Source organism: Dactylosporangium sp. NBC_01737, from assembly GCF_035963215.1.
In the GTDB taxonomy this organism is placed as follows: Bacteria; Actinomycetota; Actinomycetes; order Mycobacteriales; family Micromonosporaceae; genus Dactylosporangium.
Window position 1 is genome coordinate 9,672,442 of the sequence record NZ_CP109153.1, and the last position, 56,001, is coordinate 9,728,442.

General features: G+C 71.7%; 56 protein-coding genes and 1 pseudogene (2 of these 57 cut by a window edge). 26 read left to right on the plus strand and 31 right to left on the minus strand.

The genetic code is table 11. The features are described from left to right. Window positions 1–99, plus strand: the end of a protein-coding gene (locus OHA72_RS44290; protein WP_327002098.1) for an MFS transporter. Its footprint begins 1,170 nt before the window's first position; the window shows 99 of its 1,269 coding nt (coding positions 1,171–1,269); its start codon lies beyond the left edge, outside the window; it ends in the stop codon at window positions 97–99. On the opposite strand, the gene OHA72_RS44295 is transcribed toward OHA72_RS44290, so the two are convergent. From OHA72_RS44295 to OHA72_RS44305, 3 genes and pseudogenes are all read right to left on the minus strand, one after another. Next, window positions 91–999: a hypothetical protein gene (locus tag OHA72_RS44295; RefSeq protein ID WP_327002099.1), complete on the minus strand. Its 909-nt coding sequence runs from the start codon at window positions 997–999 to the stop codon at window positions 91–93. The two genes, OHA72_RS44290 and OHA72_RS44295, sit on opposite strands and share 9 nt — an antisense overlap. A 131-nt stretch (window positions 1,000–1,130) precedes the next feature. Further along, the gene (locus OHA72_RS44300) at window positions 1,131–2,633 is read right to left on the minus strand and encodes a DUF4259 domain-containing protein (protein ID WP_327002100.1); all 1,503 of its coding nucleotides are present in this window, start codon (window positions 2,631–2,633) and stop codon (window positions 1,131–1,133) included. A gap of 38 nt (window positions 2,634–2,671) precedes the next feature. Beyond that, window positions 2,672–2,965 (minus strand): annotated as a pseudogene (locus OHA72_RS44305) (winged helix-turn-helix transcriptional regulator); the annotation flags it as partial. Window positions 2,966–3,096: 131 nt separating this feature from the next. On the opposite strand from OHA72_RS44305, the gene OHA72_RS44310 reads away from it, so the two are divergent. Continuing rightward, complete coding sequence (locus OHA72_RS44310) at window positions 3,097–3,951, plus strand: NADP-dependent oxidoreductase (RefSeq protein ID WP_327002101.1); 855 nt, start codon at window positions 3,097–3,099, stop codon at window positions 3,949–3,951. Between the two features lie 37 nt (window positions 3,952–3,988). On the opposite strand, the gene OHA72_RS44315 is transcribed toward OHA72_RS44310, so the two are convergent. Beyond that, on the minus strand, window positions 3,989–4,828 hold the full coding sequence (locus OHA72_RS44315; RefSeq protein WP_327002102.1) for a GNAT family N-acetyltransferase: 840 nt from the start codon (window positions 4,826–4,828) through the stop codon (window positions 3,989–3,991). A 141-nt stretch (window positions 4,829–4,969) separates the two neighbouring features. Here OHA72_RS44315 and OHA72_RS44320 point away from each other — a divergent pair, with 141 nt between their 5' ends. Both OHA72_RS44320 and gap read left to right on the plus strand, forming a co-directional pair. Then, window positions 4,970–5,890 (plus strand): GlxA family transcriptional regulator, encoded by a 921-nt coding sequence (locus tag OHA72_RS44320; RefSeq protein WP_327002103.1) that lies wholly within the window; start codon window positions 4,970–4,972, stop codon window positions 5,888–5,890. Window positions 5,891–5,967: 77 nt separating this feature from the next. Then, window positions 5,968–6,963 (plus strand): type I glyceraldehyde-3-phosphate dehydrogenase, encoded by a 996-nt coding sequence (gap, locus tag OHA72_RS44325; protein ID WP_327002104.1) that lies wholly within the window; start codon window positions 5,968–5,970, stop codon window positions 6,961–6,963. A gap of 5 nt (window positions 6,964–6,968) precedes the next feature. Here gap and OHA72_RS44330 read toward each other — a convergent pair whose 3' ends face one another. After that, window positions 6,969–8,147, minus strand: coding sequence for a hypothetical protein (locus tag OHA72_RS44330; RefSeq protein WP_327002105.1), 1,179 nt, complete (start codon window positions 8,145–8,147; stop codon window positions 6,969–6,971). Window positions 8,148–8,309: 162 nt separating this feature from the next. On the opposite strand from OHA72_RS44330, the gene OHA72_RS44335 reads away from it, so the two are divergent. Continuing rightward, window positions 8,310–9,140 carry a class I SAM-dependent methyltransferase gene (locus tag OHA72_RS44335; protein ID WP_327002106.1) on the plus strand — a complete coding sequence of 277 codons (831 nt, stop codon included), beginning with the start codon at window positions 8,310–8,312 and terminating at the stop codon, window positions 9,138–9,140. A gap of 15 nt (window positions 9,141–9,155) precedes the next feature. On the opposite strand, the gene OHA72_RS44340 is transcribed toward OHA72_RS44335, so the two are convergent. From OHA72_RS44340 to OHA72_RS44355, 4 genes are all read right to left on the minus strand, one after another. After that, window positions 9,156–9,392: an N-acetyltransferase gene (locus OHA72_RS44340; RefSeq protein ID WP_327002107.1), complete on the minus strand. Its 237-nt coding sequence runs from the start codon at window positions 9,390–9,392 to the stop codon at window positions 9,156–9,158. Between the two features lie 47 nt (window positions 9,393–9,439). Then, window positions 9,440–11,896 (minus strand): non-reducing end alpha-L-arabinofuranosidase family hydrolase, encoded by a 2,457-nt coding sequence (locus tag OHA72_RS44345; protein WP_327002108.1) that lies wholly within the window; start codon window positions 11,894–11,896, stop codon window positions 9,440–9,442. A 304-nt stretch (window positions 11,897–12,200) separates the two neighbouring features. After that, the gene (locus OHA72_RS44350) at window positions 12,201–12,401 is read right to left on the minus strand and encodes a hypothetical protein (RefSeq protein WP_327002109.1); all 201 of its coding nucleotides are present in this window, start codon (window positions 12,399–12,401) and stop codon (window positions 12,201–12,203) included. 65 nt (window positions 12,402–12,466) lie between these two features. After that, window positions 12,467–12,841 carry a LysR substrate-binding domain-containing protein gene (locus OHA72_RS44355; protein ID WP_327002110.1) on the minus strand — a complete coding sequence of 125 codons (375 nt, stop codon included), beginning with the start codon at window positions 12,839–12,841 and terminating at the stop codon, window positions 12,467–12,469. 105 nt (window positions 12,842–12,946) lie between these two features. On the opposite strand from OHA72_RS44355, the gene OHA72_RS44360 reads away from it, so the two are divergent. After that, entirely contained in the window at window positions 12,947–13,519 is a 573-nt protein-coding gene (locus OHA72_RS44360; protein ID WP_327002111.1) for a LysE family translocator, read from the plus strand. A gap of 13 nt (window positions 13,520–13,532) precedes the next feature. On the opposite strand, the gene OHA72_RS44365 is transcribed toward OHA72_RS44360, so the two are convergent. Then, on the minus strand, window positions 13,533–14,414 hold the full coding sequence (locus OHA72_RS44365; protein ID WP_327002112.1) for an SDR family NAD(P)-dependent oxidoreductase: 882 nt from the start codon (window positions 14,412–14,414) through the stop codon (window positions 13,533–13,535). A gap of 82 nt (window positions 14,415–14,496) precedes the next feature. On the opposite strand from OHA72_RS44365, the gene OHA72_RS44370 reads away from it, so the two are divergent. Further along, a complete protein-coding gene (locus tag OHA72_RS44370; RefSeq protein ID WP_327002113.1) occupies window positions 14,497–15,393 on the plus strand; it encodes a LysR family transcriptional regulator in 897 nt (298 codons plus the stop codon). A 9-nt stretch (window positions 15,394–15,402) separates the two neighbouring features. On the opposite strand, the gene OHA72_RS44375 is transcribed toward OHA72_RS44370, so the two are convergent. Continuing rightward, on the minus strand, window positions 15,403–16,212 hold the full coding sequence (locus OHA72_RS44375; protein ID WP_327002114.1) for a phosphotransferase: 810 nt from the start codon (window positions 16,210–16,212) through the stop codon (window positions 15,403–15,405). Between the two features lie 324 nt (window positions 16,213–16,536). On the opposite strand from OHA72_RS44375, the gene OHA72_RS44380 reads away from it, so the two are divergent. After that, entirely contained in the window at window positions 16,537–17,760 is a 1,224-nt protein-coding gene (locus tag OHA72_RS44380) for a glycoside hydrolase family 43 protein (RefSeq protein ID WP_327002115.1), read from the plus strand. A gap of 30 nt (window positions 17,761–17,790) precedes the next feature. Further along, on the plus strand, window positions 17,791–19,341 hold the full coding sequence (locus OHA72_RS44385; RefSeq protein WP_327002116.1) for an alpha-L-arabinofuranosidase B: 1,551 nt from the start codon (window positions 17,791–17,793) through the stop codon (window positions 19,339–19,341). A 21-nt stretch (window positions 19,342–19,362) separates the two neighbouring features. Here the strand turns inward: OHA72_RS44385 and OHA72_RS44390 are convergent, their stop codons facing one another. Beyond that, window positions 19,363–20,475, minus strand: coding sequence for an alpha/beta fold hydrolase (locus OHA72_RS44390; protein ID WP_327002117.1), 1,113 nt, complete (start codon window positions 20,473–20,475; stop codon window positions 19,363–19,365). Between the two features lie 12 nt (window positions 20,476–20,487). Here OHA72_RS44390 and OHA72_RS44395 point away from each other — a divergent pair, with 12 nt between their 5' ends. Next, complete coding sequence (locus tag OHA72_RS44395) at window positions 20,488–21,381, plus strand: helix-turn-helix transcriptional regulator (protein ID WP_327002118.1); 894 nt, start codon at window positions 20,488–20,490, stop codon at window positions 21,379–21,381. A 39-nt stretch (window positions 21,382–21,420) separates the two neighbouring features. Here the strand turns inward: OHA72_RS44395 and OHA72_RS44400 are convergent, their stop codons facing one another. Genes OHA72_RS44400 through OHA72_RS44425 form a run of 6 tightly spaced genes read right to left on the minus strand, consistent with a single transcriptional unit; the run spans window position 21,421 to window position 28,915 of the window. After that, complete coding sequence (locus tag OHA72_RS44400) at window positions 21,421–23,598, minus strand: glycoside hydrolase family 31 protein (RefSeq protein ID WP_327002119.1); 2,178 nt, start codon at window positions 23,596–23,598, stop codon at window positions 21,421–21,423. Beyond that, window positions 23,595–24,665 (minus strand): glycoside hydrolase family 15 protein, encoded by a 1,071-nt coding sequence (locus OHA72_RS44405; protein ID WP_327002120.1) that lies wholly within the window; start codon window positions 24,663–24,665, stop codon window positions 23,595–23,597. The genes OHA72_RS44400 and OHA72_RS44405 overlap by 4 nt, the downstream gene beginning before the upstream one ends. Window positions 24,666–24,705: 40 nt before the next feature. Next, window positions 24,706–25,986 (minus strand): ABC transporter substrate-binding protein, encoded by a 1,281-nt coding sequence (locus tag OHA72_RS44410; RefSeq protein ID WP_327002121.1) that lies wholly within the window; start codon window positions 25,984–25,986, stop codon window positions 24,706–24,708. Window positions 25,987–26,014: 28 nt separating this feature from the next. Next, window positions 26,015–26,818 (minus strand): carbohydrate ABC transporter permease, encoded by an 804-nt coding sequence (locus OHA72_RS44415; protein ID WP_327002122.1) that lies wholly within the window; start codon window positions 26,816–26,818, stop codon window positions 26,015–26,017. Further along, window positions 26,811–27,692: a carbohydrate ABC transporter permease gene (locus OHA72_RS44420; protein WP_327002123.1), complete on the minus strand. Its 882-nt coding sequence runs from the start codon at window positions 27,690–27,692 to the stop codon at window positions 26,811–26,813. The genes OHA72_RS44415 and OHA72_RS44420 overlap by 8 nt, the downstream gene beginning before the upstream one ends. Further along, entirely contained in the window at window positions 27,692–28,915 is a 1,224-nt protein-coding gene (locus tag OHA72_RS44425) for an ROK family protein (protein ID WP_327002124.1), read from the minus strand. Before OHA72_RS44425 ends, OHA72_RS44420 begins: the two co-directional genes overlap by 1 nt. A 184-nt stretch (window positions 28,916–29,099) precedes the next feature. Between OHA72_RS44425 and OHA72_RS44430 the strand changes: the two genes are divergently transcribed. Beyond that, window positions 29,100–29,396: a hypothetical protein gene (locus tag OHA72_RS44430; RefSeq protein ID WP_327002125.1), complete on the plus strand. Its 297-nt coding sequence runs from the start codon at window positions 29,100–29,102 to the stop codon at window positions 29,394–29,396. Between the two features lie 33 nt (window positions 29,397–29,429). Here OHA72_RS44430 and OHA72_RS44435 read toward each other — a convergent pair whose 3' ends face one another. The 5 genes from OHA72_RS44435 to OHA72_RS44455 all read right to left on the minus strand — a co-directional run bounded on the left by OHA72_RS44435 (window position 29,430) and on the right by OHA72_RS44455 (window position 33,692). Continuing rightward, the gene (locus tag OHA72_RS44435; protein ID WP_327002126.1) at window positions 29,430–30,101 is read right to left on the minus strand and encodes a response regulator; all 672 of its coding nucleotides are present in this window, start codon (window positions 30,099–30,101) and stop codon (window positions 29,430–29,432) included. Then, the gene (locus OHA72_RS44440) at window positions 30,098–31,258 is read right to left on the minus strand and encodes a sensor histidine kinase (protein ID WP_327002127.1); all 1,161 of its coding nucleotides are present in this window, start codon (window positions 31,256–31,258) and stop codon (window positions 30,098–30,100) included. The genes OHA72_RS44435 and OHA72_RS44440 overlap by 4 nt, the downstream gene beginning before the upstream one ends. 5 nt (window positions 31,259–31,263) lie before the next feature. Further along, complete coding sequence (locus tag OHA72_RS44445) at window positions 31,264–31,983, minus strand: hypothetical protein (protein ID WP_327002128.1); 720 nt, start codon at window positions 31,981–31,983, stop codon at window positions 31,264–31,266. After that, window positions 31,980–32,897 (minus strand): ABC transporter ATP-binding protein, encoded by a 918-nt coding sequence (locus OHA72_RS44450; protein ID WP_327002129.1) that lies wholly within the window; start codon window positions 32,895–32,897, stop codon window positions 31,980–31,982. The genes OHA72_RS44445 and OHA72_RS44450 overlap by 4 nt, the downstream gene beginning before the upstream one ends. A 126-nt stretch (window positions 32,898–33,023) precedes the next feature. Further along, on the minus strand, window positions 33,024–33,692 hold the full coding sequence (locus tag OHA72_RS44455; protein ID WP_327002130.1) for a DUF4097 family beta strand repeat-containing protein: 669 nt from the start codon (window positions 33,690–33,692) through the stop codon (window positions 33,024–33,026). A gap of 116 nt (window positions 33,693–33,808) precedes the next feature. On the opposite strand from OHA72_RS44455, the gene OHA72_RS44460 reads away from it, so the two are divergent. Beyond that, window positions 33,809–34,603, plus strand: a complete 795-nt coding sequence (locus OHA72_RS44460) for an FAD-dependent monooxygenase (RefSeq protein WP_327002131.1) — start codon at window positions 33,809–33,811, stop codon at window positions 34,601–34,603. Window positions 34,604–34,673: 70 nt separating this feature from the next. Here the strand turns inward: OHA72_RS44460 and OHA72_RS44465 are convergent, their stop codons facing one another. Next, on the minus strand, window positions 34,674–35,084 hold the full coding sequence (locus OHA72_RS44465; RefSeq protein WP_327002132.1) for a winged helix-turn-helix transcriptional regulator: 411 nt from the start codon (window positions 35,082–35,084) through the stop codon (window positions 34,674–34,676). A 66-nt stretch (window positions 35,085–35,150) separates the two neighbouring features. Between OHA72_RS44465 and OHA72_RS44470 the strand changes: the two genes are divergently transcribed. Further along, the gene (locus OHA72_RS44470; protein ID WP_327002133.1) at window positions 35,151–36,023 is read left to right on the plus strand and encodes an SDR family NAD(P)-dependent oxidoreductase; all 873 of its coding nucleotides are present in this window, start codon (window positions 35,151–35,153) and stop codon (window positions 36,021–36,023) included. Between the two features lie 219 nt (window positions 36,024–36,242). Here OHA72_RS44470 and OHA72_RS44475 read toward each other — a convergent pair whose 3' ends face one another. After that, entirely contained in the window at window positions 36,243–37,577 is a 1,335-nt protein-coding gene (locus OHA72_RS44475; protein WP_327002134.1) for an FAD-binding oxidoreductase, read from the minus strand. Window positions 37,578–37,746: 169 nt separating this feature from the next. Between OHA72_RS44475 and OHA72_RS44480 the strand changes: the two genes are divergently transcribed. Together OHA72_RS44480 and OHA72_RS44485 are read left to right on the plus strand one after the other, a co-directional pair. Beyond that, entirely contained in the window at window positions 37,747–38,634 is an 888-nt protein-coding gene (locus tag OHA72_RS44480; protein WP_327002135.1) for an RNA polymerase sigma-70 factor, read from the plus strand. Window positions 38,635–38,843: 209 nt separating this feature from the next. Next, window positions 38,844–39,428, plus strand: a complete 585-nt coding sequence (locus OHA72_RS44485) for a dihydrofolate reductase family protein (protein ID WP_327002136.1) — start codon at window positions 38,844–38,846, stop codon at window positions 39,426–39,428. A 157-nt stretch (window positions 39,429–39,585) separates the two neighbouring features. Here OHA72_RS44485 and OHA72_RS44490 read toward each other — a convergent pair whose 3' ends face one another. Next, the gene (locus OHA72_RS44490; protein ID WP_327002137.1) at window positions 39,586–40,035 is read right to left on the minus strand and encodes a group II truncated hemoglobin; all 450 of its coding nucleotides are present in this window, start codon (window positions 40,033–40,035) and stop codon (window positions 39,586–39,588) included. A gap of 194 nt (window positions 40,036–40,229) precedes the next feature. Here OHA72_RS44490 and OHA72_RS44495 point away from each other — a divergent pair, with 194 nt between their 5' ends. After that, entirely contained in the window at window positions 40,230–41,054 is an 825-nt protein-coding gene (locus OHA72_RS44495) for an SCO6745 family protein (protein ID WP_327002138.1), read from the plus strand. A 24-nt stretch (window positions 41,055–41,078) separates the two neighbouring features. Here the strand turns inward: OHA72_RS44495 and OHA72_RS44500 are convergent, their stop codons facing one another. Both OHA72_RS44500 and OHA72_RS44505 read right to left on the minus strand, forming a co-directional pair. After that, complete coding sequence (locus OHA72_RS44500) at window positions 41,079–41,891, minus strand: hypothetical protein (protein ID WP_327002139.1); 813 nt, start codon at window positions 41,889–41,891, stop codon at window positions 41,079–41,081. Window positions 41,892–41,996: 105 nt separating this feature from the next. Next, window positions 41,997–42,944: an SDR family NAD(P)-dependent oxidoreductase gene (locus OHA72_RS44505; RefSeq protein WP_327002140.1), complete on the minus strand. Its 948-nt coding sequence runs from the start codon at window positions 42,942–42,944 to the stop codon at window positions 41,997–41,999. A gap of 109 nt (window positions 42,945–43,053) precedes the next feature. On the opposite strand from OHA72_RS44505, the gene OHA72_RS44510 reads away from it, so the two are divergent. The 6 genes from OHA72_RS44510 (at window position 43,054) to OHA72_RS44535 (ending at window position 48,826) form a co-directional block, all read left to right on the plus strand. After that, window positions 43,054–43,734 (plus strand): TetR/AcrR family transcriptional regulator, encoded by a 681-nt coding sequence (locus tag OHA72_RS44510; RefSeq protein WP_327002141.1) that lies wholly within the window; start codon window positions 43,054–43,056, stop codon window positions 43,732–43,734. A gap of 102 nt (window positions 43,735–43,836) precedes the next feature. Continuing rightward, on the plus strand, window positions 43,837–44,544 hold the full coding sequence (locus OHA72_RS44515; protein ID WP_327002142.1) for a lytic polysaccharide monooxygenase: 708 nt from the start codon (window positions 43,837–43,839) through the stop codon (window positions 44,542–44,544). Between the two features lie 107 nt (window positions 44,545–44,651). Beyond that, window positions 44,652–45,488: a molybdate ABC transporter substrate-binding protein gene (modA, locus tag OHA72_RS44520; protein WP_327002143.1), complete on the plus strand. Its 837-nt coding sequence runs from the start codon at window positions 44,652–44,654 to the stop codon at window positions 45,486–45,488. 151 nt (window positions 45,489–45,639) lie between these two features. Beyond that, window positions 45,640–47,079, plus strand: coding sequence for a carbohydrate-binding protein (locus tag OHA72_RS44525; RefSeq protein WP_327002144.1), 1,440 nt, complete (start codon window positions 45,640–45,642; stop codon window positions 47,077–47,079). 242 nt (window positions 47,080–47,321) lie between these two features. Then, window positions 47,322–48,101 carry a sulfite exporter TauE/SafE family protein gene (locus OHA72_RS44530; RefSeq protein ID WP_327002145.1) on the plus strand — a complete coding sequence of 260 codons (780 nt, stop codon included), beginning with the start codon at window positions 47,322–47,324 and terminating at the stop codon, window positions 48,099–48,101. 143 nt (window positions 48,102–48,244) lie between these two features. Beyond that, on the plus strand, window positions 48,245–48,826 hold the full coding sequence (locus tag OHA72_RS44535; protein ID WP_327002146.1) for a suppressor of fused domain protein: 582 nt from the start codon (window positions 48,245–48,247) through the stop codon (window positions 48,824–48,826). Here the strand turns inward: OHA72_RS44535 and OHA72_RS44540 are convergent. Together OHA72_RS44540 and OHA72_RS44545 are read right to left on the minus strand one after the other, a co-directional pair. Then, the gene (locus OHA72_RS44540) at window positions 48,782–49,699 is read right to left on the minus strand and encodes an SDR family NAD(P)-dependent oxidoreductase (protein ID WP_327002147.1); all 918 of its coding nucleotides are present in this window, start codon (window positions 49,697–49,699) and stop codon (window positions 48,782–48,784) included. The two genes, OHA72_RS44535 and OHA72_RS44540, sit on opposite strands and share 45 nt — an antisense overlap. After that, a complete protein-coding gene (locus tag OHA72_RS44545; protein WP_327002148.1) occupies window positions 49,696–50,022 on the minus strand; it encodes a nuclear transport factor 2 family protein in 327 nt (108 codons plus the stop codon). The genes OHA72_RS44540 and OHA72_RS44545 overlap by 4 nt, the downstream gene beginning before the upstream one ends. Window positions 50,023–50,070: 48 nt before the next feature. Here OHA72_RS44545 and OHA72_RS44550 point away from each other — a divergent pair, with 48 nt between their 5' ends. Continuing rightward, window positions 50,071–50,886 (plus strand): MerR family transcriptional regulator, encoded by an 816-nt coding sequence (locus OHA72_RS44550; protein ID WP_327002149.1) that lies wholly within the window; start codon window positions 50,071–50,073, stop codon window positions 50,884–50,886. Window positions 50,887–50,904: 18 nt separating this feature from the next. On the opposite strand, the gene OHA72_RS44555 is transcribed toward OHA72_RS44550, so the two are convergent. Continuing rightward, complete coding sequence (locus OHA72_RS44555) at window positions 50,905–51,462, minus strand: GbsR/MarR family transcriptional regulator (RefSeq protein WP_327002150.1); 558 nt, start codon at window positions 51,460–51,462, stop codon at window positions 50,905–50,907. Between the two features lie 59 nt (window positions 51,463–51,521). Between OHA72_RS44555 and OHA72_RS44560 the strand changes: the two genes are divergently transcribed. From OHA72_RS44560 to OHA72_RS44570, 3 genes are all read left to right on the plus strand, one after another. Beyond that, a complete protein-coding gene (locus OHA72_RS44560; RefSeq protein WP_327002151.1) occupies window positions 51,522–52,415 on the plus strand; it encodes an ABC transporter ATP-binding protein in 894 nt (297 codons plus the stop codon). Next, window positions 52,412–54,016, plus strand: a complete 1,605-nt coding sequence (locus tag OHA72_RS44565) for an ABC transporter permease (RefSeq protein ID WP_327002152.1) — start codon at window positions 52,412–52,414, stop codon at window positions 54,014–54,016. The genes OHA72_RS44560 and OHA72_RS44565 overlap by 4 nt, the downstream gene beginning before the upstream one ends. A gap of 181 nt (window positions 54,017–54,197) precedes the next feature. Next, window positions 54,198–56,001, plus strand: the 5' portion of a protein-coding gene (locus OHA72_RS44570; protein ID WP_327002153.1) for a molybdopterin oxidoreductase family protein. Its footprint extends 428 nt past the window's final position; 1,804 of the gene's 2,232 nt are visible here — the first part of the coding sequence; the start codon lies at window positions 54,198–54,200; the stop codon falls past the right edge of the window.

Below are 56,001 nucleotides of genomic sequence, written 5' to 3' on the forward strand. Positions count from 1 at the left end.
GGGCCGGCGGGCGGTGCCGACCGCAGCCGACCGGCCTGCCACGCCCCGCGCCGTGTTCGCGGCCGTGTTCGCGCTGGAGTCCAAGCTCGCTCAGAATGACGTGCCGAAGCTGCCCGACGGGCTCCAGTAGTTGCTCGACGGGCCGTAGCCGCCGCTCGACCGCGACGAGCGCAGCTTCTCCAGTTCGCCCGGACGCCACACGATCGGCTCGACGGTCACCCCCGTGATCGTCGCCCACGCCGCGGCCTCCCGGCCGGCCTTCGCGCCGGTGAGGTCCACGTGCCACTCCCGCATCGCCTCGCCGGTCGGGTCCTTCCACTCGATCCACACGTACGGGTCCCGGGCCCGCTCGTCGTCGATCACGTCCTGGACCTGCCGCGCGGTCAGACCGCCACGCGTGCCGGCAGGCTCGCCGTCGTCGCTCCGCTCCAGGGCCGGCAACCAGATCATGATCTGCTGGCGATCGGCGTAGTCCCGGATCCGATACGCCCACACCGCCCCCTCGACGCCTTCCTGCACCGCCGCCAGCCGCTCGGCCCGCCACCGCGCTTCCCGCTCGCGCTGCTCCCGCGCCCAGCGCTCACGCCAGGCCGCGACATGGTCGGTGAGGTCCCCGGCCGCGGCGCGGTACGCCCGGTACGCGGCCCGCAGCTCCCCCACCAGCGCCGCGCGCTGCACCTGGTACTCCTGCTGGAGTCGTTCGCGCCGGACCCGCCACGCCTGCCGTTTCCAGAAGCGCTGCGGCGGGAACAGCACGTTGCGCGCCGCCCAGTCCCGATCGTGCACCGATTGGACCGCCGCGACCACCGCCTGCGTCGCCGCCCGCCACCGCGCCGCATCCTCCTGCGACGCCGTGACCCGTCCACCGAACCCCGTGCCCCGGTTGTCGAAGTCGACACAGAACAGGTCCCGCGCCTGCTCGATCTCCTCGTCGCGCAGGCCCACCAGTGTGCTCCGGTTCGCCTCCCACAACTTCTGGTACCAGACATCGACCTCCATCCACCCAGCTTCCCACGTCGGACACTGTGACGGCGCACCGCCGACCGGAGACGGGGCTGCGCGTCGCGTACCACGGGGAGCGGCACGAGCGGATGGTCGGCCACCGCTGGGCGCGCACCTGCGGGCCGGCGTCAGCCGTTTCTGAGGTCGCGCACCAGCCGGCGGTACACCGGCCGCACCTCGACATCGGTCGCCGCGGACTCCTGCGGATCGGCAGACAGCGTCGGCGGCGTCCCGGCCGCCGGCGGCTCCGCCGCCTCGGTGAGGACCTCGAGGCGGCGGCCGAGAGGTGGGGTGACCGCGAACGGTGACGCGGTGCGGGCCACGTCGGCGTCGCAGCGTTCGGGAAGCGACGGCGTGTTCTTCGTCAGGACGTCGGCGGCGAGGGCCGGCCAGCCCGCGACGACCGTTTCGGGTTCGTCGCGCCGGACCGCACCGGAGCGGTCACCGGCGCGGGCATCGCGGCGCAGGACCGTCACCACCGACTCCGCCAGCAGCCGGGTGGCCAGGACCGACCGGACCTGCGACGCGCCGGCCACCGCGACCGCCCGGGCGTCCGCCGCGAGAACCGCCCGGAACGAACCCGGCTGCAGCAGCGTCAGGTAGCCCAGACGCACCAGCCCGAAGACACCCTGCAGCAGCGCCACGAACGGACGGATCAGACTCTCGGCGAGATTGGTGGACGCCTGCTCCTCCCCCACCCGCTGACCAGGGTTCGCCGAGATCATCTTGACCACGTCATTGTCCCGCCCGACCTGCATCCGTTTGTCGGCGGCGGGTTCGAACACGGCGACCATCGTGGCGAGGGTCCGCTCAACGGTGCCGGTCAGCGCGCCGCGACTCGGGTCGCCGCCACCGAACCGGGCCAACTCCAGGGCCACCAGCGCGGTGCGCTGCGCGGGGTCCAGCACCGCCCACAGCGGGGCGCCGATACGCAGATACCGGCGCCGCAGGAAACCAGCAAACCCCGAGTCGGCGGCGAACCGGTCATCCAGCACCACCACATGCGGCCGGGACACACCCAACGCGTCAGCGACCCGGTCCGCCAGCGCGTACAACGCGGGTGCATCAACACGGCGGACCGTGACCGCGTCCCGCGGCAGGGTCGCCGGACGCGGCAGCGTCAGCACACCGAACAGCACCAACACGGCACCGGGCAGCAACGCGACACTCGGGAACCGCACCGTGCACAGCCAGGCACCACCCAGCAGCACCACGAACGCCCCGACCTGCACCACGGCAGCGACGGCCGCGGTGACGACCCGGCGCAGGCGGCCCGGTGCGGGCTCGGCGCGGACCTGGCGGCGCGCCCGCCGCTGCAAGCGGACATCAAGCCATCGCCATCCAACGATGTTGGCCATCTCGCCCGTCATGGGTGCATTATGATTCTTTGCCCTTGCGGAGCGCCAATGACCGACCGCCGGTGGCGGGGAGTCGAGGCGTGGGCCTCCGGGGACCTGCGTGGCGATGACCGCCGCCGCGGCAACCGCCTCCACCGCGAAGTCGTCGTCCAGGTACGTGTCGGCATCGTGGTCGAGCACGACGCTCAACGCGCTGCGGATCAACCCCACGCGTGTGCCGGCAGGGGCATCGTGCAACTCGCGGCACCAGTCGGCCGCAGTGTCGTTGTCCAACGGGCCGGAATCCCAGGTTCCCATCGGGCGGGCGGCGGTCAGGGGCGGGCGTCGAACTGGCTGCGGGCCTCGAAGACGCGGTCCATGTGCGTCTCCGCCCAGTTCTTGATCGCGATCATGACCGGGAACAGTTCGTGGCCCAGCGGGGTGAGCTCGTAGTCGACGCGGACCGGTACCGAGGCGGTCACGGTACGGGTGACCAGGCCGTCGCGCTCCAGCGTGCGCAGGGTCTGGGTGAGCATCTTCTGGCTGACGCCGGCGATGCGGTGGGCGAGCTCGCCGTGCCGCTGCGGGCCGCCGGCGAGCGCCGGGATCACCAGCGCGACCCACTTTGCCGGTCACCATGGTAGCAACTCACGGTGCCGGTGCGCCGGAATGGGTGGAGCGCGTATCACGAGTCCCCGCGCAGGAGACAGCGAGGCGGCGGCGGCATGCACAGTTCGGTGGGCCGGAGGTCCTGTACGTGGCCGAGGTGCCGGTGCCCGAGCCTGGGCCGGGGCAGGTGCGGGTGCGGGTCGCCGCGTCCGTTGTGCACCCGGTGGACCTGATGATCCGCTCCGGCCGGTTCCCGGCACCGCTGCCGACCGGGCTGCCGTACACGCCCGGTTGGGATGCGGCCGGCACGGTCGATGCGGTCGGCCCGTCGGTTGCGGGGTTCACGATCGGCGACGAGGTCATCGGCTTCTCGCCATGGCTGCAGACCACGGTCGGTGCCCACGCGGAGTACGTGGTGCTCGACGCCGCCTGGCTGACGTCCGCGCCGGCCGGCGTCCCCGCCACCGCGGCGGCGACCCTGCCGACGAACGGCCTCGCCGCCGCCCAGGCGCTGGACCTGTTGGCGCTGCCGGCGGGTTCGACCGTGCTCGTCACCGGCGCCGCCGGGCAGGTCGGCGGGTTCGTCCTGGCGCTGGCCCGGGCGGCCGGCCTGCACGCCACGGGACTCGCCGGGGCAGGCGACCGCGAGTTCGTCGAGTCGCTGGGGGCGGCGTACCTGTCGCGCTCCGACACTCCCACAGGGACGTTCGACGCGGTCATCGACCTGGCAGTGGTCGGCCCCGCGCTGCTGGACCTCGTCCGCGACGGCGGCGGCTACGTGGCCGCGTCTCCCCCGCTGCGCCCGGAGCCGGTGCGGGGAATCCGGACGTTCGCGCTGGAGGTCCTGCCGGACGGCGCCCGGCTGGCCGAACTGGTCAAACTGGTCGACAGCGGCGACATTCCGCTCCGGGTCGCCGACGTGTACCCCTTCACCGACGCTGCCGCCGCCCACGAACGGCTCGCCCAGGGCGGTCACCGCGGCGGCGTGGTGCTCGTCCCATGACCGAGTTGCGCAGGCACCCGTCTGAGCGCCGGCACCGTCAGTCGATGCCGTCTGCGGGCAAGGCCCCGCACTGCGGTGGGCGCTCACGCCATGGCGGGTCGGCCGGCAGGAGGCGGATGCTCAGTTGCGCACCCAGCTCCCGGAACCCGAGCGCCCGGGCCACCCGGCGTGACGCGGGCGGGCGAGCCCGCCACTGCGGCAGGAGCCCGGCATCCAGCGCGTGGGCGACCGCCGCGGCGGCGACGACACGCGCCAGTCCGCGCCCGCGTTCGGCCGGGACGGTCAGCACGCTGAGATGGGCGGTCCTGCCCGTCCACGTCCGATAGCCCGCTGCCGCGATCACGTCCGACCCGGCCCGCACCACGAACGCGGCTGACGTGATCTCGGCCAGGCCGGACTCGCCGGCCTCTTCAGCCGGCACCCGCGCCAGCAGGGTCTGCACATCGTTCCCGCCGGCCCGGACCGTCTCCACGGCGCTGGACACGATCGGGCGGAAGCCGGCCTCATCGCAGTACGCCAACGTCGCGGGCCCCAATGCCTCGGCCATCGGCAGCCTGCCACCGATCACGGCCGGGTCGGTCCGAGCGGCCGCGGGGAGATCGCCCAGAGCGCGCCGCACGATCCCGGCGACGTCGTCGTCAGGGGCGGTAGCGATCGCGGCGTTTCCAAGCTCGACGATGCCCACCCAACCCGCCGGGCACAGCAGCGACCGCGCGGAGACCCCCACGTCGATGCCCGAGCCCGTGAAGGCGACCCGCGCCCCTGCCAGGCCGGTCCAGAGCCCCCGGGCTCGGTCCAGCAGAAGATCGTCGGTCACGATCGCATGATGGCAAGCGGCGGGTCGGCACGCCACCGCGATTGCGCCGGTGCAGCTCACCCGAACCCGGTCGCCACCGACCTGATCGGGCCCCGTGGAGCGCGGTGGACCCGGCTGCCCCGCTGACCCTTACAGCGCCGGATCGGGTGGCGTGATCCTTGCGGTCGGTAGCATTATGGCCAGGTGAATCATCGGGTTGCGGTGTTGGTACTGGATGGCGCGAAGCCGCTCGACGTGGGTATTCCCGCGCAGGTGTTCGCGAGCCGGCCGACCATGCCGTACGAGGTGTCCGTGTGCGGGGCCGCGCCCGGGCTGGTGGCCGGCGGTGACGGGCTGGCGTATCACGTTGCCGAGGGGGTCGAGGCGTTCGAGCGCGCGGACACGATCTTCATTCCCGGCTATCGGCAGCCGGTCACCGCCGAGCCGCCGCCCGCGGTTGTCGCGGCGCTGCAGGCCGCGCACCGGCGCGGCACGCGGCTCGCGGCGATCTCGACGGGCGCGTTCGCGCTTGCGGCGACCGGGCTGCTGGACGGCAAGCGGGCGACGACGCATTGGCACTACACGAGGGCGCTCGCAGCGAAGTACCCACTCGTGCGCGTCGACGAGAACGTCCTGTTCGTGGACGAGGGCGGGGTGCTGACGTCGGCCGGTGCGGCGTCCGGCATCGACCTGTGCCTGCACCTGGTGCGGCAGGACCATGGCGTCGGGCTGTCCAACATCGTGGCGCGGCGGCTGGTCGCGGCCCCGTACCGCAGCGGTGGTCAGGCCCAGTACGTGCCGCGCAGCGTCCCCGAACCGCTCGGTGACGTGTTCGCCGGCACCCGCGAGTGGGCGCTGGCCCGGCTGGACGAGCCACTCACGCTGGAGGCCCTCGCTCGCAACGCCCGGGTGTCGGCGCGCACGTTCTCGCGGCGGTTCGTGGAGGACACCGGGTACACGCCGATGCAGTGGGTGCTGCGCGCCCGCGTCGACCTGGCCCGCGAGCTGCTGGAGGTCACCGGCCTCGGCGTGGAGCAGGTCGCCGCACGGGTCGGCCTCGGCACGGCCGCCAACCTGCGCCTGCATTTCCAGCGCATTCTCGGTACCTCGCCGACGGAGTACCGCAACACGTTCTCTTCTTGATCTTGATGGCGAGATCCTTGCGCATGGTGGCTATCAAGCCACTGTCGTCGAGCGGGCAGGACACCGACGATCAGGACATGACTCGCATCGCCATCAACGGATTCGGACGCATCGGACGCAACACCTTGCGAGCCCTGCTGCAGCGCGACAGCAAACTCGAGGTCGTGGCGCTCAACGACCTCGCGGCTCCCGAGGCCCTCGCGCACCTGCTCAAGTACGACAGCACGCTGGGCCGTCTCGGCCGCCCGGTCGACGCAGACGCAACCGGCCTCACCGTCGACGGCCGCCGCATCCGCGTGTTCGCCGAGCGCGACCCGGCCGCCCTGCCCTGGGCCGACCTCGACGTCGACATCGTGCTGGAGTCCACCGGCCGCTTCACCGCCGCCAAGGCCGCCAGGGCCCACCTGGATGCCGGCGCCCGGCGGGTACTGGTGAGCGCCCCCTCCGACGGCGCCGACGTCACGCTCGCCTTCGGCGTCAACACCGACGCCTACGACCCGCAGCGGCACACCATCGTCTCCAACGCGTCCTGCACGACCAACGCGCTGGCACCCCTGGCGTCGGTGCTGGACGACCTCGCCGTCATCGAACACGGCTTCATGACCACGGTGCACGCGTACACGCAGGAACAGAACCTGCAGGACGGGCCGCACCGCGACCTGCGCCGCGCCCGCGCGGCAGCGGTGAACATCGCCCCCACGACGACCGGCGCCGCCAAGGCGATCGGCAAGGTGCTGCCGCGCCTGGACGGCAAGCTCGTCGGCGACTCGATCCGCGTGCCGGTGCCGGTCGGCTCACTGGTCGAGCTGAACACCACGGTCGCCCACCCGGTGAGCCGCAACGAGGTCCTGGATGCCTACCGCGCCGCGGCCGGCGGCGGCCTGCACGGCATCCTGGAGTACACCGAGGATCCGCTCGTCTCCAGCGACATCGCCGGCAACCCGGCCTCCGCCGTCTTCGACGCCGCCCTCACCCGCGTCGCCGGCCGCCACGTGAAGGTGGTGGCGTGGTACGACAACGAATGGGGCTTCGCCAACCGCGTCATCGACACGCTCGAGCTCATGGGTTCGTGAGGCGATCAGCCCGAGGCCGCCAGAGCACGGCACGCGTCGCGGTCGGGCGGTAGTCCGACCCGGCGCAGGTCGTCCTTCCATCCGGTGTACGTCGGATGCCAGTTGCCGTCGTTGCCGACGAGCTGTCGCAGGAACTCCCGCTGCGCGCCGGTGAGCGGCCGATCCGACCAGCCAGGCGGAAACGCGACGGTGAGCAGCGGCTGCCAGCCGCCTTCGCCGGCGGCGACCGCGTACGCGCCGGGCAGCACGTCGTCGAACGTTCGCGCCCTGGACGCCGCAGCACGGGCGAACTGGAAGACGAGGCGCAAGTGCACCATGGGCGGATACGGATCCAGCCAGTCGTCGCAGTCGACCGCCTGCCGCAGCGCCGCCTCCAGCGCGGTCAACGACCGTGGATCGTCGAGGGTCGACGCCGACAGCGCGGCGATCGCGCGTACCGCCAGCAACGGATGCTCAAGCAGCGCACCGGTGTCGACGCCGAGCGCGATCAACTCGAACACGGCGGTGCCCTGCACCGACTGATGCCCGTCCGGCGCGCCGGCGACCCGGATCAGCTCGTGCTCCACGGCCTGCCGCCGCTCCGCCGGGGCCAGCATGGCGAGCCGCGCGACGGGATACACCGCCGCTTGCGCCACCCGGTGATCAGGGTCGTCCAGCCACGGCAGGCACGCGTCGAGCAGGCCACCGGCGTGCACCCGTACCCAGAACAGGTAGGGCGCCTGCTCGGCCGCGAACACGTCGGCGAATGTGTCAGGGCGGGCGGTGCCGTCCACGTCGGGTCGCAGCAGCTCGTCCACCTGGCCGGCCAGGAGCAGTTCAGCCTTCCGGCACAGCTCCTCGTCGGTGCCGCCCCACCCGGCATGATCGGCAACGCGGCCGAGGCACTCCAGCAACCCCGCGCGGATCGACGTCACCGCACCGAACGGGACCGTGTACTCCGCGCCGTCCAGTCCCGGCTCCGCCAGCAGCGCCACCAGCACCGGCGTCATCGCCACCGTGGCCGGGCCCGCGGAGGACATTGCGAATCCGGTCGTCCGGAAGTAGTCGAAGGCTTCGTGCACGGTGTAGTGATCACCCGACCACAAGGCCCGCACGTGCAGCGGGAACCCGGTCGCCGGTCCCTCCTCGGACCTCACCCGCGACCAGTCGACCCCGTCGAGCATCCGCCGCAGAGCCTCGGACATGTCGCGACGCCGCGCTGCAGCCACAGAATCCCCCCGAACATCCGCCACAATCCGCAGGATCATGGCACGGGCCGGTCGCACGCACGAAGCCCGCCATCGGTTCAACCGCCGGCTGTCACGTTGCTGGCTGCTTCGCCTGCGCCGAGCGGCCAGCCTGGGGCGATGGTGAATCCGTCAGGCGACCCGGCGTACGCGCTGGCGCGGTCGCAGGAAGAGTACGAACGTCTCGGCCGGCAGGCAGCGTTCCTGCACGGCACCACAGCGCGGCTGCTGCGCGACGCCGGGCTGAGCGCCGGGATGCGGGTCCTCGACGTGGGCAGCGGGGCCGGTGACGTGGCCCTGCTCGTCGCCGGCATCGTGGGACCACGGGGCGAGGTCGTCGGGGTCGACGTCGACGGTGCGGCGCTGCGGACCGCTCAAGGCCGGACCGAGGCCCTCGGACTGAGCAACGTCCGGTTCGTCGAGGGCGACCTGGCCACCGCCGAGGCCGGGGACGGGTTCGACGCCGCCGTCGGCCGGCTGGTCCTCATGTACCGCGCCGATCCGGCCGCCTCACTGCGTACCGTGGCGAACCGGGTCCGATCCGGCGGTGTCATCGCGTTCCAGGAGCTCGACCTGGACCCCGCGATCACCGCGCGGTCGCTGCCGGAGGAGTCGCTGTGGAACGACACCGGCCGGCTTGTCACCGAGGCGTTCCGCCGGGCGGGGATGCAGGTGCGGATGGGCCGGCAGCTGTTCGGCGCATATGTGGCCGCGGGCCTGCCTGAGCCTGCGATGTGTGACGAGGCGCTGGTCGGCGGTGGGCCCGGCTTCGGTGGGTACGCCTGGCTGGCCGGAGTCGTCGGAGCCCTCGAGCCGCTCATGCACAAGCTCGGTCTCGACGTCCCCGGCGAGCTCGACACCCTCGCCGACCGGCTGCGCGACGACGCCGTCGGCAGCGGCGCGGTCGTCTGGACACCGTCGTTCGTCGGCGCTCACGCGACGAAGCCGTAGCGGTCCGCTGTCCGGCTACTGCCGCGTCCAGACGAAGCGGATGTCGGGTGCCCGCTCCTCGTTGAGGGACCCGTCGGTCGTCTCCGCCACGACGAAACCGTGGCGGAGGTAGAACCGCTGCGCCGCCGTGTTGGACGCGAACGTCCACAGCTGCAGGCCGGCCGGGCGGCGGGACTTCAAGGTCCGCCGCGGGTGGTCCCGGCCGCCGCAGGCCCGGCCGGGCGTGTCCGGTGCGTTGCGGGCACCGGACACGCCCGAGCGGTCAGCGGACGGGTCGCCGCGCGTCAGCGGCGCACACGTCAGCGCTGCAGTGTCAGCACGGCCGGCCGCCACGGCAGCAGGTTGTAGTCACCCCCGGCGCTGGGGTTCTTGCCCTGGTAGAGGAACTGGAGGTTGCAGGCATCGATGGTCTTGGTCTGGTCGGGGTTGGTCCGGACCAGGTCACCGTGGCTGATGTCGTTGGTCCAGGTCGCGCCGCTGTTGGCCTTGCCCGCGAACGGGTTGCTCTCGGTGGCGGCCTGCGGGGTCCACGAACCGCTCAGGCTGCTGGACGTGAAGGAGCGGAAGTAGCGCCCGTTGCTGCCGATCGCCTCGACGATCATCAGGTACTGGTTCTGGCCCTGGACCTTGTAGACCTCGACCGCCTCGAACAGGTTGTTGGTCGAGTCAGTCATGATCGTGGTGTACGACGAGCCGAAGCTGCCCGGGAAGTTCCCGATCGGCATGCTCTGCCGGTAGATCTTGCCGTTGTCACCGGCGAAGAACAGGTACATGTTCTGACCGTCACCGATGAGGGTCTGGTCGATCACACCGTACGGGGCGTCGGAAAGGGTGGCGGTGGACAGCGCCTGCGCCCCGGACCAGCCGTTGGGGTTGGTCGGGTCGCTGGAGGTCTTGTAGTTGAACGAGTTCGGACCCCACTGGTAGGCCAGCACCCAGATGTTCTTCGGCGCGAAGTAGAACAGCGTGGGCGCCACCGTGCCCTGGCTCATCCCGGTCTGGGTGGCCGAGGCCATGTCGGACCAGTTCGTGAAGGAGGTGAAGCTCATCGAGCCGTAACTTCCCGAACTGTTGACGTTCGACGCGTAGACCAGGTGCTTGCCGTTGTAGACGACGTTGGTGAAGTCCTTGAGCGAGACCCACCCGTTCTGCGGGTTCGCCAGCGAACCCGTCGACGACCAGCGGTACGTCGAGGGCAGCGCACAGCCGGTGCCCGGGGACTGCGACGGCGAGGACGGCGGCGGCGAGGTCGGGCCGGTGGTGCTGAAGTCGGTCCGCCACTGCTGGTTGGTCTGGCCGTGGCAGTCGTACAGCTGGATCTGCTGCCCGTTGCCCGTGCCCCACACGTCCAGGCACCGGCCGGACTGCACGCCGCTGATGGTGCCGTTGGTGTTGACGTTCCACTGCTGGTTCGTCTGCCCGTTGCAGTCCCAGATGATCACCGCGGTACCGTTCGCGGTGCCCCTGCCGTTCGCGTCGAGGCACTTGCCGCCGTACACGGTCAGCTGCTTGCCGGCGGTGTACGTCCACTGCTGGTTCGCCTGCCCGTTGCAGTCGTACAGCTGCACCCGGGTGCCGTTGGTCTGCGTCGCGTTGGGCACGTCGATGCACCGGCCCGACTGGACTCCGACGATCCGGCCGGCGCCACCGGGCGTGCCCGGTGAGGTGCTCGTGGACGGCGAGACGGTCGGCGAGACCGTCGGCGAGGTGGTCGGAGTGGCGGCGTTGAGGGCGTTGAGCACCGAGTTGTACGCGGCCTTCTTGTTGCCGCCGCCGTCGAAGAGCAGCGGGCTCTCCCCGGAGCGCCACGAGTCGCTGTCCCGCACGCCCCACACCGTGATCCCGATGCAGCGCGGCACGTTCATGCACGCCTGGGTCAGCCCGGCGTACTGCGACGTCGAGGAGTTGGTGACGTCGACCTCGGTCAGCGCCACGTCCACGCCCAGCGCTGCGAAGCTCGACAGCGTGGTCTGGAAGTTGCTCGGCAGCGAGCTGCCGCCGGTGAAGTGCGTCTGCAGGCCGACGCAGTCGATCGGCACGCCCCGGGACTTGAAGTCCTGGATCATGCGGTAGACGCCCTGCGTCTTGCCGTAGGACCAGTTCTCGATGTTGTAGTCGTTGTAGCAGAGCTTCACCGACGGGTCCGCGGCGCGAGCGGTGCGGAACGCCACCTCGATCCAGTCGTTGCCGGTGCCCTGCAGGTTGGAGCTGCGGCGGCTGCCGTCCTCGTTGAACGCCTCGTTGACCACGTCCCAGGCGGCGAGCTTGCCCCGGTAGTGGCCCATCACCCCGTTGATGTGATCGATCATCGCCTGGCGCAGCGTGGAGCCGGACAGGCTCTGCATCCACCCCGGCTGCTGGCCGTGCCAGGCCAGGGTGTGGCCGCGGACCTTCAGGCCGCGAGAAGTCGCCCAGTTGTAGATCTGGTCGCCGGAGTTGAAGTTGAACACGCCCCGCTGCGGCTCGGTCGCGTCGGGCTTCATCTCGTTCTCGGCGGTGATCATGTTGAACTCGCGCCCGGCGATCGTGCTGTACGTCGAGTCACCGAGCCGGCCCGCTGCGAGCGCGGTGCCGAAGTACCGGCCGGACTGCGCGGCCGCCGCACCCAGCGTGCTCGCCGCCGCGTCCGCCGACGGCATCATCACCGCGGCCGTGGCCATCGCCACGACACCGACCACGCCGGCGATCAGCGCTCTGACCCTGAACGATCTCTGCCGCCGGGTCCCGCCGCGATGGGCGGAGGGGCTTGTAGCCACCTTGACCTCCTTCTCCGGCCAGCGCCCGAGCCGTCTCGGCGGGACGACTGGACGTCCTGTCATGCGATTTGTCAGCACCGATGTTCACGTTGCGGAGATGACGGGCGGCGGCGTTCCTGCGGACCGCCGCCGCGCCGCGTGAGCGTTCACACCCGAGCCGAACGCGACCTTGGCATCAACGGGGTGGTCGATTCCATAGACCGGGCGGGAACGGTCACTCCTTGCATCGCGAGGTTGCCAGAGCATTTCAAAACATTCAAGAGGGTCCACGCTTGATTCGACGGCAACCCGCCCGGCACGGCGTTCAATGGTCGCGCCCTTGCAGGTCAGCACCTATTTCAAAGCACAGAAGGCCGACGCCGATCTCCGGATGCATTCTTGCAAATTTCGCGGACGACTCGGCATTCCCGGCGTTCATAACACTTTTACGAATGTCATTTTCCGCCCGGAAGATCGCGATCAATACCGGACCGAAGTTTCGAAAATGCGGTGGGTGACGGCGCATCGCACCGTATTATTTCGATAATTGCGTCGGCTGACATTCGCGTTTGCCGGCGCTCACCGTGCCCGTCAGCGGGCCAGGGTGTCGTGGAGGTAGCGGGACAGCGCCCGCGCGGCCGGTGACTGGTCGGTGCGCCGGGTCGTGGCGTAGATCTGCCGGGTCAGGCCGGTCGGGCGGCCGATCGGCAGGTACGTCACGCCGCGCTGCGGGGCGGCCGCGAGCTGCGGCACGAGCGCCACGCCGAAGCCGGCGCCGACCATGGACAGGACCATCGGGTAGCTGTGGACCCGGATGTCGATGCGGGGATCGAAGCCGGCCGCGCGGCACGCCATCTCGGTGGCGGCCTGGAAGCCGGTGTTGGTGAGCGCGGCGACCCAGGGCGCCGCGGCGAAGTCGGCGAGGTCGGCGGGCCCGGCTTCGGTGGGTGCCAGTTTCCGGGGCACGGCCAGCAGCATCGGCTCCCGGTACAACGGCCGCTGGTCGAGCCCGCGCAGGTCGGGCCGGGACAGCGGCGCGTACTCACGTTCACCGCCGTCACGGTCGTCGCCATGATCGCGCCCGGCCCGGACATGCTGTTCGTGCTCAGCTGCGGGATGCGCGGCGGGCCGAGGGCCGGGCTGCTGGCCACCGCGGGGCTGGCGACCAGCGCGGCGGTCCACGTGCTGGTCGCGGCGGCCGCGCTGACCGCGCTGTTCACCGCGGTGCCGGAGGCGTTCACGGTGCTGCGGATCGCCGGCGCGGCGTACCTGGCGTATCTCGGCATCCAGATGATCCGGCAGCGCGGCGACCTGATCGCCGAGGCGGAGCCGGCCGCGGTGTCCGGCCGCCGGGTCTACCTCAGCGGGTTCCTGACCAACCTGTCCAATCCGAAGATGATCGCGTTCTCGGTGGCTTTCCTGCCGCAGTTCGTCGACCCGGCGCTCGGCGCCGTCTGGGTGCAGTTCGCGGTGCTGGGGCTGATCCTGATCGTGCTCGAGTTCGTGGTGGACGGCGCGGTCGGGGTGTTCGCCGGCCGGATCGGCACGTGGCTGCGGCACCGCCGTACCCTGCGCCGCCGCATCGACACCGTCACCGGCGGCGTCCTCATCGCGCTGGGCCTGCGCCTGGCCGCCGAAGGGTAGAACCGCGGTGCGATCAGGTGGTCGCCCGATGCGGTACGGGCCTGCCGGTCCGCCACGGGACCACGGTACCGAACTGGACGAGTTCACCGTGGAACGCGGCCACGGTGTCTCCGGTGGTGCCGAGTGCCAGTTCGACCGGCCAGGCGGCGGCCTGGGTGGGCGTCTGCGCGGCACTCATGTCCTCGAACCAGGGCCGGGAGGCGGCGGTGTCGATGAGCCCTGGGCACAGCGCGGCGACGAGCGTCCTGTGCGCGAGGTCGGTCCGGCGGCGCGGCCGGGCGAAGGCGCGTACCGCGGCCACCTGTGCGACCTTCGACGGGATGTTGAGCCAGGCGCCGTAGCCCTCGTCGACCGCGCGACCGGCATGGACCGCGGCGCGCCACTCGGCGACGACGCCGTCCACGGCGTCGAGGGTGGCCTCGGCGGCGGCGGCGAACCGCGGCCGGACGTGCGGGTCGAGCTTGTCGAGGGTGCCGAGCGCACTGGCCACGACGATGAGCCGGCCGCCGGGCCGCAGGCGCGGGCCGAAGGCGCGAAGGACGCGGGTCGTGGCCAGGTTGTTGGTCTCGGCCACGGCGTCGACCTGGTCGACCGGCCGGTCGTCCCGGCCCATCCGGGCAGCGGCGTTGGAGAAGACGATGTCGACGCCGCCGAGGTCGGCGGCGAGCGCGTCGATGGCCGGCCCGTCACGGACATCCAGGACGCGCGGCTCGATCCGGGCGCCGTGCGGCACCGCGGCGGCGATGGCGGCCGCGGCCGCATGGACGGCGTCCGGCCGGCGACCGGTCAGCACGACACGGTCGGCCGTGCTCATGCCGGCGGCGAGCCCTTCGGCGAGGGCACGGCCCAGGCCTTGATTGGCGCCCGTGACGAGGGCGGTGCGGGAAGCAGTCACCAGCGCAGGTTAAGCAGGCCGTCGCGGGTCCGGCTAGCATTCCGGGACCGACAATCTGGCACAGCAGGTATGCGAGGAACGCATGTCCGGAGAGTTCACGCCGACGGGTCTGCGGGTGCTGCGGGAGGTGTCGCAGCACGGGTCGTTCACGGCGGCGGCCCGCGCGTTGGGCTACACCCAGTCGGCGGTGTCCCGCCAGGTGGCGGCGCTGGAGACGGCCGCCGGCGGGCCGTTGTTCGAGCGGCGCCGGGACGGCGTCGTCCTGACCACGAGCGGCACGAGGTTGCTGGCACGGGCGATCCGCATCCTCGACGAGTTGGACGCCGCCGTCCGGGAGCTGGCCGGTATCCCGGTGACCGCCGGCCCGGTGCGGGTGGGCGCGTTCCCCACGGCGATGGCGGGGCTGCTGCCGGGCGTGCTGTCGTCGCTTCCCCGGAGCCTGCTGGTGTCGGTGCGCGAGGGCAGCACCCCGACGCTGACCCGGTCACTGCGGGCCGGCACGCTCGACCTCGCGGTGCTCGCCCAGGCACCGCCGTTCCGGCCGCTGGACGCCGAGACGCCGGCGCTGCGCCTGATCACGCTCGCGGAACGGGAGCTGCTGCTGTGCGTCGGGCTGCGCCACCCGTTCGCCTCCCGCGACGCCGTGGAGGTCGACGAGCTGACGGGCCAGACCTGGGTCGCCGGGCGGTCGGACACCGGTGAAGCACTGCCCGGGGTCTGGCCGGGCCTGACCGAGCGGGCCGACGTCCGCTACCACGTCCGGGACTGGTGGGCCAAACTGCAGCTGGTGGCCACCGGACTGGCCATCACGACAATCCCGCCCGTGGCGCTGCACCTGCTCCCGGACGACGTCCGTGCCGTTGCCGTCCGAGGCGAGCCCCAGGAGACCCGCCGGCTGGTGCTCGGATTCCGTCCCGGGCCACCGACCGACGCCGCCCGCGTCGTCGCCGACGCCCTCCGGCAGGCAGCCTCCCGGTAGCTCGAAGGCTCAGGCCGGTGACCGGCCCATGACCTCGCGGCCCGGCGGCCGCCAGAACTCGGCGGGCAGCGCGGCGACCTCGACGCCGGAGCGTTCCAGGCTGGCGGCCCACGGCAGCATGCTCTGGAAGGTCGGTGCGCCGCCTTCGGCGAGCCGGCGGATCATCCCGACGTTGCGATCGACGCGGTCGAGGATGGCGGCGCGGATCGCGGTGCGGTCGCCGGTGTACCCGTATGCGTCCAGGAGCAGATGGAACCGGCGCCGCCGTTCGGCCGGGTCGTCGGTGAAGCCGGACGGCTCGGCGACCTCCGCGGTCAGCAGCGGCACCCAGCCGAGCGCCGAGAACGCCAGGTCACCCTCGCGCGTGGAAGGGCTGGCGGTGTCCCAGTCGACGAAGCCGACCAGGGTGCCGTCGTCCCAGACGGCGTTCCACGGCGCCGCGTCCAGGTGACTGATCAGCAGCCCCGGCTCCCACGCCCGGCCGGTGAACCAGACGGCGTCGCCGGGCGGGCGGTACGTCTCGGTCGCGTCGTGCAGCCGCCGCAGCCAGGCGCCGACCTGTCGCAGCGCGTCGTCGCCGCGCACCCAGTCCGGCCATCGCCCGATCTCCCCCATGGTCTGGCCGGGCAGGAACGTCAGGCGTTCGCGGCCTTCGTCGTCGAAGCCACGGGCGCGTGGCGCGCCCTCGAACCCGGCGTCCTCCAGGTGCCGCAGCACCGAGTGCACGGTCGCCGTCCACGGCTGGGCTGGGCGGCGGACCTCGTCGCCGACGCGTACCGCGCCGAAGCTGCGTCCGCCGGGCAGCCGTTCCTCGGTCATCCCCCGGTTCTACCGCGCGCAGCCGCCGACGACGACCGAATAAACGGCGGGTGGTGCCCCGGCGGCTCCCACACACACCGGGGCACCCGTCTGCGGCGGGCGTCAGTAGGACGGGGCGGTGACCGGCCACGTGACGGCGCCGACTGGGATGGTGGCGGTGAGCTTCTTCGTGTTAGCGCCAACATCACGCTCGACAACGGGTTCCGGTCGCCAGCATCAAGCATTCGCAGGCCAGGCAGTGACGCACTTGACAGCGTCGATGTGAGCGATAACATCCGAGGCATCGCTGGCGGACCGCCGCCCGTCAGCGACCACACCCGTGAGGTGATCTTTGAAACGTCATACCCTGCTGTCCGCCGCCGGCGCCTCCATCGCCGGAGCGACCCTGCTGCGCCCCGGCACCGCGTCCGCCGCCACGTACGCCGGCTACGTGATGGCGTACTTCACCGAATCCCCGTCGATGACGCCGCCAACTACGGCCTGCACCTGGCCGTCAGCGCCGACGGGCTCAACTGGACCCCGCTCAACCAGAACAACCCGGTCGCCACGCCCACCCTGGGCAGCAAGGGCCTGCGGGACCCGTTCGTCCTGCGCAAGCAGAACGGCGGGTTCGTTGTGCTCGCCACCGATCTCAACGGCACCGACTCGGCGGCCACCGGCGGGCACAACGTCCTGATGGTGAACTACACCAGCGACTTCGTGACCGCTTCGGCCCCGCAGACGTTCTTCGACCCCGGCTACGACGCCATCGACGGCGACTTCGTCAGCGTCAACGGGGTCAACTACATGTACTTCAAGAACAACACCCAAGGCACCCTGTACGGCGCCCGCTCCTCCACCCTCAACCCCAGCAGTTTCACCGTCCACACCGCGGGGATCCGGCCCGGCCGCGGCGTGGAGGCACCACAGATCACCAAGTCGAACACCGCGAACACCTGGTACATGTGGGGCGACACCTACAGCCCCAACGGCCGGTTCTTCTGCTGGCAGACCTCCGACATGGCGAGCGGCTCGTGGAGCCTGCTCAACGACCGTGCGTACACCCAGCCGCTGAACTCCAAACACCCGGGGATCGCCCCGATCACGGCGGCGGAGCTGTCGGCGCTCACCGCGAAGTGGCCGGCTCCGGCGTGGAACCGGTTGAAGTCGTACAACTTCCCCGACCGGTACGTCCGGCACGCGAACAACGTCGGGCGCATCGACGTGTACCCGTTCGACCCGTACCAGGACCAGCTGTGGACGCTGGTGCCGGGCCTGGCCGACGCCGCGGGGGTCTCGTTCCGCTCGGTGAACTTCCCGGACCGGTACCTGCGGCACGTCAACTACGCGATCCAGCTCGCGGTGAACGACGGCACGAGCACGTTCAAGGCCGGCGCGACCTTCACCAGGACCGCGGGTCTCGCCGACTCGTCGTGGGCCTCGTTCCGCTCGTACAACTTCCCGGACCGGTACCTGCGCCACGCCAACTACGTGCTGCGCATCGACCCGATCACCTCCGGTTCACCGGCCACGGACAAGCAGGACGCGACGTTCCGCGTCGGCTACTGACGCCGGTCCTCCCGCACAGAGAGGTCAGACATGACACTGCGACCGTCACCCCTGCGCCGTGCCACGCTCGCGGCCACGTTCACCGGCGCCGTCATCGCCGGTCTGCTGGTCGCCGCCACCGGCACCTCGCAGGCGGCCACCACCGGGCCCTGCGACATCTACGCGTCGGGCGGCACCCCGTGCGTCGCCGCGCACAGCACCACGCGGGCGCTCTACGGCACGTACAGCGGACCGCTGTACCAGGTCCGCCGCGCCTCGGACAACACCACCCGGGACATCGCGCCGGTCAGCGCGGGCAGCTACGCCAACGCCGCCACCCAGGACACCTTCTGCGCGAACACCACCTGCCTGATCACGATCATCTACGACCAGTCGGGCCGCAACAACCGGCTCACCCAGGCCCCGCCCGGCGGGTTCCGGGGCCCGGCGGCGAACGGCTACGACAATCTGGCCAACGCCACCGCGGCACCGATCACGATCGGCGGGCACAAGGCCTACGGTGTCTTCGTCGCGCCCGGCACCGGGTACCGCAACAACGCCACCAACGGCATCGCGGTCGGTGACCAGCCCGAGGGCATGTACGCCATCTTCGACGGCACCCACTACAACGGCGGCTGCTGCTTCGACTACGGCAACGCCGAGACCAACAGCCGCGACAACGGCAACGGCACGATGGAGGCCATCTACTTCGGCAACAACAAGGTCTGGGGCACCGGCGCCGGCAACGGCCCGTGGATCATGGCCGACCTCGAGAACGGCCTCTTCTCCGGCGTCAACCAGCACAACAACCCCGGCGACCCGACCATCAGCCACCGCTTCCTGACCGCCATCGTCAAGGGCGAGCCGAACCACTGGTCGATCCGCGGCGGCAACGCCCAGTCCGGCAGCCTCGGCACCTTCTACAACGGCGTCCGCCCGAACGTCGCCGGCTACAACCCGATGAAGAAGGAGGGCGCCATCATCCTCGGCATCGGCGGCGACAACAGCATCGGCGCCACCGGCACCTTCTACGAAGGCGTCATGACCTCGGGGTACCCCTCCGACGCGACCGAGAACTCCGTCCAGGCCAACATCGTGGCCGCCGGATACGGCACCTCCGGCTCCACCAGCGGCCCGGCCGTCGGCTCGAACGTCTCGCTGCGCGCCACCACCGCCTGCTGCACCACCCGCTACATCAGCCACGCCGCTGCCACCGTCACCACCCAGGTCGTCACCGCCTCCAGCTCCGCGACCGACAAGGCCAACGCGTCCTTCACGGTGCGCGCGGGCCTGTCCAACAGCGCCTGCATCTCCCTGGAGTCCCGCAACACCGCCGGCAGCTACCTGCGCCACCAGAACTACCGCGTGTACCTGCAAGCGAACGACGGCAGCTCGCTGTTCGCCGCCGACGCGACGTTCTGCCCGCAGACCGGCCGCAACGGCCAGGGCACCTCGTTCGCCTCGGCGAACTTCCCCGACCGCCTCATCCGCCACTACAGCAACAACGTGTACATCGCCAGCAACGGAGGCTCGAACGCCTGGGACGCCTCCGGCGCCTGGACCGACGACGTGAGCTGGGTCGTCGCCCCCGCCTGGGCCTGACACCGGCTTCCTAGGGTCCGGTCAGCGTGCCGCACGCTGACCGGACCGCTCAGGGCTCCGGTCGCACAACGGCCTGGGCTGGATGGCGTCCCGTTGGTCCAGCCACTTCAGCATCGCCTGGTTCGTTTCTTCTGGCTTTTCCTGCTGGATCCAATGACCGCAGTCCAGACTGACCACTTCCACATTGGGCACGAAGTCCGGCAGGCTTTCAGACCTCGCGACCGTGTCACGGTCGCCGTAGATCATGAGCGTGGGCTGTTGGATGATCGGGTCCACGTCCGCCAGCAGGCGCCAGTTGCGGTCGAGGTTTCTGTACCAGTTCACACCGCCCGTGAACCCTGAGGACTCGAAGGCGGAGACGAAAACGGCCAGTTCGCTGTCGCTCATCACGGGCTCGCCGAGCGGTGTCTCTGCCCTGGCGAGGTCGATCAACGCCATGCCCGGCTGAGGCTCTCTGGGCGGCACGTTCTTCCGGAACATGTTGCGAAGGAACTGCGCCGTGTGCTCGTCGAACACGGCGTCCGCGACGCCTGGCTGCCGGTTGAAGTGGACGAAATAGAAGTCGCCGCCGAACACATCGTCCATCCACTCGATCCACGGCCTTTCGCCGCGCTCGATGTAGGGCACGCTCAGGTTGATCACTCGATTGACACGGTCCGGGTGCAGCAGGGTCAGGCCCCAGACGACCATTGCACCCCAGTCATGACCGACGAAGGTGGCATCGTCGTATCCGTAGTGATCGAGCAGTGCGACGAGATCACCCGACAGGTGCTCGATGTCATAGTCCGTCACTTCGGTCGGGCGGGACGAGTTGCCGTAGCCCCGCTGGTTCGGGACGATGACGTGGTAGCCCGCTGCGGCAAGGGCGGGCACCTGGTGGCGCCAGGAAAAGGCGTGCTCCGGCCAGCCGTGGCACAGCACGATGGGCCTTCCTGCATGCTGCCGGCCCGCCTCGAAGACCTCGAGCTCCACACCGTTGACTGCAACGCGGGTGGGCTCGGGAAAGGCGGGACTCGTTGGTGAGGTCATGTCGTCATCGTGCCGACCGAAAGCGGTCACCCCATGACCGCTTTCCGGTGCAGAGTTGTCGGGGTGCGAGCTGACCGGTTGGTAGCCATCCTCCTCCTGCTGCAACAGCGCGAGCAGGTGACAGCGACAGAGGTCGCCCGGGAGCTGGAGGTCTCCGAGCGCACCGCCCGCCGCGACCTCGACGCGCTGGCCATGGCCGGGGTGCCCGTGTACTCGATGCAGGGCCGGGGCGGCGGCTGGCGCCTGGTGGGTGGCGCCCGCACCGACCTGTCCGGGTTGACCGCGAGTGAGGCCCGCGCCCTGTTCCTGGTCGCCGGCCAGGCCTCCGCTGCGACGCCGGCCGTGAAAGCGGCGCTGCGCAAGCTCGTCCGTGCGCTGCCGGAGCCGTTCCGGGTGCAGGCCGAGGCGGCAGCGTCGTCGTTGGTCATGGACCCGCAGCGGTGGGGGTCGAGTCAGGTCGAGCACCGGCCGGCTCGGTTCCTCGACGAACTCCAGGACGCGGTGATCCGCGGCGTCCAGGTGCGGCTCGGCTACGTCGACCGCGAGGGCGCCGAAACCGAGAGGACCGTCCACCCGCTGGGCATCGTCGCCAAAGGCCCGTCGTGGTACCTCGTCTGCAACACCGGGGCCGGCCGGCGGACCTTCCGGATCGACCGCGTGTCGTCCGTCGCCCCGACCGGCGATCCCGTGCACCGGCCCGTGGACTTCGACCTCGCCGAGAGCTGGCGCGAGATCGCCGACGAGGTCGACCGCAGGCGAACGCCCCTCGAGATCCAGGCGGTCTGCACGCCCCAAGGGATAAGCAAGCTCCGGATGATCCTCGGCGATCGGCTCGAGGTCGGAGGTTCCACGACCGACGGCCGCATCGAGGTCGTGATCCGCGGCTACAACGAGTACGCGCTCGCCGGCGAGCTTGCCGGGCTGATCGAATGGCTCGAGGTGACCGGCCCTCCGGGTGTGCGGGACCACCTGGCCTCGATCGGCGCCGCGCTCGTCGAACGATACGGCTGAGCCCGCTGTGAGCGAGCGAATCCGCGTGGCACGGCCGGGTCAGGCGGCGGTGAACAGGCCGCGGTGGCGTTCCGCTGCTTCCAGGCGGCACCAGACCGGGATCTCCTCGACCGGGGCCGGGACCTCCACCTCGCGGGCGCCGTCGAGCACCTCGTGGGTCCGCAGGTCCATCCAGCGTCCGGGCGGCAGGTACGCCGACCGGGTCGTCGCGCCCTCCGCGACCACCGGGGCGACCAGCAGGTCGTCGCCGAGCAGGTAGTCGTACGGGTGCTGCCACGCGCGGGGGTCGTCCGGTGCGACCAGGCACACCGAGCGCAGCAGCGGCCAGCCGGTGTCGATCGTGCGGGCCGCCGAGGACGCGAGGTACGGCACCAGCCGTTCGCGCAGGTGCGCGTACCGGCGGAACACCGGCAGGACCCGGGGGTCGCCGGTCTCCGTGGCGATGTTCCACGGGGTGCGGTCGCGGGACGGGGTGCGGTGGTGGTTGTACTCGGAGTGGTACTGCATGATCGGCAGGAGCGCGGACATGGCCGTGGCCCGCAGGTACAGTTCGGCGGAGGGGACGGGTCCCGAGAATCCGGCCAGGTCCCAGCCCCAGTAGACGATCCCGCACGCCGCCGCGGTGAGGCCGGCCAGCAGCGAGGACCGCATCGCCTCCCAGGTGGAGTCCTCGTCGCCGGCCCAGAACAGCCCGTGCGCCTGTGAGCCGGTGAAGCCGGCCCGGCTGAACGTGACCGGTGCCTTGCCGCACGAGCGCAGCAGGGATCCGTACGACGCGGCGTAGTGCACGGGGAAGCGGTTGTTGCCGGTGGCGCCGGCCGAGCCGTCGGCGTAGCGCAGGTCGTGGCCCCAGGCGTGTTCGCCGCCGTCGGTCTTGAACCCGTCGACCCCGACGTCTTCGACGAGGTACCGCCGCTTGGCCAGCCACCAGTCGCGCGCCTCGGGGTTCGTGAGATCGGGCATGAGGGCCGTGGGGAACCACCAGCCGCGGTTGCGGTACGGCCTGCCGTCGCCCTCGCGCACCCCGTAGCCGCGGGCGACCATGATGGCGGCGTCGGCGGCGCTCTGGCCGGTCGGGTGGGGGCGCATCTTCTGCAGCGGGATCTGCCACAGCACGACCTTGACGCCGTCGGCGTGCAGGTCGTCGACCATGCCCTTCGGGTCGGGCCAGGCGCCGTCCGGCGGGAAGGCGAAGTCGGCCAGGCGGTGCGGGCGGCCGTCGTCGTGGACCTGGTACCGCGCGTCACGGAACGCCACGAAGGTCGACTCGTCGCTCCACGCCTCGACGACCACGACCCCGACCGGGATGTCGTGCTTACGGTGCAGCGCCATCTCGGTGGCGACCCGCTCCTGGGTGTTCCACTCGTTGCCGCTGGCCCACAGCCGGAACACCCAGTCCGGCATGGGTTCGGGCCGGCCGACCTCGCCGAGCCACCGGTCGAGGACCTCGCCGGGAGAGCCGTCGTAGAAGCGCACGTCGAGGTGTCCCCCGGTGACGTCCGCCTCGATCCACAGCAGGTCGCCGACGTCGTACCAGGTCCGCTCGGCGGTGTCGACGTGGAACGCCCAGCCGTCGCCGCCGAGGACGTGCGCGAACGGCATCGGCAGGTAGGTGCGCCCGGCCGGGCCCTGCCCCTTGTACTGCTCGAACACGGTCGCGTCGAGGGTGTGCCCGCGCTGGTCGAGCCGGTCGAAGCGCTCCCCGAACCCCATGACGTGCTCGCCGGCGGTGAGGCGCAGCGCGAACCGTACCCGGTGGACCTGGTCGGGGTCCGCGAGCCAGGACGTGGTGCCGGGCTCGAGGCGGCTCGTTCCGTGGGTGGTGAGGGTGCCGCCGGTCGGCGACCAGGCCACCGCCTGGACGTCGAACCAGCGGGTGCGGCGGGTGCAGGTGCCGTCGGTGGCGACGAACCGGTACCGGACCGGGCGGCCGGCGGGTAGCGGCGGGCTGTCGGCGGCCCAGCGGACGCTGCGCCCCCGCTGCCCGGCCGCTGCCGTGGCGAGGTGCCCCTCGGCCCCGGCGGTCGGCCCGGTCGCGGCGCCCTCGCGGCGCAGGTCGAAGGCGCCGCCGTCCCACTCGCAGCGCACGGCGGTGACGGACGCGGCGGCCGCGACGCCGAGGTTCACCGGCTCGCCCGCGAGGGGACGCACCGGCAGGCGCTGGTCGATGGACGGCTGGTACGCGTGGCCGGAGCCGAAGGGCCGGTGCCGGATCACAGCGTCACCCCCAGTTCTGCGGCGAGGGACAGGTAGGCGGCGTGCGACCACAGCAGCGGGGTCGCGACCGGACCCCACCGTTGCAGCCACTCCTGGCGGTGCTGCGGGTGCAGCAGCCGGTCGCTGACCTGCTCCGGCAGGTCGCCGTCGGCCGCGGCGGTGCCGGCGATCCAGGCGAGCTGGCGGTGGGCGTCGCCGGGGCGGTCGAGCCGGAGGTACGCCTGGCCGAGCAGGCCGGCGAGGACCGGCCACCGCCCGCCGCCGTAGAACACGTCGGCCCGGAACCGGTGCACGCCACCGTCGTCGAGCAGGTCGCGTTCCACGGCGGTGACCGTGCGCCGCGCCGTGGCGTCGTCCACGATGCGGAACGGGGCGACGGCGGCCAGCAGCGCGCCGTCGACGGCGTCGGAGCCGAGCCACTTGCGCAGCCGCCCGTCCACGCTGCCGTCCGCGGCGATGACCGCGGCGATCGCGTCGGCGGTGGACGATGCGGTACCGGCGTCGCCGTCGGCGAGCAGGCCGGTGCGCAGCGCCGCGCGCAGCCCTGCCTCGAGCGATGCGAGCGTGGCGACGTGGACCTGCTCGGCGTGCTCCTCCCACCAGTCGTAGCAGGGCAGCCGCCAGGCGGCGCAGAGGTAGCGCACGGTGAGCGTGACCGCCGCTGCGAACGTGTGGTCGGTGCTGCCGTCGAGGTGCCGCTGCAACGCCCACAGCCAGGTGCCGTAGCCGTCGAGCTGGAAGTCCCACCAGGACTCGGACCCGTCGGCGCCGTCGAGCGTGTAGCGGGTGGGCAGGAAACGCGCCTGGTCGATCTCCTCGCCGGCGGTGAGGGCCGCGACGACGGCCTCGATCCGCTCCGCGCGGTCGGTCAGCACCCGGGCCGTCCACTCGTGGAAGGCCCGGGCCCCGTCGGTGATGCCGTGCGCCCGCATGCTCTCGGCGACGAACGCGCCGTCGCGCAGCCACGCGTAGCCGTACACCGCGAAGTTCGAACAGGCGGGGTAGGCGCCGCTCGGCGCCTGCTCGCGGGTGATCACCTTGATGCTGTGCTCGACCAGGTCGCGCATCTGCTGTTCCTTACGTTGCTGGGTTCGTCGTGACGCCGGGCTAAAGCAGTGCGGTGACCTGCTTGGCCGCGTCGTCGAGGATCTTCTGCGGGTCCTCGCCGCCGGCCGCCTTGGTCAGGGCGTTGTTGACGATGTCCTGCATCTGCTGTTCCTTGGCGATGACCGGCAGCAGGGACTGCTTGCCCAGCGCGTCCATGACGGCCTTGCGGTTCGCCGGCGGTGTCTTGCTCAGGTAGCCGGACAGCTTCGAGGCGTCGGCGAGCGGCGGCAGCTCCCACGACGAGTTGATCCGCGCGGTCACGGTCTGCTCGGAGGTGGTGAGGTAGTTCAGCCAGCGGAACGCGGCGTCCTTGTGGCTGCTGGCCGCCGACACCGCCACGCCGTTCTGGAACACGGCGCTGGCCTTCTGCGCGTCGCCGGGCTCGACGACGACGTCCCAGCCGAACGGCACGTCCTTGAGCGTGTCGAACTGCCAGTTGCCGTTGTGCCACATCGCGAGCTTGCCGGACTTGAACAGGTTGGTGTCGAAGTCGGGGGTGTTGCCGATCTCGGTCACCGTCGGCATCGTGGTGCCGGACTTGCCGATGAGCCATTTCGCCGCGGCGACGCCCTGCGGGCTGTTGAACGTGGCGGACTTGCCGTCGGGGCTGAGGAACGTGCCGCCGGCCTGGTTCACCGCCTTGTAGAACTCGTAGAAGCTGACCGGCTGGAAGTCGCCGTAGACGCCCTTGGCCTTGTTGGTGAGCTTCTGCGCGGCGGCTGCCTCGTCCGCCCATTTCCAGTCGGCCGTGGGGTAGGCCACGCCGGCGGCGTCGAACAGCGCCTTGTTGTAGATGAGCACGACGGTCGAGAAGGACTCGGGCAGCGCGTACTGCTTGCCGCCGTGCTTGAACGCGTCCAGCGCGGCCGGCGAGAGCACCGACGCCTGCCAGTTCTTGTCGTTGGCGGCCGGGCCGGCGAGATCGGCGAGGGAGCCGGCCTGGGCGTAGGTGACGAAGTTCTGGTAGTCCAGCTCGAAGGCGTCGGCGACGGTGCCGCCGGCGATCGAGGTCTGCAACTGGGTGAAGTAGTCCTTGTACGGCGCGGTCTGCACGGAGATCTTGACGTCGGGGTTGGCCTTCTCGAACGCGGCGACGATGCCGTTGAGGTCGTCCAGGTGGTCGGGCGCGGCGGAGAACGTCAGGTAGCGCACGGTGGTGACGCCACCCTCGGAGGTGTCCTTGGTGGCGGAGCCCTTGGAGCATCCGGCCAGGACGAGCGCGGCGACGGTGATCAGAGCGGCGGCGGCCCGGTGTAACCGGAGCCGGGGACGAGCGGACATGGTGGGCCTCACAATCGGGGGTGTCTGGTTACTTGAGACCGGCCTGGGCGACGCTCTGCACGATGTGCTTCTGCGCCACCGCGTACAGGGCGAGGATGGGAACGATGCTGACCACCGAACCGGCCATGATGGCGTTCCACTGGACGGTGTACTCGCCGCTGAGGCTGGCCAGGCCCAGCGGCAGGGTCATGAACTCGCGGGAGCGGATGACCACCAGCGGCCACAGGAACGCGTTCCAGCTGGACATGAACGCGAACAGGCCGTAGGTCACCAGGGCGGGGCGGATCAGCGGGAGCGTGATCCGCAGGAAGATGCGGATGTGCCCGGCGCCGTCGACGAACGCCGCCTCGTCGAGCTCCTTCGGCAGCACGGCGACGGACTGGCGCAGCAGGAAGACGCCGAACGCGGACGCGATCGTCGGCACGATGAGCGAGGCGTAGGTGTCGATCAGGTCGAACGCGCGCATCTCGATGAACAGCGGCACGACGAGCACCTGCATGGGGATCATCAGCGTCGCGAGGTACGCGACGAAGACGGCGTTCTTACCGGGGAAGTCGAGCCGCGCGAAGGCGTAGGCCGCCGTGGAGCTGGTGATGAGCAGCAGCGCGGTGGAGACCAGGGCCAGCACGAGGCTGTTGACCGTGATCCGCCAGAACGGCAGGACCTCGAAGAGGGTGCGGTACCCGTCGAGGCCGGCCTTCTCGGGGATCAGGCGGGGCGTGGTGAGCACGTCACCGCCGGCGGTGATCGAGGTGACGAAGGTCCAGACGAACGGGAAGATCATGAGCAGCGCGCCGACGGCGAGCACCGCGATGAGCAGCCGCCTAGACATAGGTCACCCACCGGCGCTGCAGGCGCTGCTGGACCACGGTGACCAGCAGGATCAGCGCGAACAGCAGCAGGCTCAGGGCCGACGCGCCACCGGCGTCGCCGTAGCGGAACGTCAGGTCGTAGATCTCCTGGACCAGCGGCCGGGACGCGCCGGCGGGCCCGCCGCCGGTCATGACGTAGATCTGGTCGAAGACCTGGAATCCGCTGATCAGTGAGATCACCACCACGAAGTAGCTGGACGGGGTCAGCAGCGGGAACGTGACCCGCCAGAAGCTCTGCCACGCCGACGCGCCGTCGAGGCGGGCGGCCTCGAGGTACTCCTCCGGGATGCTCTGCAGACCGGCCAGCAGGATCACCATGACGAACCCGGCGTCCTTCCAGACCGACGCGACGACCGCGGACGGGATGGCCCATCCTGACGACGCCCACCACCCCGGGCCCGCGATGCCGACCGACTCCAGGGCGTGGTTGACCAGACCGTTGGCGGGGTTGAGCAGCCACTTCCAGGTCAGGGCGACGACCACCCAGCTGGTGACGACCGGCAGGAAGTACATCGAGCGCAGCAGGCTCCGCCCGGGGAACCGCCGGTTGAGTCCGACGGCGAGCGCCAGGCCCAGCAGGTAGACCAGCGGCAGGTACAGCGCCAGGAAGTACAGCGTGTGCAGCAGCGCGTCGCGGGTCTCCGCATCGGCGAGCAGGCGGGTGAAGTTGTCCAGGCCCGTCCACCGCATCGGCGACTGCAGGTTCCAGGTGTGCAGGCTGATCCAGGCCGCGCCGAGCATCGGCGCGATCGTGAACAGCAGCAGCGGCACGGCACTGGGCAGCAGGAACAGCGCGACGATGCCGGCCTTGCGCACACCGCGCGGGCCGACCATCACTCCACCGTCCCGTCGGCGCCCTCGACGCTGCCGTGCAGGCGGGCGACGACCAGGTTCGCCTGCTCGCCGCCGAACCCGTCGAGGTCGAACGGCGCGGCGAGCACCAGCGCCGCCGCGCCCTGCGCCCAGCTGCTGTCGTCCCAGGTGTGCAGGACCACGGCGATGCCGTCGCCGCCGCGGACCTGGCGGCGGGCGAACTCGGCGCGGAACGCGGCGTCCCAGTGGATCCAGTGCGCCACGCCCTCACCGGAGATGACGATCCGGTCCGGGTCGAACATGTTCGCGGCGCCGGCGACCGCCCGGCCGAGCAGCCGCCCGGCGTCGGCGAAGATCTCGGCGGCGGGCCGGTCGCCGCGATCGGCGGCCGTGACGAGCGCGGCGAACCCCTGCCGCGGACCGATCACGCCGCGCTCGCGGGCGATGCGCTCCAGTGCCGGCTCGCCGAGCCACGCCTCCAGGCAGCCGTGCCGCCCGCACTGACACGGCGGGCCCTGCTCGTCCATCGGCACGTGCCCGAACTCGCCCGCGCCGCCCCTGCCGCCCCGGTACACCGAGCGGTCGGCGACGATGCCCATCCCGATACCGCGGCCGATGGTCAGCACGAGGAAGTCGTCGGCTTCACGGCCGTGGCCGTAGAGCACCTCGGCGACGGCGAGGGCGTTGACGTCGTTCTCGACCACGACGGGCAACCCGAGCACACCCCGCAGGTGCCGGCCGACCGGCAGCCGGCGCCACTGCAGGACGTCGGCGTCGACGGTGCCCTTGTCCGGGCGGGCCACGACGCCGGGCACCGCCACCCCGACGCCCAGCAGCTTCGGCAGGCCGGGGTCGCTGTGCGTGTGGGTTGCCAGCTCGGCGGCCAGCCTGGGCAGCGCGTCGGGGGCCATCGCGTCGAACGCCAGCGTGGTGCTGCTGAGCATCTGCCCGTCGAGGCGGACGTTGACGATCGCGAGGTGGTCGGCCGCGACCTTGACCCCGAGCGCCCGGCCGGCCCCGCCGACGAGGCCGATGAGCGATCCGGGCCGCCCGCCGCTGGACGGCGCCTGCGCGACCTCCTCGACCATCCGCTGCTCCAGCAGCCGCCGCATGATCTGCGACACGGCAGTGGGGCTGAGCCCGAGCTCACGCGCGATGTCCGCGCGCGACGTCGGCCCGCGGCTCCCCAGGAGCGCGAGCACCGCCGACCGGGAGAGATCCCGGCCCGCCCCATGCTTCGCCAACGGCACTTCGTCCACCTACTTCATTAAGTTGCGATACAAAGTCCCACGCCGGACCGCCAAGGTCAAGGGCACGTTTCGGTAACCGCCGGGCCGGTCGCCGCCGCAGGACCCGGGCACCGGCGCACCGCGTGTCCGTCAGTTCCCAGCAGCACGCGGAAACCGTCGGAGCAGTGGAAGGAGCGCCGTGGAATCGTTCGCCACGTTCCTCGGATGCACGAACCTCATCGGCATCATCGGCAGCGGCCTGGTCTATCTCAACCGCGCCCGGTTCCAGGACACCGGGCTCAACTGGCGGGAGTTCCTGCTGCCGAATCTGCCGTGGATGCTGATGACGCTCGGCAAGATGCTGGTCTGGTGGGCGGTCCTGATCGCCTGGCTGGCCAGGGGCATGCCGCCGTCACCGTGGCGTGCGGTCACCGAGGACAGCCACGGGCGAGAGGTGCGAGCGATCGTCCGGGTCCGGACCGTCGCCGCCGGCTGACCAGGCTGGGCTGGGCTGGGCTGGGCTGGGCTGTCAGATGCTGTCCGGGTCGGCGGCGATGCCGTTCGCGTAGGCGAAGATGACCAGTTGCACCCGGTCGCGGGCGCCGAGTTTGGCCAGCACGCGGCCGAGGTGGCTCTTCACGGTCGCCTCGGTCACCACCAGCTTCTCCGCGATCTCGCCGTTGGTCAGTCCGCGGGCCACGAGGACGAGGACCTCGCGTTCGCGCGGGGTCAACGAGTCGAGCAGCGGTGAGGGGCGGGCGGCGACCGCCGGGCGGGCGGCGAACTCCTGGATCAGCCGGCGGGTGACGGTGGGAGACAGCAACGCGTCGCCCGCGTTGACCACCTGGATGGCCTCCAGGAGCCGGTCGCGCGGCGCGTCCTTGAGCAGGAAGCCCGCCGCGCCCGCACGCAGCGCTCCGTAGACGTATTCGTCGAGGTCGAACGTGGTGAGGATCAGGACCCGCGGCGTGTGGTCGCGGCCGGGCGCGGTCAGGTGCGCGGTCGCGGGCGCGCCGTCCAGGACGGGCATCCGGACATCCATGAGGACCACATCCGGTCGCAGCTCGGCTGTCCGCGCGACCGCCTCCACGCCGTTGTCCGCCTCGCCGACGACGTCGATGCCGTCCTGGGTGTTGAGGAAGAGCCGAAGACCGGTGCGGATCAGTTCCTGGTCGTCGACCAGCAGGACGCGGATGCTCACGGGCCCACCGTAATCGGCACGTACGCGGCGATGCGGAAGCCGCCGTCGGGACCAGGTCCTGCCGTGAAGGTCCCTCCGAGGAGCCGGACGCGTTCGCGCATGCCGACGAGCCCGTGGCCCCCGGGAGGGTGCTGCCCCGACGGCCCCGCGCCGCGGTCGGACACCTCGAGATCGATGTGGCTGTGCCCGGCCTTGAGCCGGACGAGCGCGTGGTCGGTTCCGGCGTGACGCACGACGTTGGTGAGGGCCTCCTCGACGATGCGATAGACCGACAGGCTGACCCCTTCGTCGACGACGGGTGGTACGCCGTCGATCTCGAGGCTGACGGAGAGCCCGACGGCACGGAAGGTGGCCGCCAGCTCCGCCAGCTCGGCCAGGCCCGGCAACGGCCGGTACGGTGCCGCCGGGGATGCCCCGGTAGGCGCTCCGGAACGCAGCACCGTCAGCAGCCGGCGCAGCTCCACGATGCTCTGCTCGCCGCTGGACTCCACCCGGGACAGCACCTCGGCGGCGACGTCGGGTGCCGTCGGAAGCACGTCCCTCGCGCCGCGGACGCCGAGCAGCATCACCGTGACCGAGTGCGCGACGATGTCATGGAGCTCCCGCGCGATCGCGGCCCGCTCCTCGTGCGCCGCGATCGCCGCCCGCTGTTCACGTTCGGCCCGGGCGGCGGTGGCGCGGGCACGCAGGTCGTCGTGGTGCCGGCGGCGGCCACGCAGGGCGGCGCCGACCGCCCACACAGCCACCGGCGGCGGTACCGACGTCACCGAAAGCGCCACGAGCACGACCGTGGCGCCGATCAGCGCCACCACCGACACCCGCGCGGGGCAGCGCTCGGCGACGGTGAACAGGGCGACACAGACCAGCATGCCGCCCGGGGACTCGCCCCAGGCAAAGAGGAGACCGGTGGTGGCGAGCATGGCCGCCAGCACCTGCACCGGATGCCGGCGCCGGGCGAACAGTGCGGCGCCGGCGGTCACGGTGACGAGCACCGTCGCCGGGCGGACCGGGGACGCGTCGTCGTACAGCAGGGACAACTCGCCCGCGACGCCCAACAGGACCGCGATGACGTCGACCAGCACCTGCTCGGCGCGGGGGCTGAGCCACCGGCCGCCCCCCAGCCGGCCCAGCGACCGGGGGGCTTTGAACCAGGTCATGGCTTTTATCCTAGGTCCCGGTGCCGTTCGGCGAGCACGGCGAACGCCGCCAGCCCGACGGCCCAGGCGGCGAGCGCCAGGGCGGAGGCCGCAACGGAGTGCGCGGCGCCGTGCACACCACCGGTGAGGACCTGCAGGCTGCCGAAGGGGGTGTAGTCGACCACGGAGGCGCTGATCATGCCGACCAGCGACGGCACGACGAAGTAGACGACGATGCCGGCCACCACCGCGGCGATCTGGTTGCGGAGCAGCCCACCGAGGGCCGCGCCCACCAGCACCGACAGCGTCCCGGCCAGCACGCATCCACCCGCCAACGAGGTCAGCTGCGCCGCCGTGAGATCGGGGCCCGGATGATGCGAGGCGAGGATCGGCACCCCGACCGCGAACGCCGCCCCCGTCGTGAGGACCGCCAGGCCCAGCCCGACCACCACGGTCGCGCCCAGCCGGGCGGCGACGACGACACCCCGGCCGCGACCCGACACGAGCACCGCCGGCGCCGCGGTGTGATGCCGGTACTCGGCCGTGACCGCCACCACGCCGAAGAACACCAGCAGCAGCGGCAGCCCGCCGAGCGCCTCCTGCTTCTCGCCGACCTCATCGAGCGTCCCGGAGGCCAGCGAGACCAGCACCACGTTGAGGACCGCCAGCGCCACGGACGCGGTCGCGAACCACAACGCGGTCCGGATCGTGAGGAGTTTGCGCACCTCACCGACGATCAACGTCATGACCGCGCTCCCATCAGGTCGAGGAACACGTCCTCCAGCGAGGTGGACTGCGGCGTCAGCTCGTACAGATCCACCCGCGCCCGGCGGGCCACCTCGGCGACGGCGGGCGCGTCCAGGCCGTCGATCAGGCACCGCCCACCGGTCCCGTCCGGCGTGATCCGGCCGCCCGCACGCTCGACCGCCTCCGCAAGCCGTACGGGGTCGTCGGTGCGCACCCACACGCCGCTCGCCGGTGTCAGGTCCGCGATCGGGCCGGCATGCACCACACGGCCCTGCCGCACCACGACGATGTCGTCGACGGTGTGCGCCGCCTCGCTGAGCAGATGGCTGGACACGAGCACCGCCCGGCCCTGCCCGGCCCGCTCCCGCAGCAGCGTGCGGAGCCAGCGGATCCCCTCGGGGTCGAGCCCGTTGGCCGGTTCGTCGAGCAGGAGCACCTCAGGATCTCCCAGCAGGGCGGCGGCGAGCCCCAGGCGCTGGCGCATGCCGAGGGAGAACGTGCCGACCCGTCGACCGGCCACGTCGGTCAGCCCCGACAGCGCCAGTACCTCCTCGACCCGGGTCCGCGGCAGCCGCGCGAACCCGGCCAGGATCCGCAGGTGTTGACGGGCCGAGCGGCCCGGGTGCGCGCCACACGAGTCGATCGCCACGCCGATCGTGCGCGCCTCGGGCAGGCGATCCCGCAGCGGCGTACCGCCGAGCAGCACGCGGCCCGAGGTGGGGCGCACCAGGCCCGCCAGCATCGCCAGCATCGTGGTCTTGCCGGCACCGTTGGGCCCGAGAAATCCGGTGACGACGCCCGGCCGGACGTCGAAGGAGGCTTCGTCAACCGCGGTCAGCCGGCCGTACCGCTTGGTGACCCGCTCCGCTGTGAGCACCGCGGAGGGCGCAGGGAGATGAACCGCTTTCGTCATGTTCCCAACGGTCCCGTCCGAGGCCGGTCCAGGTCATCAACCCACGGACCACACTGCATCTGCGACCCAGGTCGCAGACCCGACCGCGCACCGGCGGCGGCCGGCCCACGGCAGCCGGCGGCTGCTTCACAGGCTGCGGGCGGCGATGTCGCCGGCCGCGGTGGTCGCGTGGATGGTCAGCTCAGGGGTGCCGCCGGTGTTCTTCAGCGAGTTGTGGATGCGGCCGTAGCTGGTGCCGGCGTCCAGCGACGCGCTGACGCCCGGGGCGGCGCCGACGCTCACGTCGCCGGCCTGGGTGCTCAGGACGACGTCGCCGCGGACGGCCTCGGTGATGCGGATGTCGCCCTTGGCGGTGCTGATCCGCGCGGGGCCGGTGAGCCGGCCGATGGTGACGTCGCCGGCCTGCGTGGCGAGCCGGGCGCCGGTGACCTCGCCGAGGTCGATCGCGCCGTGCGCGCCGTCGTAGGCGACGTCGCCGAAGCGCCCGGCGGCGCGCAGCTCGGCGCTGGCCGCCCTCACCTCCAGGCGGGAGCCGGCCGGCAGCTCGACGACGACGTCGAGGGACCCGGAGGGGCCGAGGAGCTGGTGGGCAGCGGCGGCGGTCACGATCCGCAGGACGCCGTCGCCGTACTCGACGGTGGTCTGCTCCGCGGCCTTCACGTCACGGCGCTTCGCGGCGTCGGCCGGCAGGACCCGGACGGTGGTGTCGGCCCGCTCACCGGCGACGAACTGGACGCGTCCGGCAGGGATGTCGAGGACGGCGGCGATCGGGGCGGGAGTGGCGTACGTCTGCATGGTGCTCGCTCCTTGGCTCTGTGCCCGCCGCTCTGGCGGTGTAGGAGCACCATCCCGGCCGGCGCTGACACCCCACTGACACCGCGCAGACACGCAGCCCCGCCCGGGGCCGGCCGGTGTCAGTGCGGCCGCCGGTCCCGAGTGGTGGCGCCGCACGCTGCGCGACGAGCCCTGCCCGGACACGTACTTCGACGTCCCGCCGTAGCAGGGGCGCCGCCGAGCAGTACCGCGCCGGCAACGTCTTCCTGGCCGGCGACGCCGCACACGTCCATCCACCGACCGGCGCCCAGGGCCTCAACACCGGCGTCCAGGACGCCTACAACCTCGGCTGGAAGCTCGCCCAGGTGCTCGCCGGAGCCCCGGACGCCCTGCTCGACACCTACGAGGCCGAACGGCAGCCCGTCGCCGCGCGCGTCCTGGGCCTGTCCGCAGGCATCTACGCACGCATGAGCGACCGGACCCTCGCAGCGGCCAGACGCGGCGACGAGGAGCGGCAGCTCGCGCTCAGCTACCGCGGCGGCCCGCTGGCCCGGGCCCAGGACGGCACAGCAGGCGTATGCGCCGGCGACCGCGCCCCGGACGCCCGGTACACCGATGCAACCGGCCGCACCGCGACGCTGTTCGACGCCTTCCGCGGCCCGCACTTCACGCTCATCGCCATCGGCGACGCCGCGATCGACGCGACCGCACACCTCGCCTGGCCCGGCGCCGGGGCGGCCCTGAAAGCCGTGCACGTCACCGGGGACGCCGCCGGCAAGGTGGCGCGCGCCTACGGCCTCAGCACGCCGGCTCACGTCCTCGTGCGGCCCGACGGCTACGTCGCCTGCACCGCACGCGGCAACGCCGCCCAGGCCATTGGCGAACACGCCGGCCTCATGCTGCCGCCGGCAACCGAAGCGGCACCCGCATAGCCGATGCCGGCGCAGGCGGGTGCGGGCATCCCCGTACCACCGACGCCGCCGAGCGGAACAGTGTGCCTGGTCATGCCGGGCGGACGTCCGGCCCGGTGGGGCGGGCGTCATAACGCGCCCGCGCGGCGAGCACCTCGACCAGGTTCTCCTGCGCCCAGTCGCGGATCGAGCCGAGCAGGCCGGCAACCCGGTGGCCGAGAGGCGTGAGCTCGTAGTCCACCCGCGGCGGGATCGTCGGATACTGGGTCCGGGTCACGAACCCGTCCCGCTCCAGTTGTCGCAGCGCCTGGGTGAGGCTCTTCTGGGTGACGCCGTCAAGCCGCCGCAGGAGCTCTCCGAACCGCATCGGCCGGTCGATGAGCGCCCCGACGATGAGCACCGTCCACTTGCTCCCGATCACGTCCAGCACGCCCCGCGAAGGGCACGACCGCAGGTACGCATCGGCACCGCCGAACTTCCGCAGGTCACCGATAGTTTCCACGAGGTACCTATATACCATCGAGGTGCCTACTCGCCAGCGGACACCACGCCTGCAACGATTTTCGCCATGCCAACGTCACCAGCCCGGACCGTACTGGTCACCGGCGCGTCGAGCGGCCTGGGCCGGGCAACCGCACAGGCCCTCGCCCGCACCGGGGCGACGGTGCTCGTCCACGCCCGGACCGAGGCGCGCGCCGTCGCCGCCGCCCACGAGCTCGCAGGGGTGCCGGTGTGGGCCGACCTCCGCTCCGTGGGCGGGGCCCGCGACCTGGCCGAGCAGGCCGTCGCGGCCACCGGCGGCGAACTGCACGTCCTGGTCAACAACGCCGGCGGCGCCGCGGCACGCCGGGACCTCTCACCCGAGGGCGTGGAACGCACCATCGCCGTCCACCACGTCGCGTCGGCCGCCCTCACCGCCGCACTGCTACCGGCACTGCGCCGCGGCGCCGTCGCGTCCGGGCGGCCCTCCCGCGTGGTCAACATGTCCTCGGCCGTGGAGCGTTTCGGCCGGCGACTGGACGACTGGACCTACCCGCGGCGGTTCAGCCAGTGGCGGGCGTACTGCGACGCGAAGCTGCTCAACCTCGCCTTCACCTACGCCTTGGCCGCCCGGCTCGACCAGCACGAGATCACGCTCAACGCCGCGGACCCCGGCAACGTGGCCACCGGCTTCGGCCGCAACGGCGGCGTGTTCCGGCTCTTCCAGGGGCCGGCCAGGTTCCTGCTGGCGACCCCTGAACACGGCGCGCGCACGGCGGTCGCCCTGGCCGACGGCGCCGGCCTCGACACCCGGACCGGCGGCTACCACGCCAAGGGCAGACCTGCGGTCTCCTCTGCCACGTCGCGTGATCCGGTGTACGGCCGGCAGGTGCTGGCCGACACGGTCCGGCTGCTCGAACGGGCCGGCCTCGGCCCCGACCCGTTCCACCCCACGACCTGAACATCCCCCGGCGGGTCGCCGGCATGGACCGGCTGGTGGAGCTCGCCGTCGCGGCGCTGCACTGGACGCTCACCGATCGCAGCCGGCCCGGCCGGCGCGACAGCCGCGGCGCGCCGGTCACGGCCACGGTTTCCAGGTGCGGGGAGCACGGGTACGAGCTTCCGTCCCGGCGGCATCTGCTGGCGGTGCGAGGAAGGCTGACGTCCCGCGTCCCGCCACCTACAGGGGGCGGATGTTGTGGTTGCCGGTGAACAGGTTGCCGGGGTCGTACCGGCGCTTGACCGCCGCCAGCCGCTGGCGGGTCCCCGCCGGGTAGACCGCGGCGACGTCGTCGTCGGTGGCGGAGGCGAGGAAGTTCGCGTAGGCGCCGCTGACGTGCGGGGTGAGCCGGTGCCAGATCCCTTCCAGCGCGGGCCCGACGGCGGCGACGACCGGCGCCGGGCCCGCGACGGTGGTCGCGAACATCAGCTCCGCGCGGCGGTGCGCGTAGGCGGTGGCGTCGGCGGGGACCCGGGCGACCGCGCCGCCGACGCTGCGCAGGGCGATGAACGGCGACCCCGGCGCCGCGCCGACCTCGGCGAGGATGCGCAGGACGTCGGGCACCGACGCCCCGTCGACGAAGGCGCTGCGGGTGACCAGCCGGATGCCGGGTGGCGGGGTGACGCCGTCCACGAGCGTGTCCTCGTACGGTGTCAGCGCGACGTCGTCGTCGAGCACTGTGCCGAGGCCGCGGATCGGGTCGATGGCCCGGGCGGCGAGCGCCGCGTCGTCGCCGTCGAAGACGACGTGGATCTCGACCGGCGCGTCGGGGCCGCCGGCAAAGGGGTTGGCGAAGCTCGCGATCGAGGTGAGCTCCTCGGGGGCGGTCCGCAGGTGGTCCGCCCACCCGTGCAGCACAGCGGTCACCTCCGAGGCCGGGAAGGTGATCCTGCCGTAGAAGACGTCCGTGGTCGGGTGCGCCGCGAACTCGAAGGCGGTCACGATCCCGAAGTTGCCGCCGCCGCCCCGGATCGCCCAGAACAGGTCGGGGTGCTCCCCCGCCTTCGCGCGCACCACGTCCCCGGCCGCGGTGACCACCTCAGCCTCGAGCACGCTGTCCAGGGCAAGGCCGTACTTCCTGACCTTCCAGCCGATGCCGCCGCTGAGCGTCAGCCCGCCGACGCCGACGCTCTTCGTGTCGCCGGAGGAGATCGCCAGCCCGTGCGGGGCGAGGACGGCCGCGACCTGCCCCCAGGTGGCGCCGCCGCCGATCCGCACGCGATGCCCACCGGTGAGCTCCACGGTCGCGAGGTTGCCGAGGTCGATGACGATGCCGTCGTCGTTGGTGCCGAAGCCGGCGAAGGCGTGGCCGCCGCCGCGCACGGACAGCGGCAGGCCCGCGGCCGCGGCGAACCGGACGGCGGCCTGCACGTCCGGGACGTCCTTGGGTCGTAGCACGTAGGCGGGGCTGCCCGGCACCAGCACCGAGCTTCGCACCGACGCGTACTGCGCCGCGCCGGGCTCGATGATGTCGCCACCGAAATCACGGTGCAGGGTTTCCAGCGCTGAACTCATGAGATGGTTCCTCCCACAGGGGCCGTTCTGACGTGCATGAAGACACCGGCCACCCGGCACCTGTGACGACGGAGGCAGTGACGTACACCACCGATCGCGGGTGTCACACGCAGGACGGCGGCGGCGTCTCGTGGGTGTGACAACGAGACCGAGCGGGCAGGGGGCGGCGATGCAGGAGCGCAGTGAGGGCATGACCGCGGCCACGGAGGCGTTCATCGCCCATCGCAACCTGCTGTTCACCGTCGCCTACGAGATGCTGGGCTCGGCCGCCGACGCGGAGGACGTCCTGCAGGAGACGTGGCTGCGGTGGGTCGGCGTCGACCTGGACACGGTGCGGGACCAGCGTGCGTATCTGGTCCGGATCACCACCCGGCAGGCGCTGACCCGGCAGCGGACGCTGCGGCGGCGCAAGGAGTCCTACGTCGGCCCGTGGCTGCCCGAGCCGCTGCTGACCGCGCCCGACGTCGCGGAGGACGTCGAGCTCGCCGACAGCGTGTCGATGGCGATGATGCTGGTCCTGGAGACGCTCCAGCCGACGGAGCGGGCGGTGTTCGTGTTGCGGGAGGTGTTCGACCTGTCCTACGACGAGATCGCCGAGGCCGTCGACAAGACCCCGGCGGCGGTCCGCCAGATCGCACACCGCGCTCGAGCCCACGTGGCGCAGCGCCGCCCGCGCGGGATCGTCTCGGCGGCGGAGACCCGCGACGCGCTCGGCGCGTTCCAGCGGGCGGTCGAGACCGGCGACCTGCAGCGCCTGCTCGACATCCTCGCCCCGGACGTCGTCCTCGTCGGTGACGGCGGCGGCGTGGCGAGGGCCGCCCTGGCGCCGCACGTGGGCGCCGGCGCGGTGGCCGAGGTCCTGGGCCGCATCGGCCAGGTGGTCGAGCTGCAGCACGCGCAGGTCAACGGCTACCCGGCGCTGATCTTCCGGCGGGACGGCCAGGTCGACACCGTGATGGCGGTCCGCGTCGACGACGGCCGCATCACCGGGCTCTACGCCGTTCGCAACCCGGAGAAGCTGTCGTTCATGCAGCGCGAGACGACCCTGAGCCGGTGAGCTGCCCGGATCGCCCACAGGATGGCGTTCCTGACCGGTGCGGGCGTGCCGGAGCGGGAGGCGCAGATGGCGATACTGGCCTGGCGCACCGCGTCACGCGTGCCTGACAAGTCGGCTGCACGCCGGTGTCGGATCCGGGCCGGGGCGTTCGTAGCAGAGATGAGGGCCGCCCACGAAAGGGCGCCACCGTACTCGCGGAGGACAGCGCCATGACCGCCACCTACACCTTCGACGTGTTCTGCACCCTTGACGGCTTCGGCTCCTACGACAGCAGCGGCGACTGGGGCGGCTACTGGGGCAAGCAGGGTCCCGAGTTCCTCAGCCGGCGCCTGGCCCAGTACAGCGTGGAGCAGCGGCTGGTCCTCGGGGCCAGCACCTTCCGGGACTTCGTGCACTTCCTCGGCCCGGGCTCAGCCGAGTCACTGGTGGACGACCCGATCAACACCCGGATGAAGCACATGCCGACCACCGTGGTCTCGTCCACGCTGCGCGGACCCCTCGACTGGCCGGACGCGACCCTCGCGACCGGCGACGCCGTCGACATCGTCGCCCGCCTCAAGGAGGAGTCCACGGTGCCGTTGCGCTCGCACGGCAGCCTGTCGCTGAACCGGGCACTGATGGCCGCCGGCCTGGTCGACCGCGTCCAGCTGACGATCTTCCCCGTGATCAGCGGCCGGACCGGAACGGACCCGGTCTTCCGGGGAGCGGCGGACTTCGACCTCGAACTGCTCGACAGCAGGACGCTGGACGGCCGCACCCAGGAGCTCACCTACCGGCCCACCCTGCACGCCTGAACCCGGTCCCGGCCGACCTGTGCCGGGGCCGCCCACCGGGCGCACCGGCGTGCCGCAATGGCCGCGCAGACGGGTCGCCGTGGCCCAGAGCATCGTGCCGACCGGGTGCATCGGGGCGGCGGTGTCCATGCGCGCCGCGAGGGCGGTGAGCCTGCCGTCAGTTCTCGGACTGCCGCGGCCAGGTCCAGGCAGGGACCTCACGGATCGGATGCAGCTGGTCGTCGGTCTCGGCGTGCGAATTCTGCTGGGCCACGAGGGCGCCGAACTCGAGGTGCTCACGCACGGCCGCGCGGAAGGCGTCGTCGTCCGGCAAGCCGGCTTCATCGATCGCTTCGCGGTACAGGGCGACGAACCGTTCCCGCTGCTCGTCGGTGATCTTCAGATGGCGGTGGACGTCAATGAGGTACTGAAATCCCGGGCCGGTGGTGAATCTGTCCGGGCCGCCGAAGGACTCGGCGGTGAACCACGTGAGGCGTTCGACGTGGCTCGGCCGACGGGCGGGGAACACACTGCGCAGCACGGGGTCGTCCAGCACCTTGGTGTAGAACAGTTCCTCCAGGCGATGCAGCGCCTCGTCGCCGCCGGCGAATTCGTACAGCGTGGCCATTGCCTCGTCCTCCGTAGTGTGGGGCTGAGCGGCGGGCGTGTTCATCGAAGATCCGATCGCTGCGACCGTACCCCGTGGTGAAAATGTTGGCCGGGTCGATGTCGACCGGAGTTGTCGTATCCGGGCCGCGTCGTTCGTAGCTGAGGTGAGAGGCTGCCCAGCAGGGCGGTCACGACCACAGGAGGTGCCGGCCGATGCCGCATCCACAGGCCAGGATCCACCGCATGTACGAGCTCGTCGAGCCGATCGCCACCGTCACGTTCTCCGAGGTGCCGAACGAGGCGTTCCTGGCCCTCGGCATGCGCAACTACTGGGACGGATACTTCGCGGGACGGGCCGCGCCGCTGGGATTGGCACCGGCCGAGGTGGTGCACGCGGTCTTCTACAACTTCGCCGATGGCGAGGTGGCACGCCACATCCCGTGGGTCTGGGGGGAGACCACCCCGCAGGAGGCGATCGCCGTGCGCGAGCGGGGCAGCGCCGCCGCGCTCCGGCAGATGATCGGGGAGCTCGCGGATGCTCCCGGTCTGGTGCGGGTCGCCGACCTCGCCACCCGGGCAGCGATCAGCGCGCCGACTGAGGGCCGGGCGTTGTACGCCGGGCTCCGGGCGCTGCAGGTGCCCACGGAACCGGTGGCCAGGCTCTGGCACGCCGCGACGCTGCTGCGGGAGCATCGCGGCGACGGTCACAACGCCGCCCTCCTCGCCCACGGCATCGGCGGCACCGAGGCCCACGTCCTGCTCGCGCTCTCCCTCGGGATGAGGCCGGAGAAGTTCGGCCGGATCCACCACCTGCCCGAGGCGCAGCTGGCCGCGGTCATCGACGGGCTGCGCGGCCGCGGCCTCGTGGACGCCGCCGGCGCGTTCACCGACGCGGGCCGGGAAACCAAGGAGCGGATCGAGGCCCTCACCGACGAGCTGGCCGCACCGGCGTACGACGCGCTCAGCGCGGACCAGCTCGACGAGCTGATCGCGGGGCTCGAGCCGATCGCCGCCGCCGCGCAGGCCGCCAACGAGTGAGCGGATCGCATGCGAGGGTCGGCGTCAGCGCTTCCAGGGCAGGAATCCGCGTTTGCGTTGGGGCGGGAGCTGCGGCAGCGACGCGACGAGGAAGACCGTCCCGGCGATGACGTTGCCGGGAGCCGGGTCGACCGTGCCGGCGTGGGCGGGCAGGCACACGTCGGTCTCGAACACGCCGCAGTGCACGCGGGCGGCGATGAACTGCTGCCCGGTCGCCACGACGGTCTTTCGGGCCGCGTGCAGGACCGTGCCGTTGAGGCGGGCGTACGCCTCGGCGTTCTCGCGGGCACCGAAGAGGCCGTATGAGATGAACGAGTTCGCCGCCATGCGTGGCGGCCACGGCCAGCCCTGCTCGACGTAGTGAGCGGGCGGCTCGTCCGGCTCGCCGGAGGACCGCGGGCTCAGCAGGCTGTCGTCGGACGTCGCGAACGCGTCGGCGTCGGCGTGGACGGCCACTTCGACGCCCAGGGCGACGACGGTCGCCAGGCCGCCCAGCGGGGTCGGCGGCAGCAGCCGTCGCTGCTCGAACTCGGCGGTGAACGCCCCGATCTTCTCACCGTCGTCGACGACATCGGCGACCGTGACCTGGTCGTTGGCGTTGCGGACGTTGGCGAGCACCGGGCCGGGCGTGCCGGCGTAGGACGGCAGGAACTCCACGACCTGCCGGCCCCTTGTGGCCACCACGATGCGCGCCCCGCTCGGGTCCTGCCACCGGTGGACGGTCAGGTCGCCGCTGTGCCCCAGGACGTCGGCGCGGCCCAGCGCGTCGGCGATGAGGCGCTGGACGTCGTCGCGGTTGTCGAAGGCGAGACCGACGCATTCGAGGTTCGATGCCACGCGCGAACCGTAGTGGCCGCGGCCATCGGCCCGCACGCCGGTTTCCAGATCATGGCAGCGGCACGACCGCGCCCGGGGAGCAGCGCACCTTCCTGCCGGCGCGGGCTACATCGCGATGGCCGATGCGGAGGGGAACGAGTGCTGCCTGGACTGAACGACGGGGAACTTCACCCCGGTGAGGTCTTCGGAGACGGCCCACAGCCGCTGTTGGACGGCCACCTCGTACGACTCCGGGCTGGAGGTGACCAGCCGGGGGTGGCCCATGATCTCGTTGCGTCCGCCGGGACCGTAGTACTGGCCGCCGAGCGCGGCGGGGTCGGTGGCGGCGCGCAGGGTCGGCAGCGCACCCATCGCCGGCGTCTGGGTGATCAGCGGCGCGAGCAAGGTGAGCGGAAGCCGGAGGGCCGCGGGGGTGTTGCGGGCGAGCTCGGTGCTGGACATGCCGGGGTGCGCCGCCACTGCGACGGTGGTGCCGTGCGTGGCGAGCCGGCGCTGCAGCTCGTACGTGAACATCAGGTTGGCCAGCTTGGACTGACCATAGGCGCCGACCCGGCTGTACGACCGCTCCCACTGCAGGTCGTCGAAGTGGATCGCGGCCCGGATGCGGTGGCCGGTGCTGCTGACCGTCACCACGCGCGAGCCGGTCACCGGCAGCATCAGGTCCAGCAGCAGCCCGGTGAGCGCGAAGTGGCCGAGGTGGTTGGTGCCGAACTGCATCTCGAAGCCGTCCCGGGTGGTCTGCTTCGGGGTGTACATCACGCCGGCGTTGTTGATCAGCAGGTCGATCCGGTCGAGCCGGGACCGCAGCGCCGCCGCCGCGGTCCGCACGGAGCCGAGCGATGTCAGGTCCAGCGCCTGCACGGTCACGTCGCCGGTCATGCGGGCCGCGGCCTGCTCGCCCTTCTCGACGTTGCGCACGGCAAGCACCACCGACGCCCCGCGCTCGGCGAGCGCCTTGGCGGTCTCGTACCCCAGTCCGGTGTTGGCCCCGGTCACCACGGCCACCCGCCCGCGCTGGTCCGGAATGCTCGCCGTCGTCCACTTCTCGCTCATGTCAGTCTCCCAACTCGCTAACGTACCGAAGGTATCTTGTGCCGAGAACGTTAAAGTACTTTCGGTACGTTGTCAACGTACCGCAGGTACCTAAGCTAGGCTGGCGATCGTGACGTTCCAGCGGGCGCGAACCGAAGAGCAGCGGGAGATCCGCCGACGGGCAATCCTCGACGTGGCGTCGGCGATGCTCGACGAGATGCCCGTGGCCGCGGTCACCTTGAACGAGCTCAGCCGCCGGGTAGGCCTGGCGAAGCCGAACGTGCTGCGCTACTTCGAGTCCCGCGAGGCGGTGCTGCTGGAGCTGCTGGACCACTTCCTGCGGGAGTGGCTGACGGAACTGACCGGCGAGTTCGCCGCCGGCATCGACGAGCATCTCCCCATGGCCGAGCGGGCGGCAGCGGTGGCCGAGATCCTCGGCCGCTCACTGTCCAGCCGAGTGGTGCTGTGCGACCTCTTCGGCGCGCAGGGCGGCGTCCTGGAGCACAACGTCTCCGTCGAGGTCGTAGCACGCTACAAGCGCGCCTCCCTGGACCGCCTGACCACCATGACCGACCTGATCCAGCAGTACCTGCCGGAACTCGGCGAGAACGCAACACTGTTCAGCCTGCAGACCATGGTCCTGGCCGGCGCGCTGTCGGCGTACAGCACGCCCCCACCCAGCCTGCAGGCGGCCTACCAGGCCGAGCCCGAACTTGCCCGCTTCCACCTGGAGCTGAGGGACTCCTTGAAGCTGGCCCTGACCGCAACCCTCCTGGGCGTGCTCCCGCGGTCCATTCCGGCGTCGCCGTAACTGTTGACAAACCTAACTGTATTGACGTTCCCTGATGTAAAGGTCGACGTCGGTGGACGGACCGGTCGTCAACAGATGGCTCTCGCCTGCCGAAGGAGCGACATGACCATCCGAAGAAGACTGGCGGTCCTGGCTACCGCCCTCCTCACCGTCCCGCTGATCACCGTGATCTTCTCCGCCTCGCCGGCCAGCGCCCACGGCTGGATCACGAGCCCACCGAGCCGCCAGGACCAGTGCGCCACCGGTGTCGTCGCGAACTGCGGCTCCATCCAGTACGAACCGCAGAGCGTCGAGGCACCCAAGGGCTCCCGGAACTGCAGCGGCGGCAGCAGCTTCACGGTGCTGGACCAGGAGAACAAGGGCTGGCGCGTCACGAACATCAGCAGCTCGACGACGTTCTCGTGGCGCAACACCGCCATGCACCGCACGCTCAACTGGCAGTACTACGTCGACGGCAACCTGCACCAGACGTTCACCAACGGCAACGCGCAACCGCCGCAGGTCGTCAACCACAACGTCACCGGACTGCCCAGCGGGCGGCACAAGGTCCTCGCCGTCTGGAACATCTACGACACCCCGATGGCGTTCTACGCGTGCGTCGACGTCAACGTGGGTGGCGGCGGCGGTGGCCCCACCACCCCGCCGCCGACCGGCAGCTGCGGCACGGCGTGGAGCGCGTCGGCCGTCTACACCGGCGGCATGACGGTCTCGCACAAGAGCCGCAAGTACACCGCGCGGTGGTGGACCCAGGGCGAGGAGCCGGGCACCACCGGGGAGTGGGGGGTCTGGCAGGACAACGGCGCCTGCTGATCCGGAATCTACTGATCAAGAACAGGGCCGTCCGGATCGGGGCACCCCGGTCCGGACGGCTCCGATCACCCGATCGAGCGGAGCCCGCGCCGATGAACCTGAGCCTCGTGACTTGGCGCCGACTGACCGTCGCGGCCGTTGTCGTGGTGGCCGTCGCCGGTCCCGGTCTCGCGGCGTGTTCCGGCACGTCGCCCGGTTCCGGCCGGGCGCCTGCCGCGGAGCCGACCTCCGCCGGCCACGAGCACCAGCACTCCGCCGGCGGACCGGTGGGGTCCGGCGCGCCGGGCGGGACGGTCGTCGTGCATGCCGCCGACGAGTTGCGCGCCACGTTGACCCAACTCGCGCCGAAGTTCGAGGAGGCGTTCCCGGGAGTCCGTGTCGCGGTGGAGTACGGCCGCGGCTCCGAGCACGCCGGGCACATCCTCGCCGGCGCACCGGTCGACGTGTTCGTGTCCGCGGACGCGGTCGCCACCGCCCAGGTCGGCACCGGGCACGTCCGCGGTACGCCCGCCGTCGTCGCCCGCAACCCGATCGTCATCGCCGTCCCGCCGAGCACCGGGATCACCGGCGTCGCCGACCTTCCCGGCACCCGGGTGGCGCTGTGCGCCGAGACCACCCCGTGCGGCCGGATGAGCCGCGCCGCGCTCGTCGCCGCGGCCGTCGACGTGCGCCCCGTCTCCGTCGAACCGGACCCGGCCACCGTCCTGACCCGGGTCCGCACGGGCGCCGCCGACGCCGCCCTCGTCTACCGCACCGACGTCGTCGCTTCCGGCAACGACCTGCGCGCCCTCGACTTCGCCCAGGCGCTGCGCATCGCCGACGAGTACACCGCCATCAAGGCCTCGACCGGCCTCAACACCGTCGGCGCGGACGCGTTCGTGGCATTCCTCGGCTCCGCCCTGGCCCGGCACATCTTCGCCGACGCCGGCCTGTCACCCACCTGACCGACGGATGCGCCGGTGAGCGACATGCGCTAGTCAAGGTTGCCGACTCTTACATTTAATAGTGTTAACTGATAGCTTCCTTGCCATCGATCCATCGATGGTGAGGAGTTCAATGAGATCTCAGCGTCGTAAGTTCGCACTGGCAGCGGGCGTGGCCCTGACCATCGTGACGACCATGGTGCTCGTGCCCACGCTCCAAGCACAGGCCGGCAGCACCGCGGTCCAGGCCGCCTGCACCGCCCCGGTCTGGGCAGAGGGCAACACCTACACGGTGGGCACCCAGGTCACGTACCAGGGCCACACGTACCGTGCACTGCAGACCCACACCGCCTATCCGGGCGCCGGCTGGACCCCGTCCACCACGCCGGCGCTGTGGACTGATCTCGGCACGTGCACCGGAGGCGGCGGCCCGACCACGCCCCCGCCGACCACGCCGGCGGGCACGCCGGGGGTCCCGGGCAACTTCCGGGTCACCGCGACCACCAACACCAGCTTCGCCCTGGCCTGGAACGCCTCGACGGGCACCGTCACCGGCTACCGCGTCTACGAGGGCAGCACCGTACGGGCCACCGTCACCGGCACCACCGCCACCGTGTCCGGGCTCACCGCCGGCTCCACCCACACCTACACCGTCAAGGCCTACAACAACGTCGGCGAGTCCGCCGCGTCCAACAGCATCACCGCCACCACCACCGGCGGCACCACCACCCCGAGCGGGTTCGCCGCAGCGCCGTACCTCTACCAGTGGGGCGACCCGCCCAACCCGCAGACCATCCAGTCCGCGACCGGGATCCGCTGGTTCACCCTCGCGTTCGTCCTGTCCGGCGGCGGCTGCACCCCCGCCTGGGACGGCACCCGCCCCCTGACCGGCGGCGTCGACCAGACCGTCATCAACCAGGTCCGCGCCGGCGGCGGCGACGTCATCCCCTCCTTCGGCGGCTGGAGCGGCAACAAACTCGGCCCCAACTGCTCCACACCCCAGGCCCTCGCCAACGCCTACCAGACAGTCATCAACACGTACAACCTCAAGGCCATCGACATCGACATCGAAAACACCGACGAGTTCGAAAACGACACCGTCCGCAACCGCATCGTCGACGCCCTGAAGATCGTCAAGCAGAACAACCCGACCCTCAAGACCATCATCACGTTCGGCACCGCAACGACCGGCCCCGGCTACTACGCCCAGCAGCTCATCAACCGCGCCGCATCCACCGGCGCCAACATCGACGTCTTCACCATCATGCCGTTCGACTTCGGCGGCGGCGCCAACATGTACAACAGCACCGTCAGCGCCTCCGAAGGCCTCAAGACCATGCTCAAGACCGCATTCGGCTGGAACGACGACACCGCCTACCGGCACATGGGCATCTCCGGCATGAACGGCCTGTCCGACCAGCAGGAACTCACCTCCGTCGCCTACTGGCAACAGATCCGCGACTGGGCACAGTCACACCACCTCGCCCGCCTCGCCTTCTGGTCCGTCAACCGGGACCGCCCCTGCCCCGGCGGCGGCGTCGTGTCCAACTGCAGCGGCATCGCCCAGAACAACTGGCAGTTCACGCAGATCACGGCCACGTTCACCGGATAAGCGCGACTGTTTCGCACAAGGGGGCTGGCCCTACAGGGCCGGCCCCTCTGCGCTCCGGCGGGGTTGGACCGGGGCGATCCATCGCAGCGGCGGCCCCGCCATCCTCCGCCGGGGCCGTGCGCCTTCCGTGGTGGATCCATACCGGACTGCCGATCCTGCTCGACCGCTACGCGGCCCGGCACAGATCCTGACGTATGGCCGGCCGGAGGCGCAGCCGGCCGGCAGGGACGATCATCGACGGTGTGGCGGAAGCGATAGCGATTCTGGCGGCCGGGTTCTGGGCCGGAATGATCAACGTGGTGGTCGGCTCCGGGACCCTGGTGACCTTCCCGACGCTGCTGCTGTTCGGCTACCCGCCGCTGGTCGCGAACGTCTCCAACAACATCGGCCTGGTCGGCGGCGGGCTCACCGGCACCTTCGGCTACCGGCGTGAGCTGCACGGGCGTGCCGGCGTCCTGCGCCGCCTGCTGCCAGCCTCAGTGCTCGGCGGCATCACCGGCGCGATCCTGCTGCTGGCCCTGCCGGCTGCCGCCTTCCAGTTGATCGTCCCCGTACTGATCGCGCTCGGCCTTGCCATGGTCGTGTGGGGCCCGAAGCTGCAGCGGCACGTCACACAGGGACGCGACACCGGCACCGGCCACGGCCGCCTCGCGACGCTGACCGGCCCTCGCCTCGCGGCGGTCGTTGCCGGCGTCTACCTGCTCGGCATCTATGGCGGCTACTTCGGCGCCGCCCAGGGCGTCCTGCTCGTCGGTCTGATGAGCGTGCTGACCACCGAGGACATCCAGTCCATCACGGGCCTGAAGAACCTGCTGACCACGGCCGTGAACGCGGTCGCCGCGGTCACGTTCCTGCTGATCTCCGCCGGGTCCGTCGACTGGAAGGTGGTCGCGCTGATCGCAACCGGAGCAACCCTCGGCGGTGTCGCCGGAGCCCACTTCGGCCGGCGTCTGCCGCCAGTGGTGATGCGGGCGCTGATCGTCGTGGTCGGCCTCGCGGCGATCGCCCGCATGCTCCTCTGACGCAACAGCGGGCGACGTTGCGCCGGACGAGAACGACGCGCACCGTGCCCGTCCGCTTGTGCCTGCAGGAGGACTACTGCCGGTGGGGCGCCGTGGGCCCGCCGTGAACGGTGCCCGCTCGCTCGGCGGTAGAGTCCGCGGCCATGGCCGCTGCTCATGTCCTGCGGGACGTCTTCAACGCCTACCGCGCCCACCATGGCGAGGAGGACGACGGCTTTACCTTCGAAGACGAGCACGGCCCGATCAGCCGGCTGGACGTGCTCGTCTATCGGCCCACGCCGACGGCGGCTCTGACCTCGTTCGCCACCATCGGCATGGCGGCCAGCGAGATGCCGGCGGCACCGGGACCAGGCGGCGGCGGCCGGGCGGAACTGCAATTGCGGCGACGCGGGCGGCTCACGCGTTCCGACGAGAGCGCCATCGCCCTGCGGATGGCCAACCTGGCGATTCACCCGTTCCTGACGGGCATGCAACTGAACTGGGGGCACATGATCGGGTTTGACGAGGACTTCCCGACCTTTCCAGGGTGCCGGGCGGTCTTTCTTGCCGGGCCGCTGAGCGCTGAGGGTCTGGACTCCGTCCGCACCGGCGCGGGTGCTGTCCGTGTCATCAACGTCGTGCCGATCACGGACGCGGAACGTCAACGGGGAAGAACGCTGCCGGCCGTCGAGTTCGCCCAGTCACTCCTGGAGCATGTCGACGTCTTCGCCGAACGACTGCGGTAGGTCGGTCGACCGCAGACGAGCCCGGCCGGCGAGGTTGCCCGGCGGGAAGTCGGCGGCGCGGGAGGCGGACTCGGACCGGGCGATGTCGGTCAGTGCTTCGCGGAGCGTCGAGGTCACCGCGTCGTACGCGTCGCTGCCGAGTACCAGCCGGTGTGGCGGTGCATCCTCGGCCATTGCGGCGATGGCCGCGCGGGCACCGCGCAGCGGGTCGCCGGGCTGCGTGCCGTCCTGGGCGATCATCGCGGACCGCACGCCTTCCAGCATCCGGCGGTAGGCGGGGACGGTCTCGGTGAGCGGCTCGTCGGCGAACCCGGCATAGGCGTTGGTGCGGAACGCTCCTGGCTCGATCGCCAGGACGCGGATGCCCAGCGGGGCGACCTCCTCGCGCAGTGCCGCCGTCACCGCCTCGACCGCGTGCTTCGCGGCGCTGTAGTAGCCGAAGCCGGTCGCATTGCGCAGGCCGGCGACCGAGGACATGTTGAGCACCCAGCCGCGGCGGCGCTCACGCATGCCGGGCAGCACCGCACGGGTCACCGCGAGCAGCGCGAAGAAGTTCAGGTCGAACGTGCGGCGTACCGTATCCTCGGCCATCCCTTCGATCGAGCCGTACCATCCGCGCCCGGCGTTGTTGACCAGCACGTCGATCCCGCCGAAGCGCTGCTCGGCGGCGGCGACCGCGTGGCGGATCTGCAGCGCGTCGGTGACGTCCAGCGGCAGGAGCAGCACGCGGTCGCCGTGCGGCCCCGCCCATTCCTGGAGCTGCTCGGGGCGCCGCGCGGTCAGTACCACCCGATCACCCGTTTCGAGCGCGGCGTCGGCGTACGCCTGACCGAAGCCACCCGGCGTCCCGCCGGTGATGAACCACGTCCTCACGGCTCGATCACCAGCCGGGCGATGGCGGCACCGCGCAGCGTGAACCGGTAGTGCAGGTCGATCACGCCGCCCGGGAAGTCGCCCACCAGGTGCTGCACCACGTCGTAGTGCTCCTGGTCGAGCCGCGCGGCGGAGATGAGGTCGGTGGTGTAGGTGTACTCGGACGCCGCACCGGCCAGCCACGCGCGGATCTCATCCACGCCGTGATAGGTGCGGCCGTCGTCGATCACGACGGCGTCGGACGCGTACGACGCAATCGCGCTGTCCACGTCCCGAGCGTTGTGGGCGGTCAGGTATGCCGTGACGGCGGGTGGGAGGTTCATGAGGCCAACGGTGGAGTCTCCCGCAGGGAGAGGGTCAAGACTGGAGGCATGCGCCAGGGACTGACCATCGGGGAGTTCGCCACGCTGACGCACCTGAGCGTGCGGACGCTGCGCCGGTATCACGAGGCCGGCCTGCTCGAGCCGGCAACCGTCGACCCGTTCACCGGGTACCGCTACTACTCCACGGAACAGATCCCGTCCGCGCAGGTCATCCACCGGTTGCGCGAGCTCGATGTACCGCTCGCCGAAGTGCGGTCCATCCTCACCGCCGAGGACCCGCAACGGCGCGCGGACCTCATCACCGGGCACCTGCGCCGGCTGGAGGACGAGCTGGACCGGACCCGGGCCGCCGTCGTGTCGCTGCGCCGGCTGCTGCACCCGGACCGGGAGGACCTCCAGGTCGAGCTGCGTTCCGTGCCCGCCCGGACCGTCGTCGCCGTCCGCGGCCACGTCACGCTGGAGGACTCGACCACCTGGTATGACGGCGCGATGGGCGAGCTGGACGCCGCGTTCGGCCCGGCCGAGCGCACCGGCCCGCCCGGCGGCCGCTACGCCAACGAGCTGTTCACCGCCGGCGAAGGGACGATGACGGTGTACCGCCCGGTCCGCGAACCGCACGCACGGGGGCGCATCGAGGTCGTCGAGCTGCCACCGGTCGACGTCGCCGTCGCCGTGCACTCCGGCCGGCACGACGACATCGACGTGACGTACGGCCGGTTGGGGGCGTGGGTCGTGGGGCACGCCCTGGCGGTTGACGGCCCGGTCGACGAGACCTACCTGGTCGGCCCCCGCGACACTCCGACGACCGCCGACTGGCGCACCGAGATCGGCTGGCCGGTGTTCCGCCTGACGCCGCAGCGCTGAGTGGCGAAGGTGCCGGGGTCACCAGGGGCGGACCGAGGTGTCCGCGGCCGCCGGGCCGGTGGCGTCCGGCGGGGGCCGGCCGGCCTTGGCGGCCTTGACCGCGGCCCACTGGTCCAGCAGCGACGGCATGTTGGCCTGGACCCAGTCGTAGAAGTCGCGCATGCCGGCCAGCCTCGCGCCGGCGACGGTGCCGGACCCGCCGGCCGCCTCCGCGCCCTGCCCCGCCGCGTCGGCCAGGGTCTTGAGCAGCGTCATCTTGGCGACGGTCACCTCGTACCAGGAGTCGTCGACCAGACGGTACCGGTCGCGGCGCGAGCCGGGCACGTGCTCCCGGTTCACCATGCCGAGCTGGCCCAGGTAGCGCACCGCGCCGGAGATGGCGGCGGGGCTGGCGCCGAGGCGGTCGGCGAGCTCGCCGGCGCTCAGGGACCGCTCGTCGGCGGCCATGAGGGTGAAGACGACCCGGCCGGCCATGCGCGGGAAGCCCCAGTCGCCGAGCAGCCTGGCCATGTCCTCCACGAAGGCGCGTAACGCGGCCTCGTCACGCTGCGGTCGCTGGGGCATCTGCGGTTCCATCCGTCAATTGTCCAACACGTACTTTCACACTTGTGTGAAACGAGTGTAGCGTCTGAACCATGGAAAATTCCATTTCGGTCGCCGGACTGATCAAGCGGTTCGGCCAGACCACAGCGTTGGACGGTCTCGACCTGACCGTCGCGCAGGGCGAGGTGCACGGTTTCCTCGGCCCCAACGGGGCGGGCAAGACCACCACGATCCGGATCCTGCTCGGCCTGCAGCGCGCCGACGGCGGCACCGTGCGCCTGCTGGACGGCGATCCGTGGCACGACGCCGTGTCGCTGCACCGGCGCCTCGCGTACGTGCCGGGCGACGTGACGCTCTGGCCGAACCTGTCCGGCGGCGAGGTCATCGACCTGCTCGGCCGGCTCCGCGGCGGCCTCAACCGCGCCCGGCGCGACGAGCTGCTGGAGCGCTTCGACCTCGACCCGCGCAAGAAGGGCCGGGCCTACTCCAAGGGCAACCGGCAGAAGGTCGGGCTCATCGCCGCCCTCGCCTCCGACGTCGAGCTGCTGCTGCTCGACGAGCCGACCTCCGGGCTCGACCCGCTGATGGAGGAGGTGTTCCGGCAGGTCATCGCGGAGGAGAAGCACCGCGGCCGCACCGTGCTGCTGTCCAGCCACATCCTGTCGGAGGTCGAGGCGCTCTGCGACCGGGTCAGCATCATCCGGCAGGGCAGGACCGTCGAGACCGGCACCCTGACCCAGCTGCGCCACCTGACCCGCACGTTCATCTCCGCCGAGCTGAGCACGCCGCCCAACGGGCTGGCGAACCTGGCGGGCGTCCACGACCTGCACGTCGAGGCCAACCAGGTGCGGCTCCAGGTGGACTCCGCCCAGCTGGACACCGTGCTGCGGCAGCTGACGTCGCACGGCGTGCGCAGCCTCGTCAGCCAGCCGCCGACGCTGGAGGAGCTCTTCCTGCGCCACTACGAGACGGAGCCGGCGAAATGACCGCCTTCACCGGCACCGGCTCCCTCGCCCGGCTGATCGTGCGCCGCGACCGCGTGCTGCTGCCGATCTGGATGCTGTTCCTGGCCGTCCTGCCGCTGTCGCTGGCGTCCGGCACGGCGACGCTGTACAAGACCGACGCCGAGCGGCAGGGCTACATCGACGACCTCGGCAGCAGCCCGCTGCTGCTGCTCTTCTACGGCCCGAAGCCCACCGACCCGAACCTCGGCGCGCTGATCTTCTGGCGGGCCGCGACCGGCATGGTGATCATGGGACTGATCGGGGTGCTGTTCGTCATCCGGCACACCCGGGTCGAGGAGGAGGCCGGGCGCCGCGAGCTGCTCGGTGCCACCGTGGTCGGGCGGCACGCCGCGGTGGCCGCGGCACTCGTGACCATGACCGGGGCGAGCCTGATCGTCGGCGTGCTGGTGGCGCTGGGCATGATCAGCCAGCAAACCCCGGCCGCCGGCGCCTTCGCGATGGGTCTGGCCTGGGGCTTCGCCGGCATCCTGTTCGGCGCGATCGGCGCGGTGACCGCGCAGCTCAGCGAGGGCGCCGGCGCGGCCAGGGGCATCGGCATCGCGGTGCTCGGCGTGTCGTTCGGGCTGCGCGGCGCCGGCGACGTGACCGACGGGCTGTCGTGGCTGACCTGGGTCTCGCCGCTCGGCTGGATCTACAACGTGCACGCCTACGCCGGCGACCACTGGTGGGTGTTCGGCGTCATCATCGTCGCCACCCTCGCGTTCACCGTCCTGGCGCTGCGCCTGTCGGCACGGCGTGACGTCGGCGCCGGGCTGCTGCCACCGCGCCTCGGCCCCGCGGAGGCCGCCCCGAGCCTGTCGAGCCCGCTCGCGCTGGCGTGGCGGTTGCACCGCGGGCCGCTGTACGCCTGGCTCGTCGGCCTCGGCGTCGTCGGCGGGCTGCTGTTCGGCGGGGTCGCCAAGACCTCCGCCGACCTGCTGGCCGACAACGAGGAGCTCACCAAGATCATGCAGCGCATCGGCGGCGCGTCCGGGGCGGCGGACGTGTTCCTCGCCGGGACTCTCGGCCTCGGCGCGATCGCCGTCGCCGCCTACGGGATCTCCGCCGCGCTGCGGATGCGCACCGAGGAGGCGGCGCTGCGCAGCGAGGCGCTGCTGGCCACGGGGGTGAGCCGGCTGCGGTGGGCGGCCAGCCACCTGGTGTTCGCGTTCCTCGGCCCGACCGTCGTCATGCTCGTCACCGGTCTGGCCGCCGGGCTGTTCTACGGCGCGACGACCGGCGACGTCGGCCGTGAGGTCCCGCGGGTGCTGGCCGGCGCGCTGGTGCAGCTGCCCGCCATCTGGGTCCTCGCGGCGCTGACCGTGGCGGTCTTCGGGCTGGCGCCGCGCCGGGCACCGGCGATCGGCTGGGCGGCGCTGTCGGTGTGCGTGGTCCTGGGCCAGATCGGCGCCGCGCTGCAGCTGAGCCAGGCGCTGCTGGACGTGTCCCCGTTCACCCACATCCCCCGCGTCCCCGGCGGGCCGGTGACGGTGCTGCCGCTGCTGGTCCTCACCGTCGTCACCGTGGCCCTCGTCGCGGCCGGTCTCGCCGGCTTCCGCCGCCGCAGCGTCCCGGTGACCTGACGCAGGCGCCGCGCCGGAGCAGGTACAGCGGACCTGGGCCGACGCGGGCACCGCGGGCCGGTGACCTGAGGCCGGCGCGGCGGGCCGGGCGCGGAAAGGCGGCGGCAGCGCTTGCTGGGACCGCGTCCCACGGGCGAAGCTGACGACGACGAGTTCCTCGACCAACGACGGTGAGGCATCGATGGACGCGACCCGCACGGCCTACCGGACCTGCCCGCTGTGCGAGGCCGTCTGCGGTCTCGAGCTCACCGTCACCGACGAGCGGATCACCGCGGCCCGCGGCGACCGGGACCACGTCCTCAGCGCCGGCTTCATCTGCCCGAAGGGCGCCACCTTCGGGCAGGTGGTGCACGACCCCGACCGCCTGCGTCGGCCGCTGCTGCGCAGCGCCGACGGCGAACACCACGAGGTCGGCTGGGACGAGGCGTTCGCCGCGGTCGAGGCCGGGCTGACCGGCGTGGTGTCGCGGCACGGGCGCGACGCGGTCGCCGTCTACCTGGGCAACCCCAACGTCCACACGATGGCGGGGCCGCTGTACGGCGGCCCCCTCGTGCGGGCGGTCGGCAGCCGCAACGTGTACTCCGCCAGCACCGTGGACCAGATGCCGAAGCACGTCTCGTGCGGCTACCTGTACGGCAACCCCGACGCGATCCCGGTGCCCGACGTCGACCGGACCGACCTGCTGGTCCTGATCGGCGCGAACCCCCTGGAGTCCAACGGCAGCCTGTGCTCCGCCCCGGATTTCCCGGGCCGGCTGGCGGCCGTCCAGGCCCGGGGCGGGCGGTTCGTCGTCGTCGACCCGCGGCGGACCCGTACCGCAGCGATCGCCGACGAACACGTCTTCATCCGGCCCGGCGGTGACGCGCTGCTGTTGTTCGGGCTCGTCCACACGCTGTTCGACGAGGGCCTGGTCACGCTGGACCACCTCGACGGGCACGTGCGCGGCGTCGAGCAGGTCGAGGTCCTCGCCAAGGACTTCGCACCGGAGGTCGTCGCGGGCCGCTGCGGCGTGCCGGCCGCCGACATCCGCCGCCTCGCCCGGGAACTCGCCGCCTCGCCCGCCGCCGCCGTGTACGGCCGGATCGGCACCTGCACGGTCGAGTTCGGCACGCTGACCAGCTGGCTGGTCGACGTCGTCAACGTCCTCACCGGCAACCTGGACCGGCCGGGTGGGGTGATGTTCCCCCTCGCCCCGCACGCCCGGCAGGCCACACGGCCGGGCGGGAAGAGTTTCCGCGTCGGCAGGTGGACCAGCCGGGTGCGGGGGCTGCCGGAGGTCAAGGGCGAGCTGCCGGTCGCGACCCTCGCCGACGAGATCACCACGCCCGGCGACGGGCAGGTCCGGGCCGTCGTCACCGTCGCCGGCAACCCTGTGCTGTCGACGCCGAACAGCGCCCGGCTCGACGAGGCCCTGGCGGGGCTCGAGTTCATGGTGAGCGTCGATCCGTACCTCAACGAGACCACCCGGCACGCCGACGTGATCCTGCCGCCGACCGACCCCGCCCGCGTCGGGCACTACGACTTCGCGTTCCTGACCCTGGTCGTGCACAACATGGCCGCGTACTCCCCGCCGGTGCTGCCGAAGGACCCCGGCGGCATGGAGGAGAGCGACATCCTCGCCCGCCTCACCCTGATCGCCGCCGGGCAGGGCGCCGCGGACGTGGCCACCGGGCACGAGTACCTGCTGGCGCAGCTGCTGCAGCGCGCCGCCGACGACCCCGACTCGCCGGTGGCCGGCCGAACCGTGGCGGACCTGCGGGCGCTCGTCGACGGCGACGGCCCGGCCGAGCGCCTCCTCGACGCCCGGCTGCGGCTCGGCGCCTACGGCGACGGCTTCGGCGCCGGTGCGGGCGGGCTGACGCTGCGCAGGCTCCTCGACCACCCGCACGGACTGGACCTCGGGCCACTGCAACCGCGGATCCCGGAGGTGCTGCGGACACCGAGCGGGCAGGTCGAGCTGTGCCCCGAACCCGTCGCCGCCGACG

Bases quoted from the DNA above. Each gene is read 5' to 3' on its own strand.
- OHA72_RS44295 (WP_327002099.1), bottom strand. From the start codon at position 999: ATGGAGGTCGATGTCTGGTACCAGAAGTTGTGGGAGGCGAACCGGAGC.
- gap (WP_327002104.1), top strand. From the start codon at position 5,968: ATGACTCGCATCGCCATCAACGGATTCGGACGCATCGGACGCAACACC.
- OHA72_RS44330 (WP_327002105.1), bottom strand. From the start codon at position 8,147: ATGTCCGAGGCTCTGCGGCGGATGCTCGACGGGGTCGACTGGTCGCGG.
- OHA72_RS44335 (WP_327002106.1), top strand. From the start codon at position 8,310: ATGGTGAATCCGTCAGGCGACCCGGCGTACGCGCTGGCGCGGTCGCAG.
- OHA72_RS44350 (WP_327002109.1), bottom strand. From the start codon at position 12,401: ATGCGCCGTCACCCACCGCATTTTCGAAACTTCGGTCCGGTATTGATC.
- OHA72_RS44360 (WP_327002111.1), top strand. From the start codon at position 12,947: ATGATCGCGCCCGGCCCGGACATGCTGTTCGTGCTCAGCTGCGGGATG.
- OHA72_RS44370 (WP_327002113.1), top strand. From the start codon at position 14,497: ATGTCCGGAGAGTTCACGCCGACGGGTCTGCGGGTGCTGCGGGAGGTG.
- OHA72_RS44375 (WP_327002114.1), bottom strand. From the start codon at position 16,212: ATGACCGAGGAACGGCTGCCCGGCGGACGCAGCTTCGGCGCGGTACGC.
- OHA72_RS44385 (WP_327002116.1), top strand. From the start codon at position 17,791: ATGACACTGCGACCGTCACCCCTGCGCCGTGCCACGCTCGCGGCCACG.
- OHA72_RS44405 (WP_327002120.1), bottom strand. From the start codon at position 24,665: ATGCGCGACCTGGTCGAGCACAGCATCAAGGTGATCACCCGCGAGCAG.
- OHA72_RS44410 (WP_327002121.1), bottom strand. From the start codon at position 25,986: ATGTCCGCTCGTCCCCGGCTCCGGTTACACCGGGCCGCCGCCGCTCTG.
- OHA72_RS44415 (WP_327002122.1), bottom strand. From the start codon at position 26,818: ATGTCTAGGCGGCTGCTCATCGCGGTGCTCGCCGTCGGCGCGCTGCTC.
- OHA72_RS44420 (WP_327002123.1), bottom strand. From the start codon at position 27,692: ATGGTCGGCCCGCGCGGTGTGCGCAAGGCCGGCATCGTCGCGCTGTTC.
- OHA72_RS44440 (WP_327002127.1), bottom strand. From the start codon at position 31,258: ATGACCTGGTTCAAAGCCCCCCGGTCGCTGGGCCGGCTGGGGGGCGGC.
- OHA72_RS44445 (WP_327002128.1), bottom strand. From the start codon at position 31,983: ATGACGTTGATCGTCGGTGAGGTGCGCAAACTCCTCACGATCCGGACC.
- OHA72_RS44450 (WP_327002129.1), bottom strand. From the start codon at position 32,897: ATGACGAAAGCGGTTCATCTCCCTGCGCCCTCCGCGGTGCTCACAGCG.
- OHA72_RS44455 (WP_327002130.1), bottom strand. From the start codon at position 33,692: ATGCAGACGTACGCCACTCCCGCCCCGATCGCCGCCGTCCTCGACATC.
- OHA72_RS44470 (WP_327002133.1), top strand. From the start codon at position 35,151: ATGCCAACGTCACCAGCCCGGACCGTACTGGTCACCGGCGCGTCGAGC.
- OHA72_RS44475 (WP_327002134.1), bottom strand. From the start codon at position 37,577: ATGAGTTCAGCGCTGGAAACCCTGCACCGTGATTTCGGTGGCGACATC.
- OHA72_RS44480 (WP_327002135.1), top strand. From the start codon at position 37,747: ATGCAGGAGCGCAGTGAGGGCATGACCGCGGCCACGGAGGCGTTCATC.
- OHA72_RS44485 (WP_327002136.1), top strand. From the start codon at position 38,844: ATGACCGCCACCTACACCTTCGACGTGTTCTGCACCCTTGACGGCTTC.
- OHA72_RS44490 (WP_327002137.1), bottom strand. From the start codon at position 40,035: ATGGCCACGCTGTACGAATTCGCCGGCGGCGACGAGGCGCTGCATCGC.
- OHA72_RS44495 (WP_327002138.1), top strand. From the start codon at position 40,230: ATGCCGCATCCACAGGCCAGGATCCACCGCATGTACGAGCTCGTCGAG.
- OHA72_RS44505 (WP_327002140.1), bottom strand. From the start codon at position 42,944: ATGAGCGAGAAGTGGACGACGGCGAGCATTCCGGACCAGCGCGGGCGG.
- OHA72_RS44515 (WP_327002142.1), top strand. From the start codon at position 43,837: ATGACCATCCGAAGAAGACTGGCGGTCCTGGCTACCGCCCTCCTCACC.
- OHA72_RS44535 (WP_327002146.1), top strand. From the start codon at position 48,245: ATGGCCGCTGCTCATGTCCTGCGGGACGTCTTCAACGCCTACCGCGCC.
- OHA72_RS44545 (WP_327002148.1), bottom strand. From the start codon at position 50,022: ATGAACCTCCCACCCGCCGTCACGGCATACCTGACCGCCCACAACGCT.
- OHA72_RS44550 (WP_327002149.1), top strand. From the start codon at position 50,071: ATGCGCCAGGGACTGACCATCGGGGAGTTCGCCACGCTGACGCACCTG.
- OHA72_RS44555 (WP_327002150.1), bottom strand. From the start codon at position 51,462: ATGGAACCGCAGATGCCCCAGCGACCGCAGCGTGACGAGGCCGCGTTA.
- OHA72_RS44560 (WP_327002151.1), top strand. From the start codon at position 51,522: ATGGAAAATTCCATTTCGGTCGCCGGACTGATCAAGCGGTTCGGCCAG.
- OHA72_RS44565 (WP_327002152.1), top strand. From the start codon at position 52,412: ATGACCGCCTTCACCGGCACCGGCTCCCTCGCCCGGCTGATCGTGCGC.